The sequence below is a fragment of the Priestia sp. 53B2 genome (assembly GCF_056099005.1).
Map to the genome: position 1 here is coordinate 1 of NZ_JBLZXA010000012.1, position 55,770 is coordinate 55,770.

Sequence of the window (55,770 nt, forward strand, 5' to 3'; positions counted from 1 at the left end):
GGTCCCTATCCGTCGTGGGCGTAGGAAATTTGAGAGGAGCTGTCCTTAGTACGAGAGGACCGGGATGGACACACCGCTGGTGTACCAGTTGTCTTGCCAAAGGCATCGCTGGGTAGCTATGTGTGGACGGGATAAGTGCTGAAAGCATCTAAGCATGAAGCCCCCCTCAAGATGAGATTTCCCATAGCGCAAGCTAGTAAGATCCCTGAAAGATGATCAGGTTGATAGGTCAGAGGTGGAAGCGTGGCGACACGTGTAGCTGACTGATACTAATCGATCGAGGACTTAACCAAAACTTTAAAAGCGTAAGCTTTACTCAGCAAACTGTTACCTAGTTTTGAGAGAGCAATCTCTTGTCTGGTGGCGATAGCGAAGAGGTCACACCCGTTCCCATACCGAACACGGAAGTTAAGCTCTTTAGCGCCAATGGTAGTTGGGACTTTGTCCCTGTGAGAGTAGGACGTTGCCAGGCACCTGAAAAAGGACTAGCTATTTTAGCTAGTCCTTTTTTGTTTACAATTTATTTGTTTTATGAAAAAGTATAGTAAGAACAATAAAATTCACGATTTGCAGGTTTTGAAATAAATTTTAGTGGCAACGATAAAAGTAAAGAATAAACTTTAATAGTACATAGTTGAAAATTTTTTCGTTTCCTTTTATATTTAAATTAAGGTCAAATATAGTCAAAGTCAGAAGGAGGGGGCAACGTGCCAAATATCTCTGACATTATCGAACAGTATTTAAAACAAGTACTTGAATTAAGTGAAAGAGAAATTGTTGAAATAAGGCGCAGTGAGATTGCTGATAAATTTCAATGCGTTCCGTCGCAAATTAATTACGTTATCAATACCCGTTTTACAGTTGAGAGAGGTTATCTTGTAGAAAGTAAGCGAGGCGGCGGCGGATTTATTCGTATTGCAAAAGTAAAAATGCATGATGCAGCGGATTTGTTTCAGCAAGTAATTGAGATGATTCAAAATGAAATTTCACAAGTAAGTGCTGAAAACGTCATTATTAGGTTAGTTGAAGAAAAAGTCATCACAGAACGAGAAGCAAAAATCATGTTGAGTGTTATCAATCGTTCAGTTATTAATATTGAACTTCCTTATCGTGATGAGCTAAGGGCTAATCTTTTAAAAGCAATGCTTAATTCATTACGCTACCGATAAGCTCATGATCTATTTTATTTAGAACAGGGAGTGATGACAGGATGATTTGTCAGCAATGTGAAACGAGACCTGCAACTCTTCACTTCACAAAAATTATTAATGGTGAAAAGACGGAGATGCATGTATGTGAACAATGCGCTTCAGAAAATGGAGATACATTTTCTTTTTCAAATCAGCAAGGTTTTTCAATCAATAACTTACTAGCTGGCCTACTTAACCTAGATCCAGCAGTAACTGAAAATTATAAGCAACAAAGTCAGGAGGTTCTTTCTTGTCCTACTTGTGGCATGACATATCAAAAATTTGCTAAAATAGGCAGGTTTGGATGTGCAGATTGCTACAAAACATTTGAGCGACCTCTTATTCCTTTCTTGAAGAGGCTGCATGGAGGTAATTATCTGCATCATGGAAAAATACCAGCAAGAATTGCAAGTAATCTTCATTTAAAAAAGGAATTACAGGCATTAAGATTGAACTTAAAAGAGTATATCGAAAAAGAGGAGTTTGAGAAAGCAGCCGAACTCCGAGATCACATTCGATTACTAGAAAAGAAGATGAACGAATCGAGAGAGGAGGAAGCGTAATTCATGTCCCAGGATTTGTTCTTTTCCCAGCCTGTTAGCTCTTGGATGCGCCAAGAAGCTTCGAATTCAGATATTGTTTTAAGCAGTCGAATCAGGCTGGCTCGAAATTTAAATCATTATCTTTTTCCAACTCTCTTTTCTAAAGAACAAGCAGTTGAAGTGGTTCGAGTATTCGAGCAAGTTTTTCAAAAAAGTGAGAACACCAATCAGTGGAATTTGCATTTACTAAAGATGAACGAATTACAGCCTCTTCAAAAGCAAGTGTTGGTTGAAAAGCATCTTATCAGTCCTAACTTGGCTGAAGGAGATAACAACGGAGCTTGTTTTTTATCAGAAAAAGAAGATTTGAGTATTATGGTTAATGAAGAAGATCATTTACGCATACAATGTTTATTTCCAGGCCTTCAATTATCTGAAGCTTTAAGCACAGCGAATAAAGTAGATAATTGGATTGAGAAATACGTAGATTATGCGTTTGATGAAAATAGAGGGTATTTAACCAGCTGTCCCACAAATGTGGGTACTGGGCTACGTGCATCTGTTATGATGCATCTGCCGGCTTTAGTGATGACCCGTCAAATTCATCGTATTATTCCCGCTATTAACCAGCTCGGCTTAGTGGTGAGAGGAATTTATGGAGAAGGTAGCGAAGCTTTAGGGAATATCTTTCAAATCTCTAATCAGATAACCTTAGGGAAATCTGAAGAAGATATTGTGGCAGATTTAAATAGTGTCGTACAGCAGTTAATTACACAAGAGCACTCTGCAAGAGATGCGCTGTTTAAAACATCTCATGTAGAGTTAGAAGATCGAGTGTATCGTTCATATGGAGTATTGGCCAATAGCCGTATTATTGAGTCAAAAGAAGCTTCACAATGTTTATCAGATGTTCGATTAGGAATCGATTTAGGGTATATAAAAGGACTGAGTCAAAATATATTGAATGAACTTATCATTATGACGCAGCCAGGCTTTTTACAAAAGTATTCGGGAGGGCCCCTAAAGCCTCAAGAACGTGACATTAAAAGAGCCACCTTAATTCGAGAACGTCTCACTATAAATAAAAACACAAATTAAACGTGGAGGGTGACGATTATATGATGTTTGGTAGATTTACAGAGCGCGCACAAAAAGTATTAGCTTTAGCACAGGAAGAAGCACTACGCCTAGGTCACAACAACATTGGAACGGAGCATATTTTATTAGGTATCGTTCGTGAAGGTGAAGGAATTGCAGCAAAAGCTCTTTCTGCTCTAGGCCTAAGCACTGAAAAAATTCAAAAAGAAGTGGAAGCATTAATTGGCAGAGGCCAAGAATTAACGCAGACCATTCATTATACACCTCGAGCGAAAAAAGTCATTGAACTTTCAATGGATGAAGCCCGAAAGCTTGGTCATTCTTATGTAGGAACAGAACATATCTTACTAGGCTTAATTCGTGAAGGTGAAGGCGTTGCAGCACGCGTTTTAAATAATCTAGGTGTCAGCCTAAATAAAGCTCGTCAGCAAGTACTTCATTTATTAGGTAGCAATGAAGCTGCTTCAAGCCATCAAGGCGGAGGCTCTTCAAATGCCAATACACCTACGCTAGACAGCTTAGCACGCGATTTAACAGTTGTAGCGCGCGAAGGAAGCTTAGACCCTGTTATCGGACGTGGGAAAGAAATTCAGCGTGTTATTGAAGTGTTAAGCCGACGTACAAAAAACAACCCTGTATTAATTGGGGAGCCAGGTGTCGGTAAAACGGCAATCGCGGAAGGTTTGGCTCAGCAAATCGTCAACAATGAAGTTCCAGAAATTTTACGTGACAAACGCGTTATGACTTTGGATATGGGAACGGTTGTTGCTGGTACAAAATACCGCGGAGAATTTGAAGATCGCCTGAAGAAAGTAATGGATGAAATTCGTCAAGCAGGTAATATCATTCTCTTTATCGATGAGTTACACACATTAATTGGCGCTGGTGGCGCAGAAGGTGCTATCGATGCTTCTAATATTTTAAAACCGTCTCTTGCTCGTGGAGAACTTCAGTGTATCGGTGCTACGACTTTAGATGAATACAGAAAATACATTGAAAAAGATGCAGCGTTAGAGCGTCGCTTCCAGCCAATTCAAGTGGATGAACCAACGTTGGAAGAGTCTATTCAAATCTTAAAAGGGCTTCGTGACCGTTATGAAGCGCATCACCGAGTATCTATTTCTGATGAGGCAATCGAGCAAGCGGTGAAACTATCAGATCGCTACATTTCAGATCGTTTCTTACCGGATAAAGCAATCGATTTAATTGATGAAGCTGGTTCAAAAGTGCGTTTACGTTCGTTTACAACGCCGCCAAATTTAAAGGAATTAGAGCAAAAATTAGAATCAGTACGCAATGAAAAAGATGCGTCTGTTCAAAGTCAAGAATTTGAAAAAGCAGCATCTTTACGCGATACAGAGCAACGCCTACGCGAAGAATTAGAAGACACAAAGAAAATTTGGAAAGAGCAGCAAGGTAAAGAAAACTCAGCTGTAACCGTAGAAGATATTGCGATGGTGGTATCTAGCTGGACGGGTGTACCGGTCTCTAAACTGGCACAGGAAGAGACAGAAAGACTGCTGAACATGGAAGAGATTCTTCACTCTCGTGTAATTGGGCAAGAAGAAGCGGTAAAAGCAGTTGCAAAAGCTGTGCGCCGTGCTAGAGCAGGCTTGAAAGATCCAAAACGTCCAATTGGTTCATTCATTTTCTTAGGACCAACAGGGGTTGGTAAAACAGAGCTTGCACGTGCATTAGCGGAGTCAATCTTCGGCGATGAAGATGCAATGATTCGTATCGATATGTCTGAGTACATGGAGAAACATTCTACTTCACGCTTAGTAGGTTCACCTCCAGGGTATGTTGGATACGAAGAAGGCGGCCAGTTAACGGAAAAAGTAAGAAGAAAACCTTACTCAGTTGTTCTTTTAGACGAAATTGAAAAAGCGCATCCGGATGTATTTAACATTTTATTACAAGTGTTAGAAGATGGACGCTTAACAGATTCAAAAGGCCGTACAGTTGATTTCCGTAATACGATTTTAATTATGACATCAAACGTAGGTGCTGATACATTAAAACGAAGCAAGCACTTAGGGTTCACAGTAGAAGCAGAAGGGCAAGACTACAAAGATATGAAAGGAAAAGTAATGGCGGAAATGAAGCGCGCGTTCCGTCCGGAGTTCCTAAACCGTATCGATGAAATTATCGTCTTCCATTCATTAGAGAAACCTCACTTAGCTGAAATTGTTAAATTAATGGCGGATCAGTTAACAAAACGCTTAAAAGAGCAAGAAATTGATCTTGAATTAACAAAAGAGGCAATTGATAAGATTGCAGAGGAAGGTTTTGATCCAGAATACGGTGCTCGTCCACTTCGTAGAGCAATTCAAAAACATATTGAAGACCGTTTATCTGAAGAGCTGCTAAAAGGGGTTGTTCAAAAAGGTCAGAAAGTGACGCTAGATGTAGATAAAGGAGAATTTGTTGTTAAATCCTCCGCTCCAAGCAGCATCAGCTAAATTTACTCAAACCAAGACGAGGCATACGAAAAAACACGTATGCCTCCCTTTTTATTTTAGCTTAGGAAATAGTGTACAATAGAGATAGAAATCGATTGAATGAACGGAGAGATTGATAACATAATGGCGAAACGAAAAACAAAATTTGCATGTCAGCATTGCGGATATGAATCAGCAAAATGGATGGGGAAATGTCCCGGATGTGGAAGCTGGAATTCTATGGTAGAAGAAATGGAAGAAACGAAATCATCACGCCGAGGAGCTTTTTCCGGAGCTACTGCTTCTAAAGTTCAAAAACCTCAGTCAATTACAGCGATTGAATCTACAACAGAACCACGAATTTTTACACCTTCTGCAGAGTTAAATCGTGTATTAGGAGGAGGTATTGTCAGAGGGTCACTCGTTTTAATAGGGGGAGATCCGGGTATCGGAAAGTCTACTTTACTTTTACAAACCTCCGCGCAGTTAGCAATGAAACAAAATAAAGTACTATATATTTCGGGAGAGGAATCAACCAAACAAACGAAGTTAAGAGCGGACAGGCTAGGTGTAAAAGCTGAAGAGCTTTATGTTCACGCAGAAACAAACTTAGAATTAATACTAGAGGCCATCTCAAGCATGCAGCCTGATTTTGTGGTGATTGATTCAATTCAAACCATTTACCATGCTGATGTGACATCAGCGCCAGGAAGCGTCTCACAGGTGCGAGAGTGTACGGCTGAACTAATGCGTGTTGCTAAAACAAATGGAATTGCCATCTTTATTGTGGGTCATGTAACGAAAGAAGGGGCCATTGCAGGTCCAAGACTTCTTGAACATATGGTGGATACGGTTCTTTATTTTGAAGGAGAGCGCCATCATACGTATCGTATATTAAGAGCGGTTAAGAACCGATTTGGATCCACAAATGAAATGGGCATTTTTGAAATGAAAGAAAGTGGGCTAGAAGAAGTATTGAATCCATCTGAAATCTTTCTAGAAGAACGATCTCAGGGAGCAGCAGGGTCGGTTGTTGTCGCTTCAATGGAAGGGACAAGGCCTGTATTAGTAGAGCTGCAGGCGCTAATCAGTCCAACGAGCTTTGGAAACCCTAGAAGAATGGCGACGGGAGTAGATCATAATCGCGTTTCGCTTATCATGGCTGTCTTAGAAAAGCGTGTAGGAATGCTGCTGCAGAATCAAGATGCTTATTTAAAAGTAGCAGGTGGAGTGAAATTAGATGAACCAGCAATCGATTTAGCTGTAGCCGTTAGCATTGCTTCAAGCTTCAGAGATGCTGCTTCTAGCGCTACAGATGTTATTGTAGGAGAAGTAGGATTAACAGGTGAAGTACGCCGAGTATCTAGAATTGAACAGCGCGTTCAAGAAGCGGTAAAATTAGGGTTCCAACGAATTATTATCCCGGAGAAAAATTTAGGAGGATGGAAAGTCCCAGATGGTATTGATGTGATTGGGGTATCAACAGTAGCGGAGGCTCTGCAATATACATTAGGAGGATAAGCAGTGGAAGGAGAAAAAACAACAGTTAGTCAAAAACAAATATCAGAAATTCTGCAGTTTGTAGCACCAGGAACCCCTATTCGTGACGGTATCGATAACGTCTTGCGGGCAAAGACGGGTGGCTTAATTGTTATGGGCTACAATGAACAAGTCAAAAAGATGGTAGATGGAGGATTTTCGATTAATTGTGCATTTACACCTGCGCATTTATACGAGTTAGCCAAAATGGATGGAGCGCTTATTTTAAACGACAGCGGAAGCAAGATATTATTTGCTAATGCTCAGCTCATGCCAGACCCCTCTACTCCTTCTTCACAGACAGGAATGCGACACCGTACAGCAGAGCGCGTAGCTAAGCAGTCAGGTGTATTGGTGATAGCCATTTCACAAAGAAGAAATGTGATTACGCTTTACAAAGGGTCTCTGCAGTATGTATTGAAAGACATTAGCGTTATTTTAGCAAAAGCGAATCAAGCGCTTGGAACACTTGAAAAGTACAAGGCGGTATTAGACGAATCGATTACAAGTCTCAGTGCATTAGAGTTTGAAGAGCAAGTAACTCATACAGACGTGCTGCAGTCGCTTCATCGTACAGAAATGGTTCTGCGTATTAAAAATGAAATTTTGAGCTATATTAGCGAGTTAGGAACAGAAGGAAGACTAATCCGTCTCCAAATGAATGAACTACTTTCCCACTTAGAGGAAGAAGCAACTTTATTAATCAAAGATTATATGTATGACCTCAGCTTTGACCCTTACCGAGTAATTGAACGCATGCAGCAGCCGTCAAATAATGTTCTTCTCGATGACCAAACGCTCCTTCGCTTAATGGGATATCCCATGTATACAAGCTTTGAAGACAGCGTTATTCCTAGAGGGTATCGAATGCTTCATAAAATTCCAAGACTTCCATCGATTATTATTGAAAATCTCATTGATGAATTAGGGGATTTAAAAACGATAGCAGATGCGTCGGTAGAAGAATTGGATGAGGTAGAAGGCATCGGTGAAATTCGAGCAAGGAAAATCAGAGAAGGCCTAAAAAGACTAAAAGAGCAACATCTTACAAACCGTCAGCTATAGGATATTAATTGACATTAAATGTTTGATTCATTAAGATATTGTGAAAATACAAAAAAAGTGACAGTTTGTTTACAAATTCTGTTTTTTGGTTAAATAACAGGTTTCAATCATTGTAAACTGTTTATAATGATAAAGGGAGGTGAAGGCGTGTTAAAACGTTTTGTACAGTTATTTTTTATTATTACAGGTGGTACATTGGGCGTCTTTTTTATACCTGAACTTATTCAATTATTAAATCTGCAAGATGTAGCATTTCTAGAAAAGCCTTACGTCGATGCAATACTGGGAGCCATTTTGTTTTTCCTTGTCACGTTTTGGATTGTTGATTATATAGTTGAATTAATTCGCCGAGTGGAAGAGGCGTTACTGAAGGCGCCTGTAACGGATGTGCTTTTTGGGAGCTTAGGATTGATTTTAGGGCTTATTGTGGCCTACTTGGTCGGAGCTTTTTTAGGCAGAATTCAACTTCAAGTAGTAAGTACCATTTTACCAATCTTTCTAAGTATTCTTTTAGGTTACTTAGGGTTTCAAGTCGGGTTTAAAAAACGTGATGAACTTGTAAGCGTGTTTTCGATGCCGGCTCGAATTGGGAAGAAAAAAGGACAAGAAGAAGAAACAGATAACGAAGAATCATTAAAGTCTCTTAAGATTTTAGATACAAGCGTTATTATTGACGGCCGTATCGCAGATATTTGTCAAACAGGATTTTTAGACGGAACGATTGTTATTCCGCGCTTTGTGCTTGAGGAACTTCAGCATATTGCTGATTCGTCGGATGTTCTAAAACGAAACAGAGGTAGACGAGGTCTAGATATTCTCAACCGGATTCAAAAAGAACTGGCAATGAAGGTAGAAATTTATGAAGGCGATTTCGAAGACATTCAAGAAGTAGACAGCAAGCTGGTTAAATTGGCAAAGCTGACTTCGGGTTTGGTCGTGACAAACGATTTTAATTTAAATAAAGTATGTGAACTTCAAAATGTTGGCGTTTTAAATATCAATGACTTAGCAAATGCTGTTAAGCCAATTGTGCTTCCAGGAGAAGAAATGAACGTGTTAGTTATAAAAGACGGTAAAGAGCATAATCAAGGTATTGCCTATCTTGATGACGGTACAATGATCGTGGTAGAAGAAGGAAGAAATTATATTGGAAAGCAAATTGATGTACTGGTGACGAGCGTACTCCAAACCTCAGCAGGCCGTATGATTTTTGCGAAACCCAAGTTATTAGAAAAAGCACTGTGACGTAACAGGTAAAGGGAGTATACCTATGAAGTATGAAATTATCGTGTTAGCTGCAGGTCAGGGGAAGCGAATGAAAGCGGGGCGGAACAAACAATTTTTAACCATTCAAAACGTTCCGCTGATCATTCATACGCTGCAAAAATTCGAGCAAGATCCTTGGTGCAGTGGAATTGTACTAGTCGTAAATAAAAAAGAAGTGGAGATTTTTGAAGAGTTATTAATCGAATATCCAACTCAAAAGGTTCAATCATTGACAGTTGGAGGCGATGAACGTCAACATAGCGTTTATAACGGCCTTAAAAGTTTAAAGCAGGCTCAGATGGTATTAATTCATGATGGCGCTCGTCCATTTGTTCAACAAAACACAATCCATGAGTTAGTAGAAAAAGCTGCTAGTGATAAGGCTGCTGTGCTGGCTGTTCCAGTAAAAGACACAATTAAGCGTGTGGAACAGGGTACTGTCATTGAAACAGTTGAGCGCTCTAGCTTGTGGGCTATTCAAACGCCGCAGGCTTTTCTTTTTGATGTAGTAATGGATGCACACGAAAAAGCAAAAACAAATGAATACTTAGGCACCGATGATGCAAGTTTAGTAGAAAAAGCGGGGCAAAAAGTATCGATTGTAGAGGGAAATTACGATAATATAAAACTAACAACACCAGAAGATTTGTTATATGCAGAAGCTATATTAACAAAGCTAAACAGGACTGAAGGAGTGGAAAAATGAACATTCGAGTAGGACAAGGTTTCGACGTACATGAATTTGCAGAAGGAAGACCTTTAATCATCGGCGGTTTAGAAATTCCGTATGAAAAAGGATTATTAGGCCATTCAGATGCAGATGTGCTGTTGCATACAATCGCAGATGCCTTATTAGGAGCGGCGGCTAAAGGAGATATCGGAAAGCATTTTCCGGATACAGACCCTGAATTTAAAGATGCTGATTCAGCAAAGCTTCTTCAACACGTATGGAAACTACTAAAAGATGAAGGCTATGAATTAAGCAATGTAGATTGCACAATTATCGCGCAAAAACCTAAAATGGCTCCTTACATTGAACCAATGAGAGAGCGCATTGCGCAGCTGTTAGAAGCAAGCATTTCTCAAATTAACGTCAAGGCAACAACAACAGAAAAGTTAGGTTTTACGGGACGTGAAGAAGGAATTGCCGCCCAAGCAGCCGTTTTAGTTTATCAAAAATAAAAACAGTTGACTTTGACAGATACCTATTTGGTGATAAAATTAGAACATGTCTAAAACATATAAATACATACTATAAGTAATATTAAATTGGAGGTCATCTTAGTTATGTCAAGCGAAGTAAGAGTTCGTTATGCCCCGAGTCCAACTGGACATCTTCATATAGGGAATGCAAGAACAGCACTATTTAATTATTTATTTGCACGAAATCAAAACGGTAAATTTATTATCCGTATTGAAGATACAGATCAAAAGCGTAATATCGAAGGCGGAGAAGAAAGTCAGCTGCGCTATTTAAAATGGTTAGGTATTGAATGGGATGAGAGTATCGACGTAGGCGGCGAGTACGGTCCTTACCGCCAGTCTGAACGTACGGAAATCTATCAAAAATATACGGAAGAACTTCTTGAAAAAGGATTAGCTTATCACTGTTACTGTACGTCAGAAGAGCTTGAAAAAGAGCGTGAAGAACAGCAGGCGAACAGTCAAATGCCGCGCTATTCAGGTAAGTGCCGTAACTTAACAGCTGAACAGCGTGCTGAACTAGAAGCAGAAGGCCGTGAGCCAAGCATTCGCTTCCGTGTTCCTAGTAACACAGAAATTAAATGGAATGATATTGTCAAAGATGAAGTATCATTTGAGTCTGAAGGCATTGGTGACTTCGTTATTGTGAAAAAAGACGGTACACCAACATATAATTACGCTGTAGCCATTGATGATTATCTAATGAAGATGACACATGTTTTACGCGGAGATGACCATATTTCTAATACACCGAAGCAAATTCTTGTGTATGAAGCTTTAGGCTGGACGCCTCCTGTATTTGGTCATATGACATTAATCGTAAATGAAAATCGCCGTAAGCTAAGTAAACGTGATGAGTCAATCATTCAGTTTATTGAGCAATATAAAGAATTAGGCTACTTGCCGGAAGCACTGTTTAATTTTATTACAATGCTGGGCTGGTCACCTGTGGGAGAAGAAGAAATCTTCTCTAAAGAACAGTTCATTGAAATTTTTGACCCAGCTCGTTTATCAAAATCTCCAGCACTATTTGATACAAGCAAATTACGTTGGATGAACAACCAATACATGAAACAATTGGATTTAGACGAGGTAGTAGCTTTATCAGTTCCTCACTTAGTGAAAGCTGGAAAAGTTGAAGAAACGCGCAATGCAGAAACAGAACAATGGGTACGTGACTTAGTCGCTCTATACCAAGAACAAATGAGCTTTGGCGCTGAGATTGTTGAACTTACTGAAATGTTCTTTAAGAAAGAAATTGATTACAGTGAAGAAGCAAAAGCAGTGCTTGCTGAAGAGCAAGTACCGGAAGTGTTAAAAGCATTTGCTGAAGAGATTTCTTCCTTAGAAGAATTCAGCGCTGATGAAATTAAGGCAGCAACAAAGGCTGTACAAAAAGCAACAGGTCAAAAAGGTAAAAAACTATTTATGCCAATTCGTGTAGCAACAACAGGCGAAACACACGGTCCGGAGCTTCCAAAAGCTATTTCTCTTTTAGGGAAAGAAACAGTTTTAGCTCGTTTAGAAAGCATTTATAGTTAACAAATTTCTATTTTGCCCATATGATAAAATAATCAAATATGGATATCGTTGAGAAGGAAGAGTAGGCAAGTTCATTGCATATCAGAGAGGGTTATCACCGGCTGAAAGTAACCTATGACAAAACTTGTTGAAGTGCGCCTTTGAGTCTTTTGTTGAATGCTACTAAGTAAGTAGGCAAAAGCGGGTACTTTCACGTTATGAGAGAAGAGTTGGGATCGTTTGTTGATCCAAACAGAGTGGAACCGCGTATATACGTCTCTGTGTCATTTGACATAGGGGCGTTTTTTTATACAATCAATGAGTAGATAGAGGAATAGCGGAATTGGGGTGAGATGATGCTAAAGTTGTTAAAGGAAGACATTGAGGCCATATTTGAACAAGATCCTGCAGCAAGAAGTTATATTGAAGTGATATTAACCTATTCGGGGTTGCATGCTATTTGGGCACATAGATTAGCTCACGGGCTTTTTAAAAGAAAGTGGTTTTTTCTGGCACGTGTAATCTCACAAATTAGCCGATTCTTCACAGGGATTGAAATTCATCCGGGTGCGAAAATTGGTCGCCGATTTTTTATTGACCACGGAATGGGAATTGTTATTGGGGAAACGTGCGAAATTGGAGATAATGTAACAGTATATCAAGGAGTAACACTCGGAGGAACAGGGAAAGAAAAAGGAAAGCGTCACCCGACGATCGAAGACAATGTCTTAATTGCAACAGGTGCTAAAGTACTAGGGTCGATTACGATTCATGCGCACTCCAAAATTGGAGCAGGCTCAGTTGTGTTAAATGACGTCCCAGAAAACTCAACGGTTGTTGGTATCCCTGGCCGAGTCGTCATTCAAAATGGCGTCCGGATTCTAAAAGATTTGAATCATCAAGATTTGCCAGATCCAGATGCAGAGCGTTTCAAACAGCTAGAGAAAGAAATTTTACACCTGCAAAATCAATTAAAGGAATTAAAAGAAGGGAAGATTCACCATGGCAATTAAGCTATATAACACGTTAACACGTCAAAAAGAGACGTTTGTACCGCTAGAAGAAAACAAAGTCAAAATGTACGTGTGCGGACCGACCGTGTATAACTATATTCATATTGGAAATGCGCGTCCTGCAATCGTATTTGATACGGTGCGCCGCTATTTAGAATTTAGAGGGTACGATGTAGAGTATGTCTCAAACTTCACAGATGTGGATGATAAATTAATTAAGGCAGCAAAAGAGTTAGGAGAAGATGTTCCCACGATCGCAAACCGCTTTATCGATGCCTACTTTGAAGATACGTCAGCTCTTGGATGCAAGCATGCCGATGTGCATCCACGCGTAACTGAAAATATGGATATCATTATTGAGTTCATTGATGAACTGGTAAAAAAAGGATATTCATATGAGTCAGAGGGTGATGTATACTATCGTACACGTAAGTTTGAAGGATACGGAAAATTATCACATCAGTCTATTGATGAATTGCAATCCGGTGCTCGTATCGAAGTTGGAGAAAAGAAAGAAGATCCATTAGACTTTACTCTTTGGAAAGCAACCAAAGATGGAGAGATCGCATGGGATAGCCCTTGGGGTCAAGGAAGACCAGGCTGGCATATCGAGTGCTCTGCGATGGCACGCAAGTATTTAGGTGATACAATTGATATCCACGCAGGCGGTCAGGATTTAGCTTTCCCTCATCACGAAAATGAAATTGCTCAATCAGAAGCGCTCACTGGGAAATCGTTTGCGAAATACTGGCTTCATAACGGATATATCAATATTGATAATGAAAAGATGTCTAAATCACTAGGGAACTTCGTGTTAGTTCATGACATTATTAAAAAGCATGATCCTTCCCTACTTCGATTCTTTATTTTATCTGTTCACTATCGTCACCCAATTAACTATAACGAAGAAATTTTAGAGAATACGCGCAAAGGGTTTGAGCGTCTGCAAACAGCTTACGGCAACTTAACTCACCGTCTAGAGGCAGCAACAAATCTTCAAGAAGATGCTTCAGAATGGTTCGAAAAGCTAAAAGAGCTTCGCGAAACGTTTGTTGAAGAGATGGATGATGATTTTAATACGGCAAATGCCATTTCTGTTCTGTTCGAGCTAGCAAAGCAAGCTAACTTGTATTTGTTAGAACAAACAACGTCTACGGATGTAATTGAAGCCTTTATTAAAGAGTTTAAAGAATTAGGTGCTGCAATAGGCATTACGTTTGGAGAAGCTGAACTTCTAGATGAAGAAATTGATCAATTGATCCAAGATCGTATTCAGGCTCGTAAAGATCGTAATTTCCAATTAGCAGATCAAATTCGAGATGAATTAAAGGCTAAAAATATTATTTTAGAAGATACGGCACAAGGAACAAGATGGAAAAGAGGATAATAGTGTTATGAGCAGCAGTAAATTAGATGTAAAACAGCTAAATAGCTTAGCTCTTGCTTATATGGGTGATGCGGTGTTTGATTTACATGTTCGCCGCCACCTGCTGGTGTTAGGGACAGTGCGCCCTAACCAGCTTCATAATAAAGCTAAAAAATACGTATCAGCAAAAGCACAAGCGCAAATCGTATATTATTTTAAAAATGAAAACTTTTTTACTGAAGAAGAAGAAGGTGTGCTGCGCCGAGGACGCAATGCAAAGTCCGGTACAGTCCCTAAAAACACAGATGTGCAAACGTATCGCTACAGTACGGCATTTGAAGCGGTCGTAGGCTATTTGTATCTCTTAGGTGAAGAAGAAAGAATGATGGAACTTATTACTAAAGCTATCTCTTTCGTCGATGAAGGAGAGGGAGGAATGAATCATGGAACATGAATTTATCATTGGACGTAATCCGGTCCTAGAAGCCCTAAAGTCTGGGCGCGACATTAACAAACTATGGATTGCCGAAGGATCGCAAGGCGGTTCTATGGGGCAAATCACGCAGTTAGCAAAACGTAATGGTGTATTGGTGCAGTTTGTACCGAAAAAGAAAATTGAGCAAATGGTAGGCGGTATTCATCAAGGAGTAGCTGCACAAGTTGCTGCTTATCAGTATGCAGAGTTAGATGATTTATTTAACTTAGCGGAAAAACGTAATGAAAGTCCGTTTTTTCTTCTATTAGATGAGCTTGAAGATCCCCATAATTTAGGTTCTATTATGCGAACAGCCGATGCCGTTGGCGCACACGGTATTATTATTCCAAAGCGCCGTTCAGTTGGATTAACGGCCACTGTAGCTAAGGCCTCTACAGGAGCGATTGAACATGTTCCCGTAGCAAGGGTAACAAACCTATCAAGGACGATTGATGAATTAAAAGATCGAGGCGTATGGATTGTTGGAACAGATGCGAAAGAAAGCGATGATTACCGCAACCTAGATGGAGGTATGCCGCTTACGTTAGTGATTGGAAGCGAAGGAAAAGGCATGAGTCGTTTGATTCGTGAAAAATGCGACTTCCTTGTACAGCTTCCAATGGTTGGGCATGTTACATCGTTAAATGCATCTGTAGCAGCTAGTCTTCTCATGTATGAGGTTTACCGAAAACGCCATCCTCTAGGTGAATAAGAATGGATATTCTACTGGTGGATGGTTATAACATGATAGGTGCGTGGCCCGACCTAAGAAAGCTTAGAGATAATGATTTCGCCGGTGCTCGAGACCTGTTAATCGAAAAGATGGCAGAGTATCAAGCATATATGGGTTATCGTGTCATTATTGTCTTCGATGCTCATATGGTCGAAGGAATTGAAAAGAAGGCAAAAAATCATAAGGTTGACGTTGTATTTACAAGAGAAAATGAAACAGCGGATGAGTACATTGAAAAGCTGGCTCAAGAGCTAAACAATGTAAAGACACAGATTCATGTTGCTACATCTGATTTTACGGAGCAGTGGGCAATCTTTGGACAAGGTGCGCTTAGAATTTCTGCTCGAGAATTGTACAACGAAATTGAGCAAATTGAGAAACATATTAATCTTGATGTGAAGTCTATTCAAAATCAAAAGCCAGCGGCACGCATTCAACTTTCCAATCAAGTAGCCGAAATTTTCGAAAAATGGCGTCGGGGACAGCGGTGAGGTTATTGACGGTACGGAATTAGCTACTGTATAATATTTCTATCTACTGTGCGGTCGGGGGGATCGATATGGGCGATAATTATGGGAGAAAACTGCATGCTCATTTCGAACAACAAGAGGATGAAACAGTTGTCGATCTTGTGCATAAAGGCGATATTGACGCATTAGAGTATTTGATTCATAAATACAAAAACTTTGTGCGAGCAAAGGCGCGGTCATATTTTTTAATTGGGGCAGACCGTGAAGATATTGTACAAGAAGGTATGATAGGGTTATATAAGGCAATTAGAGATTTTAGAGAAGATAAGCTAACTTCGTTTAAAGCTTTTGCTGAACTTTGCATTACCAGGCAAATTATTACCGCTATTAAAACCGCAACAAGGCAAAAACATATTCCATTAAACTCTTATGTATCATTGGACAAGCCAATATATGATGAAGAGTCCGACCGAACCTTAATGGATGTTATTTCGGGGACAAAAGTAGCAAATCCAGAAGAGTTGCTCATTAATCGAGAGAAGTTTGATGATATTGAATTAAAGATGGCTGAACTGTTAAGTGATCTTGAGCGAAAAGTTCTCGTTCTTTATTTAGATGGTCAATCTTATCAAGAGATTTCAGAAGAGTTAAACCGCCACGTCAAATCCATCGATAATGCACTTCAGCGTGTGAAGAGGAAATTAGAGCGCTACCTCGAGATTCGTGAAATCACAATGTAGCCTTCTATCCTCATATTGACATGCTAAGAAAGTCTGTGATACTTTTTTATAGACATTATCACTCATAGGTGGTTGACATTATGCGTAAAAAAGTTGTACTTGCGTGTGTGCAATGCGCTAGTCGTAACTATACGACTATGAAAAACACACAGCAAAACGAAGAGCGTTTAGAAATGAAGAAGTTTTGCAAAACGTGTAACGCACATACGATTCATCGTGAAACAAAGTAGATCAATAATCTGCACAGACTAATACCCCTTTTAATTTATTGGAGGTTACAAACATGAACCGTGTAGGAAATTTCTTGCGTGATGTTGGGCGTGAGATGAAGAAGGTAAGTTGGCCTAAAAAAAATGAGCTAACTCGTTATACAATTACTGTTATTTCTACAGTTGTATTTATGACACTCTTTTTTGTAGTAGTTGATTACGGAATTTCGTCACTTATTCGTTTAATCCCTTGAATAAATTGACTTAAATCATGGTATAATAAAGCTAAATTATGTTTTTTTCAGAAAAGCCCGGAGACGGGTTTTTTAATTTGCTTTAAGAATGATTGTGCTAGGAGTCAACTATTTTCCTAGTGCGTTGTCTGTGCAATAGATTAGGACATCTTATTTTATAGTGAGCTGGGAGGGAAGGACGTATAGTCCTCAGAAATGGAGAAAAATTGGTATGTAGTCCATACTTATTCTGGATATGAAAATAAAGTAAAAACAAATTTAGAAAAGCGCGTAGAAACAATGGGTATGCAAGATAAAATTTTCCGCGTTGTTGTTCCTGAAGAAGAAGAAAGAGAAATTAAGAACAACAAAGAAAAGATTACAAAGAAAAAAGTATTTCCAGGGTACGTGTTAGTTGAAATCATCATGACGGATGATTCATGGTATGTAGTTCGTAATACACCTGGCGTTACGGGCTTTGTAGGTTCAGCAGGTTCTGGATCAAAGCCAACTGCTCTTCTACCAGAAGAAGTAGAAATGATCTTAAAACAAATGGGCATGGACGAGAAGCATGCTGACTTTGACTTTGAACTCAAAGAAACAGTATTGGTTCAAGAAGGTCCGTTTGCAAACTTCGAAGGTACCATTGAAGAAATCGATACAGATAAACGTAAAGTTAAGGTTCATGTGGATATGTTCGGAAGACAAACGCCAGTAGAGCTAGACTTTACACAAATTGAAAAAATATAATCTGTAAGACCTTGCAATTCATGAAGTTTAATGTTAATATTTCATAAGTCAGTATGTCTCAAAACTAGAGACTAAAACAACTATTTCTTTATTTTATATATAAAGAACATTGAGTGGGAGGGCATCGCCCTATTACCACATCACGGACTTAAGGAGGTGTGTCTCGTGGCTAAAAAAGTAATTAAACTTGTTAAGTTACAAATTCCTGCAGGTAAAGCAAATCCAGCGCCACCAGTTGGTCCTGCATTAGGTCAAGCCGGTGTTAACATCATGGGTTTCTGTAAAGAGTTTAACGCTCGCACAGCTGATCAAGCTGGTCTTATCATTCCTGTTGAAATCACGGTATTTGAAGACCGTTCATTTACATTTATTACGAAAACTCCACCTGCTGCTGTACTACTTAAGAAAGCGGCTGGTATCGAGTCTGGTTCTGGTGAACCAAACCGTAATAAAGTTGCAACAGTCAAGCGTGACAAAGTGCGTGAGATTGCTGAAACTAAAATGCCTGACTTAAACGCTGCTAGCGTTGAATCTGCAATGCGCATGGTAGAAGGTACAGCGCGCAGTATGGGAATCGTAGTTGAAGACTAATTCCATTTGATTGGGTGTTAGAAGGTTGCGAGAAATGGAAGTTTTCCTATGCTCGCAACCTTTATTAGTGGGAGGTTATTCCGTTAAAACCACATAAGGAGGAAACAAAAATGGCTAAAAAAGGTAAAAAGTACGTTGAAGCTGCTAAGCTTGTAGATCGTACACAAACTTATTCAGTACAAGAAGCGATTGAATTAGTAAAGAAAACAAACACAACTAAATTTGATGCAACTGTAGAAGTAGCATTCCGTTTAGGAGTTGACCCTAAGAAAGCTGACCAACAAATTCGTGGTGCAGTAGTACTACCAAACGGTACAGGTAAAACTCAACGTGTATTAGTATTCGCTAAAGGCGAAAAAGCTAAAGAAGCTGAAGCTGCAGGCGCTGACTACGTTGGCGATGCTGACTACATCAACAAAATCCAACAAGGTTGGTTCGAGTTCGATGTAATCGTAGCTACTCCAGACATGATGGGTGAAGTTGGTAAACTTGGTCGTGTATTAGGACCTAAAGGTTTAATGCCAAACCCTAAAACTGGTACAGTAACATTTGATGTTCAAAAAGCAGTTAACGAAATCAAAGCTGGTAAAGTAGAATACCGCGTTGATAAAGCTGGTAACATCCACGTACCAATCGGTAAAGTATCTTTCGAAGAGAGCAAGTTAGTTGAAAACTTCACTACAATCTTCGAAACTATGGTAAAAGCTAAGCCGGCAGCAGCAAAAGGCACATACATGAAGAACGTAGCTGTTACTTCAACAATGGGCCCTGGTATCAAAGTTGATACTGCTTCATTCTCTGCTTGATAAATTTGGAAATAAATCGGTGTTGACTTTTTGAAAGTCCCTGATTATAATAGATAATGTTGTTAAAAAGAATAACATTTGTACCGTAGACAGTAGGTGCTGCAAAGCTTAATTTCCTACCGAGGTGTGTGAGATAAATTAGTGAAACGTTATGGTTCGCTTACTACACCTCCATGTCTTTATTGTCATGGAGGTTTTTTATTGCACCTTGTCTGAGTGTACGGAAGGAAATCTACAGGAGGTGTAAAGATGAGCAACGTAATTGAACAAAAGAAACAAGTCGTAGACGAAATTGCTGAAAAACTTCAAGCGAGTAACTCAATAGTTGTCGTTGACTACCGTGGTTTGAATGTTGCTGAAGTTACTGAACTTCGTAAGCAATTACGTGAAGCAGGCATTGAGTTCAAAGTTTACAAAAACACTTTAACTCGCCGTGCTGTAGAAAAACTTGAACTAACAGATCTTAATGATGCGTTAGTAGGTCCAAATGCAATCGCATTTGGTGGAGAAGATGTTGTTGCTCCAGCTAAAATTCTAAACAACTTCGCGAAAGAACACGAAGCGTTAGAAATCAAAGCTGGTGTAATTGAAGGTAATGTTGCATCTGTTGAAGAAATTAAAGCACTTGCAGAACTACCATCTCGCGAAGGCTTACTTTCTATGTTGCTTAGCGTGCTTCAAGCTCCAATTCGCAACCTTGCTCTTGCTACAAAAGCTGTGGCAGATCAAAAAGAAGAACAAGGTGCATAATCTAGTCTGTTATATATAACACAATCACAAGGAGGAAATTAACAATGACTCAAGAACAAATCATTGAAGCAGTTAAAAATATGACTGTTTTAGAACTTAACGATTTAGTAAAAGCAATCGAAGAAGAATTTGGCGTAACTGCTGCTGCTCCTGTAGCTGTAGCTGGCGGTGCTGCTGGTGAAGCTGCTGCTGAGAAAACTGAATTTGACCTAGTACTTGAAAGTGCTGGCGGACAAAAAATCAAAGTTATCAAAGTAGTACGTGAAATCACTGGTCTTGGCTTAAAAGAAGCTAAAGAAATCGTTGATAACGCTCCAAAAGCTCTTAAAGAAGGTATTTCTAAAGAAGAAGCTGAAGAAGCAAAAGCTAAACTTGAAGAAGTTGGCGCTTCTGTAGAAGTTAAGTAATTATTGCTTAACAACTGATATAAAAAAGCTCGCTTGTACAAGCGAGCTTTTTTGCTTCTGTCATCCTTTTCATTTATAGTAAAGAAGAACATATTGATTAGGAGGTTCTATTTTGACAGAACATTATTTTTCTAATACACCATCGTCTGCAAGTAATGAAGAGCGCTTTTCATTTGAATTGAGAGGAACCGCTTTTTCATTTACGAGTGACCGCGGTGTTTTTTCAAAAAAAGAGATCGATTTTGGATCGCGCCTGTTAATTGAAACGTTTCAAATGCCTGAGAGTCCCGGCCCGCTTCTGGATGTTGGATGCGGATATGGCCCAATTGGGTTGGCGCTTGCAAAAGAGGACAGCCAAAGAAACGTTCATATGGTCGATGTTAATGAACGTGCATTAGCACTAGCTCAAAAAAATGCTGAAGTTAATTCAGTATCAAATGTTTCAATCTATCAAAGCTCTTGCTATGAAAATGTGAAGGAAACGAATTTTGCAGCTATTCTTAGTAATCCGCCGATCCGTGCGGGTAAAAAAGTTGTTCATGAAATTCTAGAAAAATCATTAGATCACCTTGCTGACCAAGGAGAACTTTGGATTGTGATTCAGAAAAAGCAAGGAGCGCCATCTGCTCTTGCGAAATTAGAATCTCTATTTAATGAAGTAGAAGTAGTAGAAAAGAAAAAAGGGTATTATATCATATGTGCTAAAAAATGTTGACTAATATTTTTTAGTATGTTAGCATTATAAAATGCCAATATATAAATATTCCATATGAGCTCGGGTTATACATAAAATAAAAGGTATAATTTTGAATTATATGGGAAAAACTAATAAAATCAATAGTACGTTTTATGAAATTGTGGTTTTCTATTTAAAGAGACCATTTTTCTTTTGTTCAATAATAAACATATGGTTTATTATATATTTTGAATAATAACGCTTGATTTGAGGGGTGAATCAGTTGACAGGTCAACTAGTTCAGTATGGACGCCACCGCCAACGCAGAAGTTATGCTCGTATTAGTGAAGTTTTAGAGTTACCGAACTTAATCGAGATTCAAACGGCTTCATACCAATGGTTTTTAGATGAAGGTTTACGAGAAATGTTCCAAGATATTTCTCCAATTGATGATTTTACGGGTAACTTATCACTAGAATTTATTGATTACAGCTTAGGTGAGCCAAAGTATTCAGTAGGAGAGTCTAAAGAACGTGATGTAACTTATGCAGCACCTCTTCGTGTTAAGGTGCGGTTAATTAATAAAGAAACAGGTGAAGTAAAAGACCAAGATGTGTTCATGGGAGATTTCCCATTGATGACCGAAACAGGTACCTTTGTAATTAACGGTGCTGAGCGTGTTATCGTATCACAGTTGGTTCGTTCACCAAGTGTTTACTATAGTGGAAAGCTTGATAAAAACGGTAAAAAAGGATATACAGCAACTGTTATCCCTAACCGTGGTGCATGGCTAGAATATGAAACTGATGCAAAAGATGTAGTATACGTGCGTATTGATCGTACTCGTAAACTGCCAGTAACAGTGCTGTTACGCGCGCTAGGTTTCGGTTCTGACCAAGAGATTATCGATTTAATCGGTGATAATGAATACATCCGTAATACGCTTGAAAAAGATAATACGGAAACAACGGAAAAAGCGCTATTAGAAATCTATGAGCGTTTACGTCCGGGTGAACCACCGACAGTTGAGAATGCGAAGTCTCTATTAGTATCTCGCTTCTTTGATCCAAAACGATATGACTTAGCGAACGTAGGTCGCTATAAAATTAATAAAAAGCTTCATATCAAACATCGCTTATTTAATCAAAAGCTAGCTGAAACATTAGTTGATCCTGAAACAGGTGAAATTATTGCAGAAAAAGGCGCAATGATTGACCGCCGTCTGCTAGATCGCTTGATTCCGATGCTTGAAGGTGGAGTAAACTTCAAAACTTATAGTCCGGTTGGTGGAGTAGTAGAAGACGATGTTACATTACAATCTATTAAGATTTATGCGCCAAATGATCCAGAAGGTGAAAAAATCATCACTGTATCAGGTAACGCGTATGTAACAGAAGAAGTTAAAAATATCACACCTGCTGATATTTTAGCATCAATCAGTTACTTCTTTAACTTGCTTCATCAAGTAGGAGACACAGATGATATCGACCATTTAGGTAACCGTCGTCTGCGTTCTGTAGGTGAATTGTTACAAAACCAATTCCGTATCGGTTTATCTCGTATGGAACGTGTTGTTCGTGAAAGAATGTCAATTCAAGACACGAATACAATTACACCTCAACAATTAATTAATATTCGCCCAGTTATTGCAGCGATTAAAGAGTTCTTTGGAAGTTCTCAATTATCACAGTTCATGGATCAAACGAATCCATTAGGCGAATTGACGCACAAACGTCGTCTTTCAGCTCTAGGACCTGGTGGTTTAACGCGTGAGCGCGCTGGTTTCGAAGTGCGTGACGTTCACTACTCCCACTATGGCCGTATGTGTCCGATTGAAACGCCAGAGGGTCCGAATATCGGGTTAATCAACTCACTATCTTCTTATGCAAAAGTAAACAAATTCGGTTTCATCGAAACACCTTACCGTCGTATCGATCCTGAAACAGGTAAAGTGACAGAGCGAATTGACTACTTAACAGCTGATGAAGAAGATAACTATGTTGTAGCCCAAGCGAACGCTCGTCTAGGTGATGATGGTTCATTCTTAGATGAAAATGTCGTTGCACGTTTCCGTGGAGAAAACACGGTTATCCGTCGCGATCGTTTAGACTATATGGATGTATCACCAAAACAAGTTGTATCTGCCGCTACAGCATGTATTCCATTCTTAGAGAACGATGACTCTAACCGTGCATTAATGGGTGCGAACATGCAACGTCAAGCAGTACCTTTATTAAATCCTGAAGCACCAATCGTAGGTACAGGTATGGAATACGTATCTGGTAAAGACTCTGGTGCAGCCGTGATTTGTAAATATCCTGGCGTTGTAGAGCGCGTAGAAGCAAAACAAATTTTTGTTCGCCGCTATGAAGAAGTAGACGGACAAAAAGTTAAAGGTAACTTAGATCAATACAAATTATTGAAATTTGTTCGTTCTAACCAAGGTACTTGTTACAACCAGCGTCCAATTGTTTCAGTTGGCGACGAAGTAGTAAAAGGTGAGATCTTAGCCGACGGTCCTTCAATGGAAAAAGGTGAGCTTGCTTTAGGACGAAACGTAATGGTTGGTTTCATGACATGGGATGGTTACAACTATGAGGATGCCATCATCATGAGTGAGCGCCTTGTGAAAGACGATGTATATACGTCTGTTCATATTGAAGAATATGAATCTGAGTCTCGTGATACGAAACTTGGACCTGAAGAAATTACGCGTGACATTCCAAACGTAGGTGAAGATGCGCTTCGCAACTTAGATGAGCGTGGAATCATCCGCATTGGTGCAGAAGTAAAAGACGGAGATCTTTTAGTTGGTAAAGTAACGCCAAAAGGTGTAACAGAACTAACAGCTGAAGAACGTCTTCTACACGCTATTTTCGGTGAAAAAGCGCGTGAAGTTCGTGATACTTCTCTTCGTGTACCGCACGGCGGCGGTGGAATCATTCTTGATGTTAAAGTCTTCAACCGTGAAGATGGCGACGAATTACCACCAGGTGTAAACCAATTAGTCCGTGTATACATTGTTCAGAAGCGTAAAATTTCTGAAGGTGACAAAATGGCCGGTCGTCACGGTAACAAAGGTGTAATTTCACGTATTTTACCTGAAGAAGATATGCCTTACCTACCAGACGGTACGCCAATTGACATCATGTTAAACCCATTAGGGGTACCATCTCGTATGAACATCGGTCAGGTGCTAGAGCTTCATTTAGGTATGGCTGCTCGTAAGCTTGGCATTCACGTTGCGTCTCCAGTATTTGATGGTGCGCGTGAGGAAGACGTTTGGGCAACAATCGAAGAAGCTGGCATGTCTCGTGATGCTAAAACAGTTCTATATGATGGTCGAACAGGTGAACCATTCGATAACCGTGTATCAGTAGGAATCATGTACATGATCAAACTTGCTCACATGGTAGACGATAAACTTCACGCTCGTTCTACTGGACCATACTCACTTGTTACACAACAACCACTTGGTGGTAAAGCGCAGTTCGGTGGACAGCGTTTTGGTGAGATGGAGGTATGGGCACTTGAAGCATACGGTGCTGCTTACACATTACAAGAGATTTTAACAGTGAAATCAGATGACGTAGTAGGTCGTGTAAAAACATACGAAGCAATTGTTAAAGGTGAAAACATTCCAGAACCTGGCATACCTGAATCGTTCAAAGTATTAATTAAAGAACTACAAAGTTTAGGTATGGATGTGAAGATGCTTTCTGCTGACGAGCAAGAAATTGATATCATGGACTCAGAAGAGGACCATGAGCAACCAACAGAATCAATTATTGCAGATAACGAAGAAAGCCTTTCTGAAGGACAAAAAGATCCTGTCACAAAAGAGTAAGGAATTACTTTCATATAAACGTTAAGGGAAAAAACCTGTAGATTAAAAGGGAGGTAGGCTCCTTGCTAGATGTAAATAACTTTGAGTATATGAAAATCGGTCTAGCTTCGCCAGATAAAATTCGTTCTTGGTCGTACGGTGAGGTAAAAAAACCTGAAACGATCAACTATCGTACGTTAAAACCTGAAAAAGACGGCTTATTCTGTGAGCGTATTTTTGGTCCACAAAAGGACTGGGAATGTCACTGCGGAAAATATAAGCGCGTTCGTTATAAAGGTGTTGTATGTGATCGTTGTGGCGTAGAAGTTACGCGCGCAAAAGTTCGTCGTGAACGCATGGGTCACATCGAGCTAGCTGCACCTGTTTCTCATATTTGGTACTTTAAAGGTATTCCTAGCCGCATGGGACTTGTCTTAGACATGTCCCCTCGTGCGCTAGAGGAAATCATTTATTTTGCTTCTTATGTAGTAACAGATGCTGGTGATACACCACTTGAAAAGAAACAGCTTTTATCAGAGAAAGAATACCGTGCGTATCGTGAGAAGTACGGACAAACTTTCCATGCAGCAATGGGTGCTGAAGCTGTTAAAAAATTATTGCATGACATCGATCTTGATAAAGAAGTAGATGCTTTGAAAGAAGAATTGAAAACTGCTCAAGGTCAACGTCGTACACGTGCTATCAAACGTTTAGAAGTACTAGAGGCTTTCCGTCATTCTGGTAACGAACCTTCTTGGATGATTTTAGACGTTCTACCGGTTATTCCGCCAGAACTTCGTCCAATGGTTCAATTAGATGGTGGACGCTTTGCTACGTCTGATCTAAATGATTTATATCGCCGTGTAATTAACCGTAACAACCGCTTAAAGCGTTTATTAGACCTTGGAGCTCCTAGCATTATCGTTCAAAACGAAAAGCGTATGCTTCAAGAAGCTGTAGATGCATTAATCGATAATGGTCGTCGCGGCCGTCCGGTAACAGGACCAGGTAACCGTCCATTAAAATCTCTTTCTCACATGTTAAAAGGTAAGCAAGGTCGCTTCCGTCAAAACTTATTAGGTAAACGTGTTGACTACTCTGGCCGTTCGGTAATCGTTGTAGGTCCGAACTTAAAGATGTATCAATGTGGTCTTCCAAAAGAAATGGCGTTAGAGCTTTTCAAACCTTTCGTAATGAAAGAGCTTGTTGAACGCGGTTTAGCTCATAACATCAAGAGTGCAAAACGTAAAATTGAACGTGTGCAACCTGAAGTATGGGACGTATTAGAATCGGTTATTAAAGAGCATCCAGTTCTTTTAAACCGTGCACCAACGCTACACAGACTAGGTATTCAAGCATTTGAACCTACGCTTGTAGAAGGTCGCGCTATCCGTCTTCACCCGCTTGTATGTACAGCATATAACGCTGACTTTGACGGTGACCAAATGGCGGTTCACGTTCCATTATCTGCAGAAGCACAAGCAGAAGCACGTATCTTAATGCTTGCTGCTCAAAATATCTTGAACCCTAAAGATGGTAAACCAGTTGTTACACCTTCACAGGATATGGTATTAGGTAACTACTACTTAACGCTTGAGCGTGAAGAGGCAGTTGGAGAAGGTATGGTGTTCAAGGATACAAATGAAGCACTATTAGCGTACCAAAACGGTTATGTGCATCTTCATACACGTGTAGCAGTGTATGCAGGTTCTTTAAACAACGAAACGTTTACAGAAGCACAAAATCAACAATTGCTTGTTACAACGGTTGGTAAATTAGTTTTCAACGAAATTTTACCAAAATCGTTCCCATACATTAACGAACCAACAAGAGAAAACTTAGAAGTGAAAACTCCTGAGAAGTACTTTGTTGAAAAAGGTGCAGATGTGAAGGAATTCATCAAGAATCAACCGGCTATCGCACCGTTCAAGAAAAAAATCTTAGGTAATATCATCGCTGAAGTATTTAAACGTTTTAAAATTACTGAGACTTCTAAAATGCTTGACCGCATGAAAGACCTAGGTTTCAAATATTCTACTAAAGCCGGTATTACAGTTGGTGTAGCTGATATCGTGGTTTTAGGAGAAAAAGAAGTTATCTTAACAGAAGCGCAAGCTAAAGTAGATAACGTACTAAAACAATTCCGTCGCGGTTTAATTACTGAAGATGAGCGTTATGATCGTGTTATCTCTGTATGGAGTAGTGCGAAAGACGTTATCCAAGGTAAATTAATGGCGTCATTAGACAAACGCAACCCAATCTTCATGATGAGTGACTCTGGTGCCCGTGGTAACGCATCTAACTTCACTCAGCTTGCAGGTATGCGTGGACTAATGGCCAACCCGTCTGGTCGTATCATTGAGTTACCAATCAAATCTAGTTTCCGTGAAGGTTTAACAGTATTAGAGTACTTTATCTCTACCCATGGTGCACGTAAAGGTCTTGCCGATACGGCTCTTAAAACAGCTGACTCAGGTTACCTTACTCGTCGTCTGGTTGACGTGGCACAAGACGTTATCGTACGTGATGACGACTGTGGTACAGACCGCGGTATTCTGGCTGTTGCAATCAAAGAAGGAACAGAAGAAATTGAGAAACTTGATGAGCGTCTGATTGGACGTTATGCAAGAAAAACAGTGCTTCACCCAGGAACAAACGAAGTGTTAGTGAAAGAAAACGAACTAATTACAGAAGACCTAGCTGAAACAATTGTGGATGCTGGTGTTGAAGAAGTATGGATTCGTTCTGCATTCACTTGTAACACTCGCCACGGTGTATGTAAAAAATGTTACGGTCGTAACCTTGCAACTGGTTCAGAAGTTGAAGTGGGTGAAGCAGTTGGTATCATCGCTGCTCAATCTATTGGTGAGCCAGGTACACAGTTAACGATGCGTACATTCCATACAGGTGGGGTTGCTGGAGACGATATCACTCAAGGTTTACCGCGTATCCAAGAGATCTTCGAAGCGCGTAACCCTAAAGGTCAAGCCGTTATTTCTGAAATTGAAGGTACAATTGCCGGCATTTCTGAAGGACGCGATCGTCAACATGAAATTACTGTTCAAGGAGAGATTGAAACTCGTTCTTACACAGCTCCGTACAGTGCACGTCTGAAAGTTATTGAAGGACAGCGCATTGCACGTGGTCAAGAATTAACAGAAGGTTCAATTGATCCTAAAGAATTACTAAAAGTAAAAGACATCACGGCTGTACAAGAGTACTTGCTTCGTGAGGTGCAAAAAGTATACCGTATGCAAGGGGTAGAAATTGGAGATAAACACGTAGAGGTAATGGTTCGCCAAATGCTTCGTAAAGTGCGCGTAATGGATTCAGGAGATACAGATGTATTACCAGGTTCATTACTTGATATTCACCAATTCACTGATGCAAATGAAAAAGTATTACTTGAAGGCAATCGTCCAGCGACAGGCCGTCCTGTATTACTTGGTATTACAAAAGCATCTCTTGAAACTGATTCCTTCTTATCTGCTGCATCATTCCAAGAAACAACGCGTGTTCTTACGGATGCTGCAATCAAAGGAAAACGTGATGAGTTGCTTGGACTTAAAGAGAATGTTATCATTGGTAAGCTAGTTCCGGCTGGTACAGGTATGACGAGATATCGTAATGCTGAACCGATCAAAAACCAAGCTGAAGAAACGGTAACAATCGACTAATTATAAAATCATTACTCTAGAATGGATGTTTTTTAAAAAAACTACAAAACGTTAGTTGACATCCATTCTAGGGAATGATACTATATCAAAGGTGCTCCTATAAACTACCTGTTACTTTGGAGGATATGATAATGTCTTATGAAAAAGTATTACAGGCTGATCATATTATTGTAGGAACAAAGCAGACGGTGAAAGCATTAAAAAAAGGTACAGTAAAGGAAGTCATCATTGCTGAAGACGCTGATTTTTATGTCACATCCATTGTGGCAAAAACAGCACAGCAAGAAAACGTTCCGTATACGTATGTCCCTTCTATGCGAAAGCTTGGTCAAGCTTGTAGGATAGAAGTTAACGCTGCAACTGTTGCAATTATTAGTTAACACGTTTTTGAACTTTTAGTTTCAAAGACTTTGTTTTTTGCTAAAAAATGAACCACCTGGATGTGTGGTCTTACAAAAGGCGAAAGGAGGAAAATTTAAATGCCTACTATTAACCAATTAATCCGTAATGGTCGTGTGAGTAAAGGTAAAAAATCTGACTCACCTGCTTTAAACAGAGGTTACAACAGCTTCAAAAAAGCTCAAACTAACCAATCTTCTCCACAAAAACGTGGTGTATGTACACGTGTGGGTACTATGACACCGAAGAAACCGAACTCGGCTCTTCGTAAATATGCTCGTGTACGTTTAACAAACGGTATCGAGGTAACAGCTTATATCCCAGGTATTGGTCACAACTTACAAGAACACAGCGTGGTACTTATCCGCGGTGGACGTGTAAAAGATTTACCAGGGGTACGTTACCATATCGTACGTGGTGCACTTGATACTGCTGGTGTGGATGGCCGTATGCAAGGTCGTTCTAAATATGGTACTAAGCGACCAAAAGCAGCTAAAAAATAATAGCTTAACAATTAATAGATAAACTTTTAAAAGTGAAAGGAGGAAGTAGAATGCCACGTAAGGGACCTGTTGCAAAAAGAGACGTATTACCAGATCCGATTTACAATTCTAAGCTTGTATCTCGCTTAATCAACAAAATGATGCTTGATGGAAAGCGCGGTAAGTCACAAGCTATTCTTTATAGAGCATTCGATTTAGTACAAGAGCGCAGTGGTAAAGAAGCTATGGAAGTATTCGACCAAGCTCTTAAAAACATCATGCCTGTACTAGAAGTTAGAGCACGCCGTGTAGGGGGTTCTAACTACCAAGTTCCTGTAGAAGTACGTCCAGAGCGTCGTACTACTTTAGGTCTTCGTTGGTTAGTAAACTATGCTCGTCTTCGTGGAGAAAAAACGATGGAAGAGCGTTTAGCTAACGAAATCCTTGATGCAGCTAACAACACTGGTGCTGCAGTTAAGAAACGTGAAGATACTCACAAAATGGCAGAAGCTAACAAAGCGTTTGCTCATTACCGTTGGTAATCTTTTAACGAAACTTTTTAAAAAACAAATTATAATATGGAAGGAGAAATACCTAAGATGGCAAGAGAGTTCTCCTTAGAAAACACTCGTAATATTGGGATCATGGCTCACATTGATGCTGGTAAAACAACAACAACTGAGCGTGTTCTTTATTATACTGGCCGTATCCATAAAATTGGTGAAACTCATGAAGGAGCTTCACAAATGGACTGGATGGAGCAAGAGCAAGAACGTGGTATCACTATCACGTCTGCTGCGACAACTGCTTCTTGGAAAGGTCACCGCGTTAACATCATTGATACTCCTGGACACGTAGACTTCACTGTTGAAGTTGAGCGTTCATTACGTGTACTTGATGGCGCTGTGGCAGTTCTTGATGCTCAATCTGGTGTTGAGCCTCAAACAGAAACAGTATGGCGTCAAGCGACTACGTACGGCGTTCCCCGTGTCGTATTCGTTAACAAAATGGATAAAATTGGTGCTGACTTCTTGTACTCTGTAAAAACGATCCACGATCGTTTAGGTGCAAATGCTCACCCAATTCAGTTGCCAATTGGTGCTGAAGATGATTTCGAAGCAATCATTGACCTAGTAGAAATGAAAGCATACTTCTACGAAGATGACTTAGGTACTCGTTCAGAGTCTCGTGAAATTCCTGAGGAATACAAAGAGCAAGCTGAAGAATACCGTGCAAGCTTAGTAGAAGCTGTTGCAGAACTTGATGAAGAATTAATGATGAAGTACTTAGACGAAGGCGAGCTTACAGTTGAAGAACTAAAAGCTGGTATCCGTAAAGGTACTTGTGACGTTGAATTCTACCCAGTTATCTGTGGTTCAGCATTCAAAAACAAAGGTGTACAATTAATGCTAGATGCAGTAATTGACTACTTACCATCTCCAGTTGATGTACCAGCAATCCAAGGTATCGTACCTGACACAGAAGAAGAAGTTACGCGTGAGTCTAGCGACAACGCTCCTTTCTCAGCATTAGCGTTCAAAGTTATGACGGACCCTTATGTTGGTAAATTAACGTTCTTCCGTGTGTACTCTGGTGTACTAAGCTCTGGTTCATACATCAAAAACTCTACAAAAGGTAAGCGTGAGCGTGTAGGTCGTATCCTACAAATGCATGCTAACTCTCGTGAAGAGATTTCTGAAGTATACGCTGGAGATATCGCGGCAGCTGTAGGATTAAAAGATACTTCTACTGGTGATACTCTATGTGACGAAAAGAGTCTTGTAATTCTTGAGTCTATGGAATTCCCAGAGCCAGTTATCTCTTTATCTGTTGAGCCAAAATCAAAAGCTGACCAAGATAAAATGACTACAGCTCTTCAAAAGTTACAAGAAGAAGATCCAACTTTCCGTGCGGAAACTAATACAGAGACTGGTCAAATCATCATCTCTGGTATGGGTGAGCTTCACCTTGACATCATCGTTGACCGTATGCGTCGCGAATTCAAAGTAGAAGCAAACGTTGGTGCTCCTCAAGTAGCTTACCGTGAAACTTTCCGCGCTGGTGCGAAAGTTGAAGGTAAATTCGCTCGTCAATCTGGTGGTCGTGGACAATTCGGTCACGTTTGGATTGAGTTCGAGCCTAACGAAGAAGGAAAAGGCTTTGAATTTGAGAACAAAATCGTTGGTGGTGTAGTTCCACGTGAATACATCCCTGCAGTTCAAGCTGGTCTTGAAGATGCATTACAAAACGGTGTTGTTGCTGGTTATCCATTAATCGATATCAAAGCTGCTTTAGTTGATGGATCTTACCATGACGTTGACTCAAGTGAGATGGCGTTTAAAATTGCCGCTTCTATGGCTCTTAAAAACGCAGTATCAAAATGTAGCCCAGCTATCCTTGAACCAATGATGAAGGTTGAAGTTGTTATCCCTGACGAATACTTAGGAGATATCATGGGTGACATTACGTCTCGTCGTGGACGTGTAGAAGGTATGGAAGCACGCGGTAACGCTCAAGTTGTACGTGCATTCGTTCCACTTTCTGAAATGTTTGGTTATGCAACTGCATTACGTTCAAACACTCAAGGTCGCGGAACATATTCTATGCACTTCGATCACTACGAAGAAGTTCCTAAATCAATTTCAGAAGAAATTATTAAAAAAAATAAAGGTGAATAATTGATTTTCACTCTTTATTGAAGTATAACTACTTATGTACGCTGTGAAAGTGGAGCTCGTTCCCTTTCACGGCCTCATAAAACATAAACTACATGAATTTTAAGGAGGATTTTCGAATGGCTAAGGAAAAATTCGACCGTTCAAAAACACATGCCAATATCGGTACAATTGGTCACGTTGACCATGGTAAAACAACTTTAACAGCTGCTATCACTACTGTTCTTGCTAAGAAAAGTGGTAAAGGTGCAGCAATGGCTTACGACATGATCGACGCTGCTCCAGAAGAGCGCGAGCGTGGAATCACAATCTCAACTGCACACGTTGAGTACGAAACTGACACTCGTCACTATGCACACGTTGACTGCCCAGGACATGCTGACTATGTTAAAAACATGATCACTGGTGCTGCTCAAATGGATGGCGGTATCTTAGTAGTATCTGCTGCTGATGGTCCAATGCCACAAACTCGTGAGCACATCCTTCTTTCTCGTCAAGTAGGTGTACCTTACCTAGTTGTATTCTTAAACAAATGTGACATGGTAGACGACGAAGAGCTACTTGAATTAGTAGAAATGGAAGTACGTGACCTTCTTTCTGAATACGACTTCCCTGGTGACGATGTACCAGTAATCAAAGGTTCTGCTCTTAAAGCTCTTGAAGGCGAAGCTGATTGGGAAGCTAAAATCATCGAGCTTATGGACGCTGTTGATGAGTACATCCCAACTCCAGAACGTGACACTGAAAAACCATTCATGATGCCAGTTGAGGACGTATTCTCAATCACTGGTCGTGGTACAGTTGCTACAGGTCGTGTAGAGCGTGGACAAGTTAAAGTTGGTGACGTTATCGACATCATCGGTTTAACTGAAGAGCCAAAATCTACTACTGTAACAGGTGTAGAAATGTTCCGTAAGCTTCTTGACTATGCTGAAGCTGGCGACAACATCGGTGCTTTACTTCGTGGTGTAGCACGTGAAGAAATCCAACGTGGACAAGTATTAGCTAAACCAGGCTCAATCACTCCACACACTAAATTTACTGCTGAAGTATACGTTCTTTCTAAAGACGAAGGTGGACGTCACACTCCATTCTTCACAAACTACCGTCCACAGTTCTACTTCCGTACAACTGATGTAACTGGTATTTGTAACTTACCTGAAGGCGTAGAAATGGTAATGCCTGGCGACAACATCGAAATGACTGTTGAACTTATCGCTCCAATCGCGATTGAAGAAGGTACTAAATTCTCAATCCGTGAAGGTGGACGTACAGTAGGCGCTGGCGTTGTAGCTAAAATCAGCGAGTAATTTCTCGTTTCAGTAAAGGGAGTAGGGTAACCTACTCCTTTTTTATTTGGTGATAAAAGGTAAAGATAGTTTTTACTATTACACTTGCAAAATGATCTCCTTTTATATATAATGAGAAAAGTGTGCGACACATAAAAAGTTTTTTAACTTTATTGTTGCAATATGAACCCATTTTTAGTATAATAAAAATGTTGGTCTTTGACTGCGATGATGCGGAAGGTTGCCGACACACCCGGCCGCTTTGCCATGGCGAGTGTGGGGAAATTTCCGCGGAGAATGTCTATTGTAAAATAGGCGAAAAAGGAGGGAAAATAATGGCAAAAGAAAAAATTCGCATTCGTTTAAAAGCATATGATCACAGAATTCTTGATCAATCTGCTGAGAAAATCGTAGAAACTGCAAAACGTTCTGGTGCGGCTGTATCTGGTCCGATTCCATTACCGACTGAAAAATCAATTTATACAATTCTACGTGCAGTACACAAATATAAAGATTCTCGTGAGCAGTTCGAAATGCGCACGCATAAACGCTTAATTGATATCGTGAATCCAACACCACAAACTGTTGATTCATTAATGCGTTTAGACTTACCATCTGGTGTAGATATCGAAATTAAACTTTAATTTAAAATAAAGAATGAAAAGATACTTAGGAGGTGTGACTAATGGCCAAAGGAATCTTAGGAAGAAAGATCGGTATGACTCAAGTATTTGCTGAAAATGGTGACTTGATCCCAGTAACAGTAATTGAAGCTTCTGCTAACGTAGTTCTTCAAGTTAAAAACGCTGAGACAGACGGTTACGAAGCAATCCAATTAGGTTTCGAAGATATCCGTGAAAAACTATCTAACAAACCTGCAAAAGGACATGCTACTAAAGCTAATACTGCTCCTAAGCGCTTCATCCGTGAGTTACGCGGTGTGGACGCTTCAGCATATGAAGTTGGTCAAGAAGTCAAGGTTGATATTTTCGCAGAAGGCGATGTAATTGATGTAACAGGAATCTCGAAAGGTAAAGGTTTCCAAGGTGCTATTAAACGCCACGGACAATCTCGCGGACCTATGTCTCATGGTTCTCGCTACCACCGTCGCCCAGGTTCAATGGGTCCTGTAGCTCCAAACCGCGTATTCAAAGGTAAATTATTACCAGGACGCATGGGTGGAGAGCGCATCACTGTGCAAAACTTATCAATCGTTAAAGTTGACGCAGAACGCAATCTTTTATTAGTAAAAGGTAACGTGCCAGGAGCTAGAAAATCTCTAGTTACTGTTAAATCTGCAGTTAAATCTAAATAATAATTCTTCGAGAAAGGAGGAATAACCAATGCCAAAAGTAGCATTGTTTAACCAAAACGGTGAAAACGTTGGAGAAATCGAACTTCAAGATGCCGTTTTCGGTATCGAACCAAACAACAAAGTACTTTTCGACGCGATCGTAATGCAACGCGCATCTCAACGTCAAGGTACTTCTAAAGTTAAAAATCGTTCTGAAGTAAGAGGCGGTGGCCGTAAGCCATGGCGTCAAAAAGGTACTGGTCGTGCTCGTCAAGGATCTATCCGTTCTCCACAATGGCGTGGTGGTGGCGTAGTATTTGGTCCAGTTCCAAGAAGCTATAGCTACAAATTACCTAAAAAAGTTCGTCGTTTAGCAATTAAGTCTGCATTATCAACTAAAGTTCAAGATAACAGCATCGTTGTTCTTGAAGCTCTTTCTTTTGATGCTCCAAAAACAAAAGAAATGGTAGCAGTTCTTAAAAACCTAACAGTAGAACGCAAAGCATTAGTAGTAACTGCTGATCTTAACGAAAACGTTGCACTTTCAGCACGTAATATTCCTGGTGTAACAGTTGTTGCAGCTAATGGTTTAAGCGTATTAGACGTTATGAACCATGATAAGCTTGTAATCACTAAAGACGCAGTTGAAAAAGTAGAGGAGGTGCTTGCATAATGAAAGATCCTCGTGATATTATTAAGCGCCCCGTAATTACAGAACGTTCAACAGACTTAATGGCTGAGAAAAAATATACGTTTGATGTTGATGTAAGAGCTAATAAAACTGAGGTTAAAGATGCTATCGAAAAAATCTTTGACGTAAAAGTTGAAAAAGTAAACATCATGAACTACAAAGGTAAATTCAAGCGTGTAGGTCGCTACAGTGGTCTTACTAACCGTCGTCGTAAAGCGGTAGTAACACTAACTCAAGAGAGCAACGAAATCGAATTCTTCGAAGCTTAAGATTACTAGAGAAGGAGGGAAATTGAGATGGCGATTAAAAAGTATAAACCAACCTCAAATGGTCGTCGTGGCATGTCAGTTTCTGATTTCGCTGAAATTACTACTGACAAACCAGAAAAATCGTTACTTGCACCTGTCAAGAGAAAAGGTGGTCGTAACAACCAAGGTAAATTGACTGTTCGTCACCAAGGTGGTGGGCACAAGCGTCAATACCGTATCATCGATTTTAAACGCGATAAAGATGGAATACCTGGACGCGTTGCTACAATCGAATATGATCCAAACCGTTCAGCTAACATCGCATTAATTCATTATGCTGATGGTGAAAAACGTTACATCCTTGCTCCTAAAAACCTAAAAGTAGGTTTAGAAGTTATGTCAGGTCCTGAAGCTGACATTAAAGTAGGTAACGCGCTTCCTTTAGCTAACATTCCTGTTGGTACAGTAGTACACAACATCGAATTGAAACCTGGTAAAGGTGGACAATTAGTTCGTTCTGCAGGTACATCTGCTCAAGTACTTGGTAAAGAAGGTAAATACGTATTAGTACGTTTAACTTCTGGTGAAGTACGCATGATTCTTGCAACTTGTCGTGCAACTGTAGGTCAAGTTGGTAACGAACAACACGAGTTAATCAACATCGGTAAAGCCGGTCGTTCTCGTTGGTTAGGTATCCGTCCAACTGTACGTGGTTCTGTAATGAACCCTAACGATCACCCACACGGTGGTGGTGAAGGACGTGCTCCAATCGGACGTAAGTCTCCAATGAGTCCATGGGGTAAACCAACACTTGGTTACAAAACTCGTAAGAAGAAAAACAAATCCGATAAATTTATCGTTCGTCGTCGTAAAAAATAACGGGATTGAGCTACGGTTCAAACGAACCGTAGGACAATCACGAAGGGAGGTTCATTTATGGGTCGCAGCTTAAAGAAAGGACCTTTTGTAGATGACCATTTAATCAACAAAATTGAGAAGTTAAACGAAACTGACAGCAAGCAAGTAGTAAAAACTTGGTCTCGTCGTTCAACTATCTTCCCTCAGTTCATTGGTCATACAATTGCTGTATATGACGGTCGTAAACATGTACCAGTTTATGTTACTGAAGACATGGTAGGTCACAAACTTGGTGAATTCGCACCATCTCGTACTTACAAAGGTCACGCAAGTGATGATAAGAAAACAAGACGCTAATATGAGAGGAGGCTTTTAAATGCAAGCTAAAGCTGTCGCGAGAACAGTACGTATTGCTCCTCGTAAAGTTCGTTTAGTTGTAGATTTAATTCGAGGTAAGCAAGTGGGTGAAGCGCTAGCAGTGCTACTTCACACGCCAAAGGCTGCTTCTCCAGTCGTTGAGAAAGTATTAAAATCTGCTATTGCCAATGCAGAACACAATTATGAAATGGACGCTAACAATTTAGTTATTACTGACGCTTTTGTTAACGAAGGTCCAACTTTAAAACGTTTCCGTCCACGCGCTATGGGACGTGCAAGCCAAATTAACAAGCGCACAAGCCACATCACAATCGTGGTATCAGAAAAGAAGGAGGGATAATTCATGGGTCAAAAGGTAAATCCGGTCGGTCTTCGCGTCGGTGTCATCCGTGATTGGGAATCAAGATGGTTCGCTGGCAAAGACTACGCTGACTTATTACATGAAGACTTAAAAGTACGTGAATATATCGCTAAACGTTTAAACGATGCAGCTGTTTCTAAAGTTGAAATCGAACGCGCTGCTAACCGCTTAAACGTAACGATCCACACTGCAAAACCTGGTATGGTAATTGGTAAAGGTGGTACTGAAGTAGAATCACTTCGTAAAGCTCTTAACCAATTAACAGGCAAGCGTGTACACATTAACATCCTTGAAATTAAACGAGCAGATTTAGATGCTAAACTAGTAGCAGAAAACATCGCTCGCCAACTTGAGAACCGTGTATCATTCCGTCGTGCTCAAAAGCAAGCTATCCAACGTAGCATGCGTGCTGGCGCACAAGGTATCAAAACAATGGTATCTGGTCGTTTAGGCGGAGCTGATATTGCTCGTTCTGAATATTACAGTGAAGGTACAGTTCCACTTCATACACTTCGCGCTGATATTGACTATGCTCACGCTGAAGCAGATACTACTTATGGTAAACTTGGTGTGAAAGTATGGATCTATCGTGGAGAGGTTCTTCCTACTAAAAAGAAAACTGAGGAAGGAGGAAAATAATTATGTTATTACCAAAACGCGTTAAATATCGTCGTGAACACCGCGGAAAAATGCGTGGACGCGCTAAAGGTGGTACGGAAGTACATTTCGGTGAATTCGGTTTACAAGCTACTGAAGCTTCTTGGATTACAAACCGTCAAATCGAAGCTGCTCGTATCGCAATGACTCGTTACATGAAACGTGGCGGTAAAGTATGGATTAAAATTTTCCCTTCTAAACCTTATACTGCTAAGCCTCTAGAAGTCCGAATGGGTTCTGGTAAAGGTGCTCCTGAAGGTTGGGTAGCAGTTGTTAAACCTGGAAAAGTAATGTTTGAAATTTCAGGTGTATCTGAAGAGGTTGCACGTGAAGCTTTACGTTTAGCTGCACACAAGCTACCTGTAAAATGTAAGTTTGTAAAACGTGAAGAAATTGGTGGTGATTCTAATGAAAGCTAATGAAATTCGTGACCTTACCACTGCTGAAATTGAACAAAAAGTTAAGGCTTTAAAAGAAGAGTTGTTTAACCTTCGTTTCCAATTAGCGACTGGACAATTAGAGAATACTACTCGTATTCGCGAAGTGCGCAAATCGATCGCTCGTATGAAAACTGTAGTTCGTGAAAGAGAGATTGCTGCTAATAAATAATTAAGTCTGAGAGGAGGCTTTCAGAATGAGTGAACGCAACCAACGTAAAGTTTACACTGGCCGCGTAGTTTCTGACAAAATGGATAAGACTGTTACTGTTCTTGTTGAAACTTACAAAAAGCATTCGCTTTATGGCAAGCGTGTAAAATACTCAAAGAAATTCAAAGCTCACGATGAAAACAATACAGCTCAACTAGGCGATATCGTGAAGATCATGGAAACTCGTCCGTTATCAGCTACTAAACGTTTCCGTCTAGTAGAAGTTGTAGAAAAAGCTGTTATCATCTAATAGTTAAGATAGATCGGATAAGAATGATTCATCCGAAGGGAGGTTTCGTACATGATTCAACAAGAATCTCGTTTAAAAGTTGCAGACAACTCTGGTGCACGTGAGGTACTTACTATTAAAGTACTTGGTGGTTCAGGTCGCAAGACAGCAAACATTGGTGATGTTATCGTTTGTACGGTGAAACAAGCAACACCAGGAGGCGTTGTTAAAAAAGGTGACGTTGTTAAAGCTGTTGTTGTACGTACAAAAAGTGGTGTTCGCCGTACTGACGGTTCTTACATCCGTTTCGACGAAAATGCTTGCGTAATCATCCGTGACGACAAAGGACCACGTGGTACTCGTATCTTCGGACCAGTTGCTCGTGAATTACGTGATAACAACTTCATGAAGATCGTATCATTAGCTCCAGAAGTTATCTAATTGATATATAGAACAAATACAAAATGCCTTTTAAGGAGGTGCGAATAGGATGCATGTTAAAAAGGGCGACAAAGTAGTGGTTATCTCTGGTAAAGACAAAGGTAAGCAAGGTGAAGTACTTGCAGCTTTCCCAAAGAAAGACCGTGTACTTGTTGAAGGCGTGAACGTTGTGAAAAAACACTCTAAACCTTCTCAAGTAAATCCACAAGGTGGAATCGTTAGCCAAGAGGCACCTATCCACGTATCAAACGTAATGCCGTTGGATCCTAAATCTGGTGAGCCAACTCGTGTTGGGTACCAAGTTATCGATGGCAAAAAGGTACGTGTAGCAAAAAAATCTGGTGAAACTTTAGATAAATAATTAATGAAATGTGAAGGGAGGTTTAGTTCACATGAACCGTCTTAAAGAGAAATTTACAAAAGAGATTACTCCTGCTCTAGTTAGCAAGTTTAATTATGAATCTGTAATGCAAGTGCCAAAAATCGACAAGATCGTAATCAACATGGGTATCGGTGATGCTGTTTCTAACTCAAAAGCTTTAGATAACGCTGTTGAAGAACTAGCTGAAATCACTGGTCAAAAACCTGTTGTAACTCGTGCGAAAAAATCTATCGCTGGTTTCCGTCTTCGTGAAGGTATGCCAATCGGTGCGAAAGTTACTTTACGCGGCGAGCGTATGTACGAATTCTTCGATAAACTAGTATCAGTATCACTTCCACGTGTGCGCGATTTCCGTGGTGTATCTAAAAAAGCATTTGATGGTCGTGGAAACTACACGTTAGGTGTTAAAGAACAATTGATCTTCCCAGAGATCGATTATGATAAAGTAACTAAAGTTCGTGGTATGGATATCGTTATTGTTACAACAGCAAACACTGATGAAGAAGCTCGTGAGCTTTTAACTCAGTTCGGTATGCCATTCCAGAAGTAATAACTGCCAACGTTAAGCAGAGGAGGCGAAAATGTGGCTAAAAAATCAATGATTGCGAAGCAAAAACGCCAGCAAAAATTCCAAGTACAAGAGTATACACGTTGCGAACGTTGTGGACGTCCACACTCAGTACTACGTAAATTCAAGCTTTGCCGTATTTGTTTCCGTGAGCTTGCTTATAAAGGTCAAATTCCTGGTGTTAAAAAAGCTAGTTGGTAAAACCCAAGTTTGGGAAGGAGGTAAATTAATATGGTAATGACTGATCCTATTGCAGATTTACTAACTCGTATCCGCAATGCGAACATGGTTCGTCATGAGAAAATTGAAGTTCCTGCTTCTAACATTAAGAAGCAAATTGCAGAAATCCTTAAGCGTGAGGGTTTCGTACGTGATGTAGAATACATCGAAGACAACAAACAAGGTATTATCCGTATCTTCTTAAAATACGGTTCAAATAACGAACGTGTAATTACAGGCTTAAAACGTATCAGTAAACCTGGTCTACGTGTTTATGCAAAAACTAACGAAGTACCACGTGTACTTAACGGTTTAGGTATCGCAATCGTTTCTACTTCTCAAGGTGTTTTAACTGACAAAGAAGCTCGTCAAAAGCAAACTGGTGGAGAAGTATTAGCGTACGTTTGGTAATAAGTTTTAAATGTGAATGGAGGTGTAACTATGTCACGTGTTGGTAAAAAGCCTTTAGAACTTCCAGCAGGTGTTACAGTTACGAACGAGAGCAACACTGTAACTGTAAAAGGACCAAAGGGTGAATTAACTCGTACATTCCACCCTGAAATCGAAATTAAAGTTGAAGACAACGTATTAGTTGTTAATCGTCCTAGCGACAATAAAGAGCACCGCGCTCTTCACGGAACTACTCGTAGCCTTTTAGGTAACATGGTTGAAGGTGTTACTAAAGGATTCGAACGTGGTTTAGAATTAGTCGGTGTAGGTTACCGTGCACAAAAATCTGGTAGCAAATTAGTATTGAGCGTTGGATACTCTCACCCAGTTGAGATTACTCCTGAAACAGGAATCGAAATCGAAGTTCCTTCTCAAACTAAGATCGTTATTAAAGGTATTGATAAAGAACGCGTAGGTGCATTAGCTGCAAATATTCGTGACGTTCGTCCACCAGAGCCTTACAAAGGTAAAGGTATTCGTTACGAAGGCGAATATGTACGTCGTAAAGAAGGTAAAACTGCTAAGAAGTAATGCCGGTTAGGTAAAAGAAAGGAGTGCCCGAAATGATCACGAAGCTTGATAAAAACAAAGTTCGTAAAAAAAGACATGCTCGTGTTCGTGCGAAGTTATCTGGAACTGCAACTCGTCCGCGTTTAAACGTGTTCCGTTCTAATCAACATATTTACGCACAAGTTATCGACGATTTAAATTCAGTAACAATCGCAAGTGCTTCAACGTTAGATAAAGACCTGACTTTAGAAAGCACTGGTAACACTGAAGCTGCTATCAAAGTTGGCGAATTAGTCGCTAAACGCGCAGTAGAAAAAGGTGTAAACGAAGTAGTATTCGACCGTGGCGGTTATTTATATCATGGCCGTGTTAAAGCATTAGCTGACGCTGCTCGTGAAGCTGGATTACAATTCTAATTGTAAAAGGAGGGAAAATCATGCGTCGTATTGATCCAAATAAATTAGAGCTTGAAGAACGTGTTGTTACCGTTAACCGCGTAGCTAAAGTTGTGAAAGGTGGACGTCGTTTCCGCTTCGCTGCATTAGTTGTAGTTGGTGACAAAAACGGTCACGTTGGATTCGGTACTGGTAAAGCACAAGAGGTACCAGATGCAATCCGTAAAGCAATTGAAGATGCGAAGAAAAACTTAATTACTGTACCTATGGTTGGTACATCTATTCCACACGAAATCCTTGGACAATTTGGTGCAGGTCAAATTTTCTTAAAACCTGCTTCTGAAGGTACAGGAGTTATCGCTGGTGGTCCAGTTCGTGCGGTATTAGAATTGGCTGGCGTAAGTGATATTCTATCTAAATCTTTAGGTTCAAATACTCCAATCAACATGGTACGTGCAACTCTTAACGGTTTAGCTAACCTAAAACGTGCTGAAGATGTTGCAAAACTACGTGGCAAGACTGTAGAAGAACTGTTAGGATAAGGGAGGGATATAGAATGGCAAACAAACTAGCAATTACCCTTACTCGTAGCGTAATTGGTCGTCCAGAAGATCAACGTGTAACTGTTCGTACACTTGGCCTACGTAAGTTAAATCAAACTGTCGTTCAAGACGATAATCCTGCAATTCGCGGAATGATTAACAAAGTAGCTCACCTTGTTACAGTAAAAGAGCAATAAGTATAAATTGTCACTCTAAGGAGGTGCTCCGGAATGAAACTTCATGAATTGAAACCAGCTGAAGGTTCACGTAAAGTACGTAACCGTGTAGGTCGTGGTACTGGTTCAGGTAACGGAAAGACTTCAGGTAAAGGTCACAAAGGGCAAAACGCTCGCTCTGGCGGTGGCGTAAGACCTGGCTTCGAAGGTGGTCAAACTCCTTTATTCCGTCGTCTTCCAAAACGTGGGTTCACTAATATCAATCGCAAAGAATACGCGATCGTTAATTTAGAAGCTCTTAACCGTTTTGAAGATGGAACTGAAGTAACACCAGAATTATTAATCGAAACTGGTTTAGTAAGCAAAGCAAAAGCTGGCGTTAAAGTACTAGGAAACGGTACATTAAACTCTAAGCTAACTGTTAAAGCTGCTAAATTCTCTTCAACTGCTAAAGAAGCTATCGAAGCTGCTGGCGGTACAGTTGAGGTGATCTAATGTTTCAAACAATCTCCAATTTAATGCGCGTGCGTGAAATAAGACAAAAAATCTTTTTCACTTTGTTAATGTTAATTGTCTTCCGAATTGGTACATTTATTCCTGTACCAAGTGTTAATACGGATGTACTAAAATTGCAAGATGGGTTAAATGTATTCGGAGTTCTGAATACATTTGGCGGCGGCGCGTTAAAAAACTTCTCCATTCTTGCTATGGGCATTATGCCTTATATTACAGCATCCATCATCGTCCAATTATTGCAGATGGATGTTGTACCTAAGTTTACAGAATGGTCAAAGCAGGGAGATGTTGGGCGCCGTAAATTAGCTCAAGTAACTCGTTATGGAACAATTGTGCTTGGATTTATCCAGGCTTTAGGTATGTCTATAGGATTCAACAATATTTCGGGCGGACAATTGATCGCTAATCCAGGAATTTCTACGTATCTTCTAATTGCTACAGTGTTAACGGCAGGTACTGCCTTCTTAATGTGGTTAGGAGAGCAGATTACTGCAAAAGGCGTAGGTAATGGTATTTCTATCATTATCTTTGCTGGGATTGCAGCTGGTATTCCGACAACATTAAATCAAATTTATGCACAGCAATTTGAAGACGTTGGGGATCAATTATTCATTCGTATCGTAACGGTAGTTTTAATTGCGATTGCAGTTTTAGCTATTATTGTTGGGGTTATTTACTTCCAACAAGCGCTACGAAAAATTCCTATTCAATATGCAAAGGGTTCAGCTGGTCGTAATCCTGTTGGAGGTCAATCCACTCATTTACCGTTAAAAGTAAATGCTGCTGGGGTTATTCCTGTTATCTTTGCAGTTTCATTTATTATCACACCACCAACAATTGCATCATTTTTCGGTCCAAATGATGTAACGACGTGGATTCAGAATACATTTGACTATACTAAGCCAATTGGTATGATAGTGTATGTAGCGTTAATCATTGCTTTTTGTTACTTCTATACATTTGTTCAGGTTAACCCTGAACAAGTAGCAGAGAACTTGAAAAAGCAAGGTGGCTACATCCCAGGCATCCGTCCTGGTAAAAGCACACAAGCTTATTTAACGAAAGTGTTATATCGTCTGACATTAATCGGTTCGATATTCCTTGCGTTAATTGCTGTGTTGCCGGTTCTGTTCATCAAAATTGCAAACCTACCATCATCTGCTCAGATCGGCGGTACTAGTTTGTTAATTGTTGTCGGTGTAGCTCTTGAGACAATGAAACAGCTTGAGAGTCAATTAGTGAAACGCCATTATAAGGGATTTATTAAGTAAAGCTGTTTAGTGGGAAGCAAGCTGCTTTCCCATTAAACGGATAAGATACTGAGGGGGAAGCAAGAAATGAATTTAGTGTTAATGGGCCTTCCTGGTGCTGGGAAAGGTACTCAAGCAGAAAAAATCGTTGAGCATTACGATATCCCTCATATCTCAACAGGAGATATGTTCCGAGCTGCAATTAAAGAAGGAACGCAACTAGGTTTAAAAGCTAAATCATTTATGGACCAAGGTAACCTTGTTCCTGATGAAGTAACAATTGGAATTGTGCGCGAGCGTTTAAACAAACACGATTGTGAAAACGGCTTTTTACTTGATGGCTTCCCAAGAACAGTAGCCCAAGCAGAAGCTCTTGAAACAATTACAAAAGAACTAAACAAGCAAATTGATTATGTGATTAATATTGATGTAGATCAAAGCATTTTAATGGAGCGTCTTACTGGACGCCGCATTTGTAAAGATTGCGGAGCTACTTACCACTTAGTATTCAATCCTCCTGCGAAAGAAGGAGTTTGTGACAAATGTGGCGGAGAGCTTTACCAACGTGCAGATGACAATGCTGAGACGGTTTCAACTAGACTTTCAGTTAATGTTAAACAATCTCAACCTCTACTTGATTTCTATCAAGAAAAAGGTTATCTACGCAATATTAATGGTAATCAAGATATTAACATTGTGTTTGAGGATGTTCGTCAATTACTTGCTGGGGTTAAGCAATGATCATTTGCAAGACACCAGAGGAAATTGAGGTCATGCGTGAAGCTGGACGAATCGTGGCTTTAACTCATCAAGAGTTAAAAAAGCATATCGCTCCAGGTATTACGACTATAGAATTGGATGCAATTGCTGAAAATTTTATTCGTCAACATGATGCAATTCCGTCTTTTAAAGGGTATAATGGTTTTCGCGGCAGTGTATGTGCTTCTGTGAATGAAGAATTAGTTCATGGTATTCCGGGTGAACGCAAGCTTAATGAAGGAGATATCATCAGTTTAGACATCGGAGCTAAATTCGGTGGCTATCACGGTGATTCAGCTTGGACATATGGAGTAGGAAAGATTTCATTAGAAAATCAAGAGCTGCTTGATGTGACTGAGCAATCTCTCTACAAGGGATTAGCAGAAGCTAAGCCGGGTGAGCGTTTGTCGAATATTTCACATGCTATTCAACAGTACGCAGAATCACGTAACTTTTCGATTGTAAGAGAATATGTTGGCCATGGGGTCGGCAAAGACTTACATGAAGATCCGCAAGTACCTCATTATGGTCCACCGAATAAAGGACCGCGTCTACGTCCAGGCATGGTATTGGCAGTTGAGCCAATGGTGAATGCTGGTATGCGATATGTAAAAACATTACCTGATAACTGGACAGTTGTCACAGTAGATGGTAAAATGTGTGCGCACTTCGAACATACTATTGCAATTACTGAGACGGGATATGAAATTCTGACAGCATTGTAATGTTAAAGGATGTTATCTCTATCCATTCCTCGCTAGATGCACTGGACAGTAAACAGTAATTATCTAAATTCACGATGATCGTTTTTCGTCTGAATTGCTGTTAAAATGGTAAAGATGTATATTAGCGTCAATCATCTTGAATTTAATGATTACGATCTCCGGATGTTCAGAACAGGTTCTTTTTAAGTCGTTTAATGATAGCTTGTTACTGTTTCAAAGAAAGGAGAGCACTTTAATGGCAAAAGACGATGTAATTGAAGTTGAAGGTACAGTTGCTGAAACTTTACCTAACGCTATGTTCAAGGTAGAATTAGAAAATGGTCATACAGTACTTGCTCACGTATCAGGAAAAATTCGCATGCATTTCATTCGAATCTTACCTGGTGATAAAGTAACTGTAGAATTGTCACCATACGATTTAACTCGCGGTAGAATTACGTACCGTTTCAAATAAAACCTATGCACTCCGTACTATCAAGGAGGTATGAAACATGAAAGTCAGACCATCAGTTAAACCAATCTGCGAAAAATGTAAAGTTATCCGTAGAAAAGGTAAAGTAATGGTAATTTGTGAAAACCCTAAGCATAAACAAAAACAAGGTTAATCAATAAGGAGGTGCACTATTCATATGGCACGTATTGCTGGTGTTGATATTCCTCGTGACAAGCGTGTAGTAATTTCATTAACATACATTTTCGGTATTGGTCGTCCAACTGCTGAAAAAGTTCTAGCTGAAGCTGGAGTTTCTGAAGATACTCGCGTTCGTGACTTAACAGAAGAAGAATTAGGTAAAATTCGTGATATTTTAGATAGCTATAAAGTAGAAGGCGATCTTCGTCGTGAAGTTTCTTTAAACATCAAACGTTTAATTGAGATTGGTTCATACCGTGGTATCCGCCACCGTCGTAGTTTACCAGTTCGTGGTCAAAACAGTAAAAACAATGCTCGTACACGTAAAGGCCCACGCCGTACTGTAGCGAACAAGAAGAAATAATTAGTAAGGGAGGTCATTAACAGATGGCACGTAAAACTAATACACGTAAACGTCGCGTGAAAAAGAATATTGAAGCTGGTGTAGCTCATATTCGCTCAACGTTTAACAACACTATTGTAACAATTACAGATGTTCACGGTAATGCGATTGCTTGGTCTAGTGCAGGCGCACTTGGCTTCAGAGGTTCTCGTAAATCTACTCCATTTGCTGCGCAAATGGCTGCTGAAACTGCTGCTAAAGTTTCTATGGATAACGGAATGAAAACTCTTGAAGTTACAGTTAAAGGCCCTGGTGCTGGTCGTGAAGCAGCTATCCGTGCTCTTCAAGCTGCAGGTTTAGAAGTAACAGCTATTAAAGATGTTACTCCTGTACCTCACAACGGATGCCGCCCACCAAAACGTCGTCGTGTATAATTAATATGTATAGATTCTATTTCGTTGTCTATAATGATGATGGTGTAGAATTTATTCATGCAACGAAATGTTTTCCATTTGTTGTGCACATTCGGGAACTGTCTAATAGGGAATTTCGGTTAGGCATTTGAGAAATCAGCCGTCTAGCCGAGGTTTCGACGTTTTGAAGGAGGGTTTATATTGATAGAGATTGAAAAGCCAAAAATCGAAACGGTAGAAATCAGCGATGATAGAAAGTACGGTAAATTCGTCGTCGAACCACTTGAGCGTGGATATGGTACTACTTTGGGTAACTCCTTACGTCGTATCCTATTATCCTCACTCCCTGGTGCAGCTGTAACATCTATTCAAATTGAAGGTGTATTACATGAATTTTCAACAGTTCCTGGAGTTGTTGAAGATGTAACAAACATCATTTTAAACGTTAAAAAGTTAGCGTTAAAGATTTACTCTGATGAAGAGAAAACACTTGAGATCGATGTTAAAGGTCCTGGTACAGTAACGGCTGCTGACATTCAAGCAGACAGTGATATCGAAGTTCTAAATCCGGATCTTCATATTGCAACACTTGAGTCAGATGCTCATTTCCGTATGAGACTTACTGCTCGCACAGGTCGAGGTTATAATCCTGCCGATGCTAACAAGCGTGAAGACCAACCAATTGGTGTACTTCCAATTGATTCAATCTATACGCCTGTTACTCGCGTATCGTATTATGTAGAGAATACTCGTGTTGGTCAAATGACAAATTACGATAAGTTAACGTTGGATGTTTGGACTGACGGTAGCATCGAGCCAGAAAAAGCTGTTGCTTTAGGTGCAAAGATTCTAACTGAACACTTAAATATCTTCGTTAACTTAACAGATGAAGCTCAAAAAGCAGAGATCATGGTAGAAAAAGAAGAAGACCAGAAAGAAAAAGTTCTAGAGATGACGATCGAGGAACTGGATTTATCTGTTCGTTCTTACAACTGCTTAAAACGAGCAGGCATCAATACTGTACAAGAGCTTGCTAATAAAACAGAAGAAGATATGATGAAAGTTCGTAACTTAGGCCGTAAATCTTTAGAAGAAGTTAAAGCTAAACTTGAAGAATTAGGTTTGGGTCTACGTAAGGACGACTGATTATATCTACCTGTTTAACTACTTAACAAAGGAGGGGACCTCACATGTCTTACCGTAAATTAGGTCGTACAAGCGCACAACGCAAGGCGCTTCTTCGTGATTTAACAACTGATTTAATCATCAGTGAACGCATTGAGACAACTGAAGCTCGTGCAAAAGAATTACGTTCAACTGTTGAAAAAATGATTACTTTAGGTAAACGTGGAGATCTACACGCTCGTCGTCAAGCTGCATCTTACATCCGTAATGAAGTAGCTAACGAAGAAGCTGGTCAAAGCGCTTTACAAAAACTATTCAGCGATATTGCTACTCGCTACGAAGATCGCCAAGGCGGTTACACTCGTATCTTAAAAGTTGGACCTCGCCGTGGTGACGGTGCTCCAATGGTTATCATTGAATTAGTTTAATATTTTTAATACAGATAGAAAAGGGCGAGACAGTGTGTAACTAGTCGTTGCCCTTTTTTTATACCTAAAACCGGGTAAATAGCGTAAAATCAATGTAGGCAATGCCGCAATAGAAAAAGCTGAGAGGAAGATAGCGTTGAAAGAAATGTCTTTAGAGGTAAAAGATTTATGCTTTCGGTACGATCCTGAAGCAGACCTAACATTAGATCACCTTTCTCTCTCTGCTTATAAAGGTGAATGGTTAGCGATAGCTGGACATAATGGATCTGGTAAGTCGACGCTGGCTCGAATTCTAAACGGCCTTTTGCTACCTGAAAAAGGAACGGTTCGAGTGGGCGATACTCTTTTATCTGAAGAAACAATATGGGATGTGCGCAAGCAGATTGGAATGGTGTTTCAAAATCCAGATAATCAATTTGTTGGCTCAACCGTTCAAGACGATATTGCGTTTGGGCTTGAAAACAACGGGATTCCATTTGAGATTATGGAAAAACGTATACCTGAAGCAATCGAAATGGTCAATATGAGTGCTTTTCTGGATCAAGAGCCTCATCAGCTATCAGGTGGACAAAAACAGCGTGTGGCCATTGCGGGTATAATTGCCGTACAGCCATCTGTCATCATTCTAGATGAAGCAACATCTATGTTAGATCCTATTGGACGAACTGAAGTACTTGAAACTGTTAGAAAATTAAAAGAAGAAAAACAACTGACGGTTATTTCAATTACTCACGATTTAGATGAAGTAGCAATGGCTGACAGAGTCGTTGTGATGAACAAAGGGAAGATCTATGCAACAGGTACTCCACGCGAAGTATTTGCATTAGGTTCCAAGTTAACGGATATTGGACTAGACTTGCCGTTTTCCGTTAAACTAAGCCATCGTTTTGCTTCCGTAGGAATTCCTTTATCAAAAATTCATTTAACAGATGAGGACTTGGTGGACGAACTATGGACATTATATTCAAAGAAGTAGAGCATCGTTATCAAGTTAATACACCATTTGAACGAATTGCTCTACATGACTTAAATTTAAACATTCAATCAGGTACATTTTTGGCTGTTATTGGCCATACTGGTTCTGGGAAATCAACAATCATACAGCATCTGAATGCCTTATTGAAGCCAACTGCTGGTGAAATTCAAATCGGTGAACGCACCATTAAAGCCAATCGAAAAGAAAAGAATTTAAAAGCTGTTCGTCAGCAAGTAGGCGTGGTGTTTCAATTTCCAGAACATCAGCTTTTTGAAGAAACGGTGGAAAAAGATATAGCTTTTGGACCAATGAATTATGGCGTTTCGGAAGAAGAAGCAAAGCAAAAAGCAAGAGAGCTTATCAAGTTAGTAGGGTTGCCAGAAGACATTCTCACCAGATCTCCTTTTGATTTGAGTGGTGGACAAATGCGTCGTGTAGCGATAGCAGGCATTCTAGCGATGAATCCTAATGTGCTAATTTTAGATGAACCAACTGCTGGATTGGACCCTAGAGGGCGTCAAGAAATTATGAATATGATTTATCGTCTTCATAAAGAAAAAGGCTTGACGACGATTCTCGTGACTCACAGCATGGAAGATGCAGCTATGTACGCTGATGAGCTAATTGTGATGAATAAGGGAACGATTGCGATGAAAGGGTCACCTAGAGACGTGTTTGGTCAGCATACGCAGCTAAAAGAATATGGATTGGATGTTCCAGAATCGCTTCGCTTTATGCTGAAGCTGCAAGAGAAATTTCAGCTTGAAGCATCGGATACGGTTATTACCTTTTCTGAAGTGGTAGAGAAAGTGCAGCACCTTATGCAGCAAGGTGAACGATTATGATGAACTCAATCATTATTGGTAAGTATGTGCCGGGTCATTCGCTTGTCCATCGAATGGATCCTCGGGCCAAGCTGCTTCTCGTATTTGCGTATGTATTAATTGTGTTTTTAGCAAATAACCCTATCGGCTATGCTTTTTTAGGTGTGTATACCCTTATGATAGTGGCCATGAGTAAAGTGCCCGTTTCGTTTATTTTGAGAGGGTTAAAGCCCGTTATGTTTATTATTATCATCACGTTTCTTTTGCACATTTTTATGACAAAGGAAGGTCCTCTTTTGTTTGAATGGGGATGGTTTTCTGTCTATAAAGGCGGCCTTATTCAAGGTGTTTTAATTTCCTTGCGCTTCTTGTTCTTAATTTTAATTACGACGATGCTAACTTTAACGACTACGCCCATTGAAGTAACAGATGGAATGGAAAGCTTGCTGAATCCATTTAAAAAGCTTAAGCTTCCCGTACACGAATTAGCTTTAATGATGTCCATTTCTCTTCGCTTTATTCCTACATTAATGGAAGAGACAGATAAAATTATTAAAGCGCAGACAGCACGAGGAGTGGACTTTAGCAGCGGTCCCATTACGGATCGTTTGAAAGCTGTGGTTCCTTTGCTTGTTCCTCTATTTATAGGTTCATTTAAGCGTGCTGAAGAGCTAGCTATTGCCATGGAGGCAAGGGGTTATAAAGGCGGAGAAGGGCGTACAAAGTATCGTCAATTGAAATGGGGAAGCATAGATACAATTATGCTTTTACTTCTGCTGGCAGTAGCAGTTGTTTTAGTGCTGATTAGAACGTAAAGATTGTTTGGTGAAAAGATGAAACGTTTAAAATGTATAGTTGCATACGACGGCACACACTTTTCAGGTTATCAAGTTCAGCCCAATAAGCGAACTGTTCAACTGGAGATTGAAGCCGTTTTAGAGAAAATGCATAACAAAAAAGTTCCGATTTACGCCTCTGGACGAACGGACACAAATGTTCATGCACAGGGGCAAGTCATTCATTTTGATACAAACCTAAATATTCCATGTGATAAGTGGAAAAAAGCATTGAATTCAATGCTACCAGATGATATTGTAATGAAGAATGTATGTGAAGTTGATGCACATTTTCACGCCCGGTATGACGTTACTTCAAAAGAGTATCGCTATCATATTTTGCGCGGCGAAGATCGAAATCCTTTCACTCGTTCTTATGCATACCATTACCCTTATCCATTAGACTACTCAAAAATGAAAAAAGCCATCACATATTTACTCGGTACACACGACTTTACAAGCTTTTGTTCAGCGAGGACAGAAGTGGAAGATAAGATTCGTACGATTTACAAGATTGATATGTATGAAGAGAATAGTCAGCTTGTGTTTAGATTCGTTGGAAGTGGCTTTCTGTATAATATGGTTCGTATTCTTGTTGGAACGCTTTTAGAAGTAGGACAAGGCCGTATTGAACCAGATGCTATAAAAGATATTCTAGAAAGCAAATCACGTCCTCGTGCAGGGAAAACTGCGCCTTCGCAAGGACTATATTTATGGCGCGTTTTCTATGACAACTAAACCTGGTGTAACATTTTCTTGACATTAGTAGCTTAAAGATATAATATATCATATGGTATGTATTTTAACCCCACGGTTAGCCCCGGAAATTAATCGTGTTGAAATAGAAGGTTGAAATAATTTTATAATTGATGATGAAAATTAGGAGGGAAACTCATGCGTACAACTTTCATGGCGAAAGCAAACGAAGTAGAGCGTAAATGGTATGTTGTCGATGCTGAAGGTAAAACTTTAGGTCGTTTAGCAAGTGAAGTAGCATCAATCTTACGCGGTAAACATAAACCAACTTTTACACCACATGTTGATACTGGTGATCACGTGATCCTTATCAATGCGTCAAAAATCGAACTAACAGGTAAAAAATTAACTGATAAAATTTATTACCGTCACAGCATGCACCCAGGTGGTTTGAAACAACGTACAGCATTAGAAATGCGTACTAACTACTCTGAGAAAATGCTTGAATTAGGAATCAAAGGCATGCTTCCAAAAGGTAGCCTAGGCCGTCAAATGTTCAAAAAATTACATGTGTATGCTGGTGAAACACATCCACATGAAGCACAAAAACCAGAAGTTTACGAACTTCGCGGATAATTAATAAGAGGAGGTTATTATCTTGGCACAGGTACAATATTACGGAACTGGTCGTCGTAAAAGCTCTGTTGCTCGTGTACGTTTAGTACCAGGTAACGGTCGCGTAACAATCAACGGTCGTGAAATCGAAGAATACATTCCATTTGCTGCACTACGTGAAGTAGTAAAACAACCACTTGCTTTAACTGAAACTGTAGGTAACTATGACGTATTTGTAAACGTTAATGGTGGAGGTTATGCAGGTCAAGCTGGCGCTATTCGTCACGGAATCTCTCGTGCTTTATTAGAAGCAGACCCTGAATACCGTGGAACATTAAAACGTGCTGGTCTATTAACTCGTGACGCTCGTGCGAAAGAACGTAAAAAATACGGTCTTAAAGGCGCTCGTCGTGCACCACAATTCTCAAAACGTTAATTTTATATTACGTTTCAAGCCTTGGTCCAAAGACCAAGGCTTTTTTTATTTGTTGTTTGCGTATGAGACGAAGGCTTATGCAGACAATATGTAAAAAAGGGAGGCGTTATCGTGAACGAGGTTACATATTTAAAAGAAAAACGTTATGAAAAAGAAATGAAATATGAACGCAAAGTCCTAAGAGAACTGTCGTTTGATTTGCTTCAAGAGAGGCTACGCCGTTATTTTCATCCAATGTTTCAGTGGAATATGCTAGGAGACGAACATGTGGAGGAGTACTGTCTTGATATTGCAATCGAATCATTTTTATTAGGTGCCCGGGTGAGTAAACGTGGTAAAGGCTACGAAGACTTTCAGAAGCATAGTAAGCAAGAAGAGTCTCTTTTAATTGATACATTGTACGGAGCCGTCAGCATGTCTGTAACAGATCTTTATCAAGATGGTCTGTATTATTTGTGTCAAGGATATGTGCAAGACTGGTGGAAAGAAGGTTATCGTACCGCAGAAAAAAGACGTCGGTTACGTTTGCATTAAAAAGTACTCATAATTCCCGTTCTTGTCCCATATAGAAATAAATAGGTGAGGCAAGAAGGGAAGGGATAAAATGTCTAAAGTAAAAATAATGAGCACAATTATAGCGCTTCTCGTTCTTTTTGTCATTGTACAATATCAGATAGATCATAGAACATCATCCGGTTCGCTTTCACTTCCTCTTAGCGGGAAAGTTATTGTACTAGATCCTGGACATGGCGGTGTCGATGGAGGAGCCGTAGGAGAGGATGAAGTGCTTGAAAAAGAAATAACTCTTAAAATTTCGTTGATGCTTCGGGACTATCTGCAAGAGCAAGGGGCACTTGTTATTATGACAAGAGAAAAAGACGAAGACCTAGCGGCCAAAGACACAAGAGGATACAGTCGCAGAAAAGTAGAAGACTTAAAAAATCGCTTAACGATGATCAATAAATCCAATGCTGATTTGTACTTAAGTATTCACTTGAATGCTATTCCATCCTCTGCGTGGAGAGGGGCTCAAACTTTCTATTACGGGTCCCTAAAAGAAAACGAGCAAGTGGCCAAACTCATTCAACAAGAGCTAAGAAATAATCTGGATAATACGACCCGTGAAGCAAAAGCTATTCAAACTCTTTACCTTCTTAAGCATTCTAAGCCACCAGGTGCTTTGGTTGAAGTAGGATTCTTATCAAATCCTACAGAACTTAAAATGCTTCAATCGAAACGCTATCAAAAAAAGTTAGCTGAATCCATTTATGAAGGAGTCAGCCGGTATTTTACTGGAGAAAAGCCCAAATAAAAAGCATAGCATCCTTCTATTCAGAAAAATCTAATATGTATGATATACTTGATAGTATAAATAAATAGATTTTAACATGGTGGTGGGAGTATGCTAACGGAAAAGCAAGTAAAAGAAGTAGTAGGGGAAATTACAGATCCATTTTTAAATAAAAAACTATCAGAAACAGATGCGATTAAAGAAATAACAATCAAAGCTGAAAAACAGCATATAAGTCTGAAGATTGCTGTTGCAAAAACAGGTACTAGTGAACAGCTGAGCCTTCAAGGCACGATTGTAGAAGGATTAAAAAAAGCAGGTGTACAGTCGGTTGGACTGCGATTTGTTGAGTTTACGCCTGAAGAACTTCAGCAGTACCGCGCTGAGCAACCGAATACTGGCAACTTACTAACTAGTCCGAATGCACCTGAATTTATTGCTATTGCCAGCGGTAAAGGAGGCGTTGGTAAATCAACAGTCTCTGTTAACTTGGCCGTTTCTCTAGCTCGTTTAGGAAAGAAAGTTGGTTTAATTGATGCTGACATTTATGGATTCAGCGTCCCAGATATGATGGGAATCACACAGCGTCCTGTAGTAGAAGGTGAAAAGATTATTCCAGTTGACCGTTTCGGAGTAAAAGTTATTTCCATGGGCTTCTTTGTAGAAGATAATTCACCCGTTATCTGGCGAGGACCTATGCTTGGAAAAATGTTGACGAGTTTTTTTACAGAAGTTGAATGGGGAGAATTAGATTATCTATTACTAGACTTACCTCCCGGAACAGGTGATGTCGCATTAGACGTTCACTCCATGCTTCCTGCTTGTAAAGAAGTGATTATTACGACACCGCATCCTACAGCGGCATTTGTTGCAGCTAGAGCGGGTGCTATGGCTTTGAAAACTGATCATGAGGTAATTGGAGTTGTAGAAAATATGGCCTACTTTGAAAGCCAGCTAACAGGGGAAAAAGAGTATGTATTTGGTAAAGGCGGAGGTCCAAAACTTGCTGAGGAACTTCAGACAGAGCTTTTAGGACAGCTTCCGTTAAGTCAGCCCGACTGGAATGAAGAAGATTTTGCACCTTCCATTTACGACGAATCGCATCGTTTAGGTCAAATATACGGAGAGATTGCAAGCAAGATTGCATTTATTTGCGAAAATGAAAAAGCAGCAACAGGAAAATAACAAAAAGCACGCGCTTGAACAGCGCGTGCTTTTTGCTATTATACAGAGAGTTCAATCTGCGCCTTTTTTAAATCAAATGCAAGGTTGTGTTTTAAGAGAGCTAAAAATGTTTTTCCAGCTGTACTTACGGTGTGAGACTGATGCTTTAAAATGCCGATTGCAGGCCCCTCATGCAAGTCATGAATCGTTTTAACCACCACTTGATCTGGCGGAAGAGTTGCGCTTATTTGTGGAACAACGGC

Annotated in this window: 71 protein-coding genes, 2 rRNA genes and 2 other annotated features (1 of these 75 only partly in view); of the genes, 72 read left to right on the forward strand and 1 reads right to left on the reverse strand. The window is 39.9% G+C overall.

What is annotated here, in order from left to right:
• From ACN6NE_RS11425 to ACN6NE_RS11780, 72 genes are all read left to right on the forward strand, one after another.
• Positions 1 to 293 (forward strand): 23S ribosomal RNA (locus ACN6NE_RS11425); the annotation flags it as partial.
• Between the two features lie 63 nt (positions 294 to 356).
• A 5S ribosomal RNA gene (rrf, locus tag ACN6NE_RS11430) occupies positions 357 to 472 on the forward strand.
• Positions 473 to 707: 235 nt separating this feature from the next.
• Positions 708 to 1,169, forward strand: coding sequence for a CtsR family transcriptional regulator (locus ACN6NE_RS11435; protein WP_013054895.1), 462 nt, complete (start codon positions 708 to 710; stop codon positions 1,167 to 1,169).
• A gap of 41 nt (positions 1,170 to 1,210) precedes the next feature.
• On the forward strand, positions 1,211 to 1,753 hold the full coding sequence (locus ACN6NE_RS11440; protein ID WP_013054896.1) for a UvrB/UvrC motif-containing protein: 543 nt from the start codon (positions 1,211 to 1,213) through the stop codon (positions 1,751 to 1,753).
• A gap of 3 nt (positions 1,754 to 1,756) precedes the next feature.
• Positions 1,757 to 2,830 (forward strand): protein arginine kinase, encoded by a 1,074-nt coding sequence (locus ACN6NE_RS11445; RefSeq protein WP_129705669.1) that lies wholly within the window; start codon positions 1,757 to 1,759, stop codon positions 2,828 to 2,830.
• A gap of 20 nt (positions 2,831 to 2,850) precedes the next feature.
• Entirely contained in the window at positions 2,851 to 5,292 is a 2,442-nt protein-coding gene (gene clpC / locus ACN6NE_RS11450; RefSeq protein ID WP_014462041.1) for an ATP-dependent protease ATP-binding subunit ClpC, read from the forward strand.
• Positions 5,293 to 5,415: 123 nt separating this feature from the next.
• Complete coding sequence (gene radA, locus ACN6NE_RS11455) at positions 5,416 to 6,792, forward strand: DNA repair protein RadA (RefSeq protein ID WP_013054899.1); 1,377 nt, start codon at positions 5,416 to 5,418, stop codon at positions 6,790 to 6,792.
• Between the two features lie 3 nt (positions 6,793 to 6,795).
• Positions 6,796 to 7,875 (forward strand): DNA integrity scanning diadenylate cyclase DisA, encoded by a 1,080-nt coding sequence (gene disA / locus ACN6NE_RS11460; protein ID WP_013054900.1) that lies wholly within the window; start codon positions 6,796 to 6,798, stop codon positions 7,873 to 7,875.
• A gap of 147 nt (positions 7,876 to 8,022) precedes the next feature.
• Positions 8,023 to 9,120 (forward strand): PIN/TRAM domain-containing protein, encoded by a 1,098-nt coding sequence (locus tag ACN6NE_RS11465; protein WP_013054901.1) that lies wholly within the window; start codon positions 8,023 to 8,025, stop codon positions 9,118 to 9,120.
• 25 nt (positions 9,121 to 9,145) lie between these two features.
• A complete protein-coding gene (ispD, locus tag ACN6NE_RS11470; RefSeq protein WP_474325330.1) occupies positions 9,146 to 9,847 on the forward strand; it encodes a 2-C-methyl-D-erythritol 4-phosphate cytidylyltransferase in 702 nt (233 codons plus the stop codon).
• Positions 9,844 to 10,323, forward strand: coding sequence for a 2-C-methyl-D-erythritol 2,4-cyclodiphosphate synthase (gene ispF, locus ACN6NE_RS11475; RefSeq protein WP_013054903.1), 480 nt, complete (start codon positions 9,844 to 9,846; stop codon positions 10,321 to 10,323). The genes ispD and ispF overlap by 4 nt, the downstream gene beginning before the upstream one ends.
• A 105-nt stretch (positions 10,324 to 10,428) precedes the next feature.
• Positions 10,429 to 11,886 (forward strand): glutamate--tRNA ligase, encoded by a 1,458-nt coding sequence (gltX, locus tag ACN6NE_RS11480; RefSeq protein WP_057242652.1) that lies wholly within the window; start codon positions 10,429 to 10,431, stop codon positions 11,884 to 11,886.
• A gap of 39 nt (positions 11,887 to 11,925) precedes the next feature.
• Positions 11,926 to 12,149: a binding site (T-box leader), on the forward strand.
• Positions 12,150 to 12,221: 72 nt separating this feature from the next.
• Entirely contained in the window at positions 12,222 to 12,878 is a 657-nt protein-coding gene (cysE, locus tag ACN6NE_RS11485; RefSeq protein WP_129705689.1) for a serine O-acetyltransferase, read from the forward strand.
• On the forward strand, positions 12,868 to 14,265 hold the full coding sequence (cysS, locus tag ACN6NE_RS11490) for a cysteine--tRNA ligase (protein WP_258356793.1): 1,398 nt from the start codon (positions 12,868 to 12,870) through the stop codon (positions 14,263 to 14,265). The genes cysE and cysS overlap by 11 nt, the downstream gene beginning before the upstream one ends.
• 7 nt (positions 14,266 to 14,272) lie before the next feature.
• Positions 14,273 to 14,698, forward strand: coding sequence for a Mini-ribonuclease 3 (locus ACN6NE_RS11495; protein WP_013054907.1), 426 nt, complete (start codon positions 14,273 to 14,275; stop codon positions 14,696 to 14,698).
• Positions 14,688 to 15,431, forward strand: coding sequence for a 23S rRNA (guanosine(2251)-2'-O)-methyltransferase RlmB (rlmB, locus tag ACN6NE_RS11500; RefSeq protein WP_474325331.1), 744 nt, complete (start codon positions 14,688 to 14,690; stop codon positions 15,429 to 15,431). The genes ACN6NE_RS11495 and rlmB overlap by 11 nt, the downstream gene beginning before the upstream one ends.
• Before the next feature lie 2 nt (positions 15,432 to 15,433).
• On the forward strand, positions 15,434 to 15,943 hold the full coding sequence (locus ACN6NE_RS11505) for an NYN domain-containing protein (RefSeq protein ID WP_129705675.1): 510 nt from the start codon (positions 15,434 to 15,436) through the stop codon (positions 15,941 to 15,943).
• A gap of 68 nt (positions 15,944 to 16,011) precedes the next feature.
• The gene (gene sigH / locus ACN6NE_RS11510; RefSeq protein WP_013054910.1) at positions 16,012 to 16,662 is read left to right on the forward strand and encodes an RNA polymerase sporulation sigma factor SigH; all 651 of its coding nucleotides are present in this window, start codon (positions 16,012 to 16,014) and stop codon (positions 16,660 to 16,662) included.
• 80 nt (positions 16,663 to 16,742) lie between these two features.
• On the forward strand, positions 16,743 to 16,892 hold the full coding sequence (gene rpmG / locus ACN6NE_RS11515) for a 50S ribosomal protein L33 (RefSeq protein WP_013081365.1): 150 nt from the start codon (positions 16,743 to 16,745) through the stop codon (positions 16,890 to 16,892).
• Positions 16,893 to 16,945: 53 nt separating this feature from the next.
• Complete coding sequence (gene secE, locus ACN6NE_RS11520; protein WP_013054912.1) at positions 16,946 to 17,125, forward strand: preprotein translocase subunit SecE; 180 nt, start codon at positions 16,946 to 16,948, stop codon at positions 17,123 to 17,125.
• A gap of 195 nt (positions 17,126 to 17,320) precedes the next feature.
• Entirely contained in the window at positions 17,321 to 17,854 is a 534-nt protein-coding gene (gene nusG / locus ACN6NE_RS11525) for a transcription termination/antitermination protein NusG (RefSeq protein WP_013054913.1), read from the forward strand.
• Between the two features lie 165 nt (positions 17,855 to 18,019).
• Positions 18,020 to 18,445: a 50S ribosomal protein L11 gene (gene rplK / locus ACN6NE_RS11530; RefSeq protein WP_013054914.1), complete on the forward strand. Its 426-nt coding sequence runs from the start codon at positions 18,020 to 18,022 to the stop codon at positions 18,443 to 18,445.
• Positions 18,446 to 18,555: 110 nt separating this feature from the next.
• Positions 18,556 to 19,251 carry a 50S ribosomal protein L1 gene (gene rplA / locus ACN6NE_RS11535; protein ID WP_013054915.1) on the forward strand — a complete coding sequence of 232 codons (696 nt, stop codon included), beginning with the start codon at positions 18,556 to 18,558 and terminating at the stop codon, positions 19,249 to 19,251.
• Between the two features lie 65 nt (positions 19,252 to 19,316).
• Positions 19,317 to 19,460, forward strand: a sequence feature (ribosomal protein L10 leader region).
• Positions 19,461 to 19,500: 40 nt separating this feature from the next.
• Positions 19,501 to 20,001, forward strand: a complete 501-nt coding sequence (gene rplJ, locus ACN6NE_RS11540; protein ID WP_013054916.1) for a 50S ribosomal protein L10 — start codon at positions 19,501 to 19,503, stop codon at positions 19,999 to 20,001.
• A gap of 44 nt (positions 20,002 to 20,045) precedes the next feature.
• Positions 20,046 to 20,408: a 50S ribosomal protein L7/L12 gene (gene rplL / locus ACN6NE_RS11545; RefSeq protein WP_013054917.1), complete on the forward strand. Its 363-nt coding sequence runs from the start codon at positions 20,046 to 20,048 to the stop codon at positions 20,406 to 20,408.
• Between the two features lie 112 nt (positions 20,409 to 20,520).
• Complete coding sequence (locus ACN6NE_RS11550; protein ID WP_474325333.1) at positions 20,521 to 21,123, forward strand: class I SAM-dependent methyltransferase; 603 nt, start codon at positions 20,521 to 20,523, stop codon at positions 21,121 to 21,123.
• Positions 21,124 to 21,367: 244 nt separating this feature from the next.
• Positions 21,368 to 24,931 carry a DNA-directed RNA polymerase subunit beta gene (gene rpoB / locus ACN6NE_RS11555; RefSeq protein WP_013081368.1) on the forward strand — a complete coding sequence of 1,188 codons (3,564 nt, stop codon included), beginning with the start codon at positions 21,368 to 21,370 and terminating at the stop codon, positions 24,929 to 24,931.
• A 62-nt stretch (positions 24,932 to 24,993) separates the two neighbouring features.
• A complete protein-coding gene (gene rpoC / locus ACN6NE_RS11560; protein WP_013054920.1) occupies positions 24,994 to 28,587 on the forward strand; it encodes a DNA-directed RNA polymerase subunit beta' in 3,594 nt (1,197 codons plus the stop codon).
• Between the two features lie 131 nt (positions 28,588 to 28,718).
• Positions 28,719 to 28,967, forward strand: a complete 249-nt coding sequence (locus ACN6NE_RS11565) for a 50S ribosomal protein L7ae-like protein (RefSeq protein ID WP_013054921.1) — start codon at positions 28,719 to 28,721, stop codon at positions 28,965 to 28,967.
• Positions 28,968 to 29,066: 99 nt separating this feature from the next.
• Entirely contained in the window at positions 29,067 to 29,489 is a 423-nt protein-coding gene (rpsL, locus tag ACN6NE_RS11570; protein WP_013054922.1) for a 30S ribosomal protein S12, read from the forward strand.
• 50 nt (positions 29,490 to 29,539) lie between these two features.
• Positions 29,540 to 30,010 (forward strand): 30S ribosomal protein S7, encoded by a 471-nt coding sequence (rpsG, locus tag ACN6NE_RS11575; protein ID WP_013054923.1) that lies wholly within the window; start codon positions 29,540 to 29,542, stop codon positions 30,008 to 30,010.
• A gap of 57 nt (positions 30,011 to 30,067) precedes the next feature.
• Positions 30,068 to 32,146 carry an elongation factor G gene (fusA, locus tag ACN6NE_RS11580; RefSeq protein ID WP_129705677.1) on the forward strand — a complete coding sequence of 693 codons (2,079 nt, stop codon included), beginning with the start codon at positions 30,068 to 30,070 and terminating at the stop codon, positions 32,144 to 32,146.
• 116 nt (positions 32,147 to 32,262) lie between these two features.
• Complete coding sequence (gene tuf / locus ACN6NE_RS11585; protein WP_013081371.1) at positions 32,263 to 33,453, forward strand: elongation factor Tu; 1,191 nt, start codon at positions 32,263 to 32,265, stop codon at positions 33,451 to 33,453.
• A gap of 314 nt (positions 33,454 to 33,767) precedes the next feature.
• Entirely contained in the window at positions 33,768 to 34,076 is a 309-nt protein-coding gene (rpsJ, locus tag ACN6NE_RS11590) for a 30S ribosomal protein S10 (protein WP_013054926.1), read from the forward strand.
• Between the two features lie 41 nt (positions 34,077 to 34,117).
• Entirely contained in the window at positions 34,118 to 34,747 is a 630-nt protein-coding gene (gene rplC / locus ACN6NE_RS11595; protein WP_013054927.1) for a 50S ribosomal protein L3, read from the forward strand.
• Positions 34,748 to 34,775: 28 nt separating this feature from the next.
• Positions 34,776 to 35,399 carry a 50S ribosomal protein L4 gene (rplD, locus tag ACN6NE_RS11600; RefSeq protein WP_013054928.1) on the forward strand — a complete coding sequence of 208 codons (624 nt, stop codon included), beginning with the start codon at positions 34,776 to 34,778 and terminating at the stop codon, positions 35,397 to 35,399.
• Positions 35,399 to 35,686, forward strand: a complete 288-nt coding sequence (gene rplW, locus ACN6NE_RS11605; protein ID WP_013054929.1) for a 50S ribosomal protein L23 — start codon at positions 35,399 to 35,401, stop codon at positions 35,684 to 35,686. Before rplD ends, rplW begins: the two co-directional genes overlap by 1 nt.
• A gap of 27 nt (positions 35,687 to 35,713) precedes the next feature.
• On the forward strand, positions 35,714 to 36,544 hold the full coding sequence (gene rplB, locus ACN6NE_RS11610; RefSeq protein ID WP_013054930.1) for a 50S ribosomal protein L2: 831 nt from the start codon (positions 35,714 to 35,716) through the stop codon (positions 36,542 to 36,544).
• A gap of 57 nt (positions 36,545 to 36,601) precedes the next feature.
• Positions 36,602 to 36,880, forward strand: a complete 279-nt coding sequence (rpsS, locus tag ACN6NE_RS11615) for a 30S ribosomal protein S19 (protein WP_013054931.1) — start codon at positions 36,602 to 36,604, stop codon at positions 36,878 to 36,880.
• Between the two features lie 19 nt (positions 36,881 to 36,899).
• Positions 36,900 to 37,241: a 50S ribosomal protein L22 gene (gene rplV / locus ACN6NE_RS11620; RefSeq protein WP_013054932.1), complete on the forward strand. Its 342-nt coding sequence runs from the start codon at positions 36,900 to 36,902 to the stop codon at positions 37,239 to 37,241.
• A gap of 3 nt (positions 37,242 to 37,244) precedes the next feature.
• The gene (gene rpsC / locus ACN6NE_RS11625) at positions 37,245 to 37,901 is read left to right on the forward strand and encodes a 30S ribosomal protein S3 (RefSeq protein ID WP_013054933.1); all 657 of its coding nucleotides are present in this window, start codon (positions 37,245 to 37,247) and stop codon (positions 37,899 to 37,901) included.
• A gap of 2 nt (positions 37,902 to 37,903) precedes the next feature.
• A complete protein-coding gene (gene rplP / locus ACN6NE_RS11630) occupies positions 37,904 to 38,338 on the forward strand; it encodes a 50S ribosomal protein L16 (protein WP_013054934.1) in 435 nt (144 codons plus the stop codon).
• The gene (gene rpmC / locus ACN6NE_RS11635) at positions 38,328 to 38,528 is read left to right on the forward strand and encodes a 50S ribosomal protein L29 (RefSeq protein ID WP_013054935.1); all 201 of its coding nucleotides are present in this window, start codon (positions 38,328 to 38,330) and stop codon (positions 38,526 to 38,528) included. The genes rplP and rpmC overlap by 11 nt, the downstream gene beginning before the upstream one ends.
• Positions 38,529 to 38,553: 25 nt before the next feature.
• Positions 38,554 to 38,817, forward strand: a complete 264-nt coding sequence (gene rpsQ / locus ACN6NE_RS11640; RefSeq protein ID WP_013054936.1) for a 30S ribosomal protein S17 — start codon at positions 38,554 to 38,556, stop codon at positions 38,815 to 38,817.
• A 51-nt stretch (positions 38,818 to 38,868) separates the two neighbouring features.
• Positions 38,869 to 39,237, forward strand: a complete 369-nt coding sequence (rplN, locus tag ACN6NE_RS11645; protein WP_013054937.1) for a 50S ribosomal protein L14 — start codon at positions 38,869 to 38,871, stop codon at positions 39,235 to 39,237.
• A gap of 49 nt (positions 39,238 to 39,286) precedes the next feature.
• The gene (gene rplX, locus ACN6NE_RS11650) at positions 39,287 to 39,598 is read left to right on the forward strand and encodes a 50S ribosomal protein L24 (protein WP_013054938.1); all 312 of its coding nucleotides are present in this window, start codon (positions 39,287 to 39,289) and stop codon (positions 39,596 to 39,598) included.
• A 31-nt stretch (positions 39,599 to 39,629) separates the two neighbouring features.
• Entirely contained in the window at positions 39,630 to 40,169 is a 540-nt protein-coding gene (gene rplE, locus ACN6NE_RS11655) for a 50S ribosomal protein L5 (RefSeq protein ID WP_013054939.1), read from the forward strand.
• A gap of 33 nt (positions 40,170 to 40,202) precedes the next feature.
• Entirely contained in the window at positions 40,203 to 40,388 is a 186-nt protein-coding gene (locus tag ACN6NE_RS11660; RefSeq protein ID WP_013054940.1) for a type Z 30S ribosomal protein S14, read from the forward strand.
• A 30-nt stretch (positions 40,389 to 40,418) separates the two neighbouring features.
• Complete coding sequence (gene rpsH / locus ACN6NE_RS11665) at positions 40,419 to 40,817, forward strand: 30S ribosomal protein S8 (RefSeq protein ID WP_013054941.1); 399 nt, start codon at positions 40,419 to 40,421, stop codon at positions 40,815 to 40,817.
• A gap of 30 nt (positions 40,818 to 40,847) precedes the next feature.
• Positions 40,848 to 41,387 carry a 50S ribosomal protein L6 gene (gene rplF / locus ACN6NE_RS11670; protein ID WP_013054942.1) on the forward strand — a complete coding sequence of 180 codons (540 nt, stop codon included), beginning with the start codon at positions 40,848 to 40,850 and terminating at the stop codon, positions 41,385 to 41,387.
• Between the two features lie 32 nt (positions 41,388 to 41,419).
• Positions 41,420 to 41,782: a 50S ribosomal protein L18 gene (rplR, locus tag ACN6NE_RS11675; RefSeq protein ID WP_013054943.1), complete on the forward strand. Its 363-nt coding sequence runs from the start codon at positions 41,420 to 41,422 to the stop codon at positions 41,780 to 41,782.
• A 20-nt stretch (positions 41,783 to 41,802) separates the two neighbouring features.
• A complete protein-coding gene (gene rpsE / locus ACN6NE_RS11680) occupies positions 41,803 to 42,303 on the forward strand; it encodes a 30S ribosomal protein S5 (RefSeq protein WP_116077804.1) in 501 nt (166 codons plus the stop codon).
• A 14-nt stretch (positions 42,304 to 42,317) separates the two neighbouring features.
• Positions 42,318 to 42,500: a 50S ribosomal protein L30 gene (gene rpmD / locus ACN6NE_RS11685; RefSeq protein ID WP_013054945.1), complete on the forward strand. Its 183-nt coding sequence runs from the start codon at positions 42,318 to 42,320 to the stop codon at positions 42,498 to 42,500.
• 33 nt (positions 42,501 to 42,533) lie between these two features.
• Positions 42,534 to 42,974, forward strand: a complete 441-nt coding sequence (gene rplO, locus ACN6NE_RS11690; protein WP_013054946.1) for a 50S ribosomal protein L15 — start codon at positions 42,534 to 42,536, stop codon at positions 42,972 to 42,974.
• Positions 42,974 to 44,266 (forward strand): preprotein translocase subunit SecY, encoded by a 1,293-nt coding sequence (secY, locus tag ACN6NE_RS11695; RefSeq protein ID WP_013054947.1) that lies wholly within the window; start codon positions 42,974 to 42,976, stop codon positions 44,264 to 44,266. Before rplO ends, secY begins: the two co-directional genes overlap by 1 nt.
• A 66-nt stretch (positions 44,267 to 44,332) precedes the next feature.
• The gene (locus ACN6NE_RS11700; RefSeq protein ID WP_129705679.1) at positions 44,333 to 44,986 is read left to right on the forward strand and encodes an adenylate kinase; all 654 of its coding nucleotides are present in this window, start codon (positions 44,333 to 44,335) and stop codon (positions 44,984 to 44,986) included.
• Positions 44,983 to 45,729: a type I methionyl aminopeptidase gene (gene map, locus ACN6NE_RS11705; RefSeq protein ID WP_014462024.1), complete on the forward strand. Its 747-nt coding sequence runs from the start codon at positions 44,983 to 44,985 to the stop codon at positions 45,727 to 45,729. The genes ACN6NE_RS11700 and map overlap by 4 nt, the downstream gene beginning before the upstream one ends.
• Positions 45,730 to 45,964: 235 nt before the next feature.
• Complete coding sequence (infA, locus tag ACN6NE_RS11710) at positions 45,965 to 46,183, forward strand: translation initiation factor IF-1 (protein WP_010285101.1); 219 nt, start codon at positions 45,965 to 45,967, stop codon at positions 46,181 to 46,183.
• Positions 46,184 to 46,220: 37 nt separating this feature from the next.
• Complete coding sequence (rpmJ, locus tag ACN6NE_RS11715; RefSeq protein WP_003156543.1) at positions 46,221 to 46,334, forward strand: 50S ribosomal protein L36; 114 nt, start codon at positions 46,221 to 46,223, stop codon at positions 46,332 to 46,334.
• Between the two features lie 24 nt (positions 46,335 to 46,358).
• Positions 46,359 to 46,724 (forward strand): 30S ribosomal protein S13, encoded by a 366-nt coding sequence (gene rpsM, locus ACN6NE_RS11720; RefSeq protein ID WP_013054950.1) that lies wholly within the window; start codon positions 46,359 to 46,361, stop codon positions 46,722 to 46,724.
• Between the two features lie 23 nt (positions 46,725 to 46,747).
• On the forward strand, positions 46,748 to 47,137 hold the full coding sequence (rpsK, locus tag ACN6NE_RS11725; protein ID WP_013054951.1) for a 30S ribosomal protein S11: 390 nt from the start codon (positions 46,748 to 46,750) through the stop codon (positions 47,135 to 47,137).
• Positions 47,138 to 47,317: 180 nt separating this feature from the next.
• Positions 47,318 to 48,262 carry a DNA-directed RNA polymerase subunit alpha gene (locus ACN6NE_RS11730; RefSeq protein WP_013054952.1) on the forward strand — a complete coding sequence of 315 codons (945 nt, stop codon included), beginning with the start codon at positions 47,318 to 47,320 and terminating at the stop codon, positions 48,260 to 48,262.
• A 44-nt stretch (positions 48,263 to 48,306) separates the two neighbouring features.
• Positions 48,307 to 48,669 (forward strand): 50S ribosomal protein L17, encoded by a 363-nt coding sequence (gene rplQ, locus ACN6NE_RS11735; protein ID WP_013054953.1) that lies wholly within the window; start codon positions 48,307 to 48,309, stop codon positions 48,667 to 48,669.
• A gap of 136 nt (positions 48,670 to 48,805) precedes the next feature.
• Complete coding sequence (locus tag ACN6NE_RS11740; RefSeq protein WP_013054954.1) at positions 48,806 to 49,645, forward strand: energy-coupling factor ABC transporter ATP-binding protein; 840 nt, start codon at positions 48,806 to 48,808, stop codon at positions 49,643 to 49,645.
• Positions 49,621 to 50,490 carry an energy-coupling factor ABC transporter ATP-binding protein gene (locus ACN6NE_RS11745; RefSeq protein ID WP_129705681.1) on the forward strand — a complete coding sequence of 290 codons (870 nt, stop codon included), beginning with the start codon at positions 49,621 to 49,623 and terminating at the stop codon, positions 50,488 to 50,490. Before ACN6NE_RS11740 ends, ACN6NE_RS11745 begins: the two co-directional genes overlap by 25 nt.
• Positions 50,487 to 51,284, forward strand: a complete 798-nt coding sequence (locus ACN6NE_RS11750) for an energy-coupling factor transporter transmembrane component T family protein (RefSeq protein WP_129705683.1) — start codon at positions 50,487 to 50,489, stop codon at positions 51,282 to 51,284. The genes ACN6NE_RS11745 and ACN6NE_RS11750 overlap by 4 nt, the downstream gene beginning before the upstream one ends.
• Positions 51,285 to 51,302: 18 nt before the next feature.
• Positions 51,303 to 52,043: a tRNA pseudouridine(38-40) synthase TruA gene (gene truA, locus ACN6NE_RS11755; protein WP_013054957.1), complete on the forward strand. Its 741-nt coding sequence runs from the start codon at positions 51,303 to 51,305 to the stop codon at positions 52,041 to 52,043.
• Between the two features lie 156 nt (positions 52,044 to 52,199).
• Positions 52,200 to 52,637, forward strand: coding sequence for a 50S ribosomal protein L13 (gene rplM / locus ACN6NE_RS11760; protein ID WP_013054958.1), 438 nt, complete (start codon positions 52,200 to 52,202; stop codon positions 52,635 to 52,637).
• A gap of 22 nt (positions 52,638 to 52,659) precedes the next feature.
• A complete protein-coding gene (rpsI, locus tag ACN6NE_RS11765) occupies positions 52,660 to 53,052 on the forward strand; it encodes a 30S ribosomal protein S9 (RefSeq protein ID WP_013054959.1) in 393 nt (130 codons plus the stop codon).
• 111 nt (positions 53,053 to 53,163) lie between these two features.
• Positions 53,164 to 53,586, forward strand: a complete 423-nt coding sequence (locus ACN6NE_RS11770) for a DUF2521 family protein (RefSeq protein ID WP_013054960.1) — start codon at positions 53,164 to 53,166, stop codon at positions 53,584 to 53,586.
• Between the two features lie 70 nt (positions 53,587 to 53,656).
• Entirely contained in the window at positions 53,657 to 54,364 is a 708-nt protein-coding gene (cwlD, locus tag ACN6NE_RS11775) for an N-acetylmuramoyl-L-alanine amidase CwlD (protein ID WP_129705685.1), read from the forward strand.
• A 90-nt stretch (positions 54,365 to 54,454) separates the two neighbouring features.
• Positions 54,455 to 55,528: a P-loop NTPase gene (locus tag ACN6NE_RS11780; RefSeq protein ID WP_195781453.1), complete on the forward strand. Its 1,074-nt coding sequence runs from the start codon at positions 54,455 to 54,457 to the stop codon at positions 55,526 to 55,528.
• A 38-nt stretch (positions 55,529 to 55,566) separates the two neighbouring features.
• Here the strand turns inward: ACN6NE_RS11780 and ACN6NE_RS11785 are convergent, their stop codons facing one another.
• A protein-coding gene (locus ACN6NE_RS11785; RefSeq protein ID WP_474325345.1) for a LysR family transcriptional regulator crosses the window boundary here: on the reverse strand, positions 55,567 to 55,770 show its end. It continues 705 nt past the right edge of the window; only the last 204 of its 909 coding nucleotides appear in the window; the start codon falls outside the window, past its right edge — the gene reads right to left on this strand; the stop codon is at positions 55,567 to 55,569.

Coding starts and splice junctions, on each gene's coding strand:
- nusG (WP_013054913.1), top strand. CDS start 17,321: ATGGAGAAAAATTGGTATGTAGTCCATACTTATTCTGGATATGAAAAT.
- rplR (WP_013054943.1), top strand. CDS start 41,420: ATGATCACGAAGCTTGATAAAAACAAAGTTCGTAAAAAAAGACATGCT.
- tuf (WP_013081371.1), top strand. CDS start 32,263: ATGGCTAAGGAAAAATTCGACCGTTCAAAAACACATGCCAATATCGGT.
- rplC (WP_013054927.1), top strand. CDS start 34,118: ATGGCCAAAGGAATCTTAGGAAGAAAGATCGGTATGACTCAAGTATTT.
- rpsM (WP_013054950.1), top strand. CDS start 46,359: ATGGCACGTATTGCTGGTGTTGATATTCCTCGTGACAAGCGTGTAGTA.
- rplD (WP_013054928.1), top strand. CDS start 34,776: ATGCCAAAAGTAGCATTGTTTAACCAAAACGGTGAAAACGTTGGAGAA.
- rpsQ (WP_013054936.1), top strand. CDS start 38,554: ATGAGTGAACGCAACCAACGTAAAGTTTACACTGGCCGCGTAGTTTCT.
- rplL (WP_013054917.1), top strand. CDS start 20,046: ATGACTCAAGAACAAATCATTGAAGCAGTTAAAAATATGACTGTTTTA.
- rplB (WP_013054930.1), top strand. CDS start 35,714: ATGGCGATTAAAAAGTATAAACCAACCTCAAATGGTCGTCGTGGCATG.
- rplW (WP_013054929.1), top strand. CDS start 35,399: ATGAAAGATCCTCGTGATATTATTAAGCGCCCCGTAATTACAGAACGT.
- ACN6NE_RS11750 (WP_129705683.1), top strand. CDS start 50,487: ATGATGAACTCAATCATTATTGGTAAGTATGTGCCGGGTCATTCGCTT.
- radA (WP_013054899.1), top strand. CDS start 5,416: ATGGCGAAACGAAAAACAAAATTTGCATGTCAGCATTGCGGATATGAA.
- rplX (WP_013054938.1), top strand. CDS start 39,287: ATGCATGTTAAAAAGGGCGACAAAGTAGTGGTTATCTCTGGTAAAGAC.
- ACN6NE_RS11780 (WP_195781453.1), top strand. CDS start 54,455: ATGCTAACGGAAAAGCAAGTAAAAGAAGTAGTAGGGGAAATTACAGAT.
- rplA (WP_013054915.1), top strand. CDS start 18,556: ATGGCTAAAAAAGGTAAAAAGTACGTTGAAGCTGCTAAGCTTGTAGAT.
- ACN6NE_RS11440 (WP_013054896.1), top strand. CDS start 1,211: ATGATTTGTCAGCAATGTGAAACGAGACCTGCAACTCTTCACTTCACA.
- rpmJ (WP_003156543.1), top strand. CDS start 46,221: ATGAAAGTCAGACCATCAGTTAAACCAATCTGCGAAAAATGTAAAGTT.
- rplN (WP_013054937.1), top strand. CDS start 38,869: ATGATTCAACAAGAATCTCGTTTAAAAGTTGCAGACAACTCTGGTGCA.
- rplM (WP_013054958.1), top strand. CDS start 52,200: ATGCGTACAACTTTCATGGCGAAAGCAAACGAAGTAGAGCGTAAATGG.
- ACN6NE_RS11565 (WP_013054921.1), top strand. CDS start 28,719: ATGTCTTATGAAAAAGTATTACAGGCTGATCATATTATTGTAGGAACA.
- rpsJ (WP_013054926.1), top strand. CDS start 33,768: ATGGCAAAAGAAAAAATTCGCATTCGTTTAAAAGCATATGATCACAGA.
- rpsH (WP_013054941.1), top strand. CDS start 40,419: ATGGTAATGACTGATCCTATTGCAGATTTACTAACTCGTATCCGCAAT.
- clpC (WP_014462041.1), top strand. CDS start 2,851: ATGATGTTTGGTAGATTTACAGAGCGCGCACAAAAAGTATTAGCTTTA.
- rplF (WP_013054942.1), top strand. CDS start 40,848: ATGTCACGTGTTGGTAAAAAGCCTTTAGAACTTCCAGCAGGTGTTACA.
- cysE (WP_129705689.1), top strand. CDS start 12,222: ATGCTAAAGTTGTTAAAGGAAGACATTGAGGCCATATTTGAACAAGAT.
- rplJ (WP_013054916.1), top strand. CDS start 19,501: ATGAGCAACGTAATTGAACAAAAGAAACAAGTCGTAGACGAAATTGCT.
- rpsG (WP_013054923.1), top strand. CDS start 29,540: ATGCCACGTAAGGGACCTGTTGCAAAAAGAGACGTATTACCAGATCCG.
- map (WP_014462024.1), top strand. CDS start 44,983: ATGATCATTTGCAAGACACCAGAGGAAATTGAGGTCATGCGTGAAGCT.
- rpsC (WP_013054933.1), top strand. CDS start 37,245: ATGGGTCAAAAGGTAAATCCGGTCGGTCTTCGCGTCGGTGTCATCCGT.
- ACN6NE_RS11745 (WP_129705681.1), top strand. CDS start 49,621: ATGGACATTATATTCAAAGAAGTAGAGCATCGTTATCAAGTTAATACA.
- rplP (WP_013054934.1), top strand. CDS start 37,904: ATGTTATTACCAAAACGCGTTAAATATCGTCGTGAACACCGCGGAAAA.
- rplV (WP_013054932.1), top strand. CDS start 36,900: ATGCAAGCTAAAGCTGTCGCGAGAACAGTACGTATTGCTCCTCGTAAA.
- gltX (WP_057242652.1), top strand. CDS start 10,429: ATGTCAAGCGAAGTAAGAGTTCGTTATGCCCCGAGTCCAACTGGACAT.
- infA (WP_010285101.1), top strand. CDS start 45,965: ATGGCAAAAGACGATGTAATTGAAGTTGAAGGTACAGTTGCTGAAACT.
- ACN6NE_RS11495 (WP_013054907.1), top strand. CDS start 14,273: ATGAGCAGCAGTAAATTAGATGTAAAACAGCTAAATAGCTTAGCTCTT.
- sigH (WP_013054910.1), top strand. CDS start 16,012: ATGGGCGATAATTATGGGAGAAAACTGCATGCTCATTTCGAACAACAA.
- fusA (WP_129705677.1), top strand. CDS start 30,068: ATGGCAAGAGAGTTCTCCTTAGAAAACACTCGTAATATTGGGATCATG.
- rpmC (WP_013054935.1), top strand. CDS start 38,328: ATGAAAGCTAATGAAATTCGTGACCTTACCACTGCTGAAATTGAACAA.
- rpsL (WP_013054922.1), top strand. CDS start 29,067: ATGCCTACTATTAACCAATTAATCCGTAATGGTCGTGTGAGTAAAGGT.
- rplO (WP_013054946.1), top strand. CDS start 42,534: ATGAAACTTCATGAATTGAAACCAGCTGAAGGTTCACGTAAAGTACGT.
- rplQ (WP_013054953.1), top strand. CDS start 48,307: ATGTCTTACCGTAAATTAGGTCGTACAAGCGCACAACGCAAGGCGCTT.
- rpsK (WP_013054951.1), top strand. CDS start 46,748: ATGGCACGTAAAACTAATACACGTAAACGTCGCGTGAAAAAGAATATT.
- ispF (WP_013054903.1), top strand. CDS start 9,844: ATGAACATTCGAGTAGGACAAGGTTTCGACGTACATGAATTTGCAGAA.
- truA (WP_013054957.1), top strand. CDS start 51,303: ATGAAACGTTTAAAATGTATAGTTGCATACGACGGCACACACTTTTCA.
- secE (WP_013054912.1), top strand. CDS start 16,946: ATGAACCGTGTAGGAAATTTCTTGCGTGATGTTGGGCGTGAGATGAAG.
- rpsE (WP_116077804.1), top strand. CDS start 41,803: ATGCGTCGTATTGATCCAAATAAATTAGAGCTTGAAGAACGTGTTGTT.
- cwlD (WP_129705685.1), top strand. CDS start 53,657: ATGTCTAAAGTAAAAATAATGAGCACAATTATAGCGCTTCTCGTTCTT.
- rpsS (WP_013054931.1), top strand. CDS start 36,602: ATGGGTCGCAGCTTAAAGAAAGGACCTTTTGTAGATGACCATTTAATC.
- ACN6NE_RS11445 (WP_129705669.1), top strand. CDS start 1,757: ATGTCCCAGGATTTGTTCTTTTCCCAGCCTGTTAGCTCTTGGATGCGC.
- rplE (WP_013054939.1), top strand. CDS start 39,630: ATGAACCGTCTTAAAGAGAAATTTACAAAAGAGATTACTCCTGCTCTA.
- rpmD (WP_013054945.1), top strand. CDS start 42,318: ATGGCAAACAAACTAGCAATTACCCTTACTCGTAGCGTAATTGGTCGT.
- ACN6NE_RS11505 (WP_129705675.1), top strand. CDS start 15,434: ATGGATATTCTACTGGTGGATGGTTATAACATGATAGGTGCGTGGCCC.
- secY (WP_013054947.1), top strand. CDS start 42,974: ATGTTTCAAACAATCTCCAATTTAATGCGCGTGCGTGAAATAAGACAA.
- rlmB (WP_474325331.1), top strand. CDS start 14,688: ATGGAACATGAATTTATCATTGGACGTAATCCGGTCCTAGAAGCCCTA.
- ACN6NE_RS11700 (WP_129705679.1), top strand. CDS start 44,333: ATGAATTTAGTGTTAATGGGCCTTCCTGGTGCTGGGAAAGGTACTCAA.
- ispD (WP_474325330.1), top strand. CDS start 9,146: ATGAAGTATGAAATTATCGTGTTAGCTGCAGGTCAGGGGAAGCGAATG.
- cysS (WP_258356793.1), top strand. CDS start 12,868: ATGGCAATTAAGCTATATAACACGTTAACACGTCAAAAAGAGACGTTT.
- rpmG (WP_013081365.1), top strand. CDS start 16,743: ATGCGTAAAAAAGTTGTACTTGCGTGTGTGCAATGCGCTAGTCGTAAC.